Source organism: Agrobacterium tumefaciens (assembly GCF_013318015.2).
Taxonomy (GTDB): domain Bacteria; phylum Pseudomonadota; class Alphaproteobacteria; order Rhizobiales; family Rhizobiaceae; genus Agrobacterium; species Agrobacterium tumefaciens.
Map to the genome: position 1 here is coordinate 115,344 of NZ_CP115842.1, position 57,671 is coordinate 173,014.

Here is a 57,671-nt window from a genome sequence, read left to right on the forward strand (position 1 = left end):
CGATTGACGAGGATCGCGGCGGGCACGTAGCTACCCAGCAGAACCTGGGCAACCGCGTCGGCAAGCGCACTGTGCCTCGACGCTGAAGTCACCTTTCCCAGCGAAGAGGGAATTCTGACATTTCCACCCGGAGCCACGCCGAAATTAAGATCACCGAAAACCGGCGGCCCGATACGCCGATATACCCGTTCGGTTTCCGAAATCAGCTTGAAACGGTCATCCATTCCGCCAACGGTTTCGGATTTTCCGACCAGTAAAATGCCGTTCTCCCGCAAGGCGAACCTGAAAAGCGACAAAACCTTGGCTTGGGCGTCCGCTTCAAGGTAAATCAACAAGTTGCGGCATGAAATCAGATCGATCCGTGAGAACGGTGGGTCGCTCAGGACATTCTGCACGGTGAATACCACCGCCCCACGCAGTTGCGTCGTCACGGTGTATCCGTTGTCATCCCTTACGAAATATTTTTCCAGCAAGTCCGTCGGCAGCGATTTGGTCGCATCATGTGAGTAGTGTCCGTCTCTGGCAATTGCGACCGCCTCGCCATCGGCGTCCGAGGCAAACATCTGAAACTGGAGACGAAGGCCCATGGACTGAATGAGCTCGAGGAAGAGAATAGCCAGAGAATATGCTTCTTCCCCCGTGCTGCATCCAGCGACCCAGACCCGCACTGCTCCGTGAGCCGCTTTTGCGTGGAGAATATCCGGAATAATGGTGTCGCGTAGAAAGTCGAACACCTTCCCGTCGCGGAAGAAGCTGGTGACGTTGATCAGAAGATCCCTGACGAGATTTTGCCGCTCTTCTTCGCTGTTTTCGAGCATCTCAAGATATCGGTCAATCTCCTCGATCTCGATACCGAGAACCGCAATGCGTTTTTCGACACGGCGCTGCATCGTTCCATGTTTATAGGCCGAAAAATCATTCGCTGTGGAAACCCTCAATATCTCGATAATCCGGCCCAGCTGGGGCATTCGGCGCACCATCGAGTGATCGGCTCGAAGCCGCGACAACAGCGCAATATGTTTGGCGATGGCCGCAGGCATCTTTTCGACCGGTAAAACCGTAGCGCCAATGCCCAGCGAAATAACACTTTCGGGCATGCCGCCAAACTGTGCGTCTTGAGGCTCCTGGACTAGAACAAGTCCCTTGAAATCCCTGATCTGCTGGACGCCGGATGAGCCATCTGACCCCGTGCCGGACAGGACAGCTGCTATCGCCCACGGCCCGAATTCTTTGGCCATAGAACCCAAGAGAAAATCAAACGGCAGAGGTGCCTCATGCAGTTCACGCCGGGGCGACAGATATATCCTTCCTTCGTCAACCGACATCAGGAATTTTGGTGGAATGACGTAGACGTGCTCGGGCTCTATCAATGCAAGATTGACAGCCTCGGTCACGACCATATTCGTTTCGCTCGCCAGAAGTTCTGCGAGCATGCTTTCATGCGACCGGTCAAGATGCTGAACGAGAAGAAACGCACAGCCGGTTTTTTCAGGCAACGCCTTGAGCAGGGATCTGAACGCATTCAGTCCACCCGATGAAGCTCCGACGCCGACAATCGGGAACATCCTAACGGGACTTGCTTCCTGTGACCCGGACATCGGACCGGTGTCTACCTCGAAAGTAGAGGGAACCTTGTTACTATCCGCGCCGCGTTCCGTCATATTCACTCTCGTTAAAATTGACGCGCATTCCAAACAGAAATCGACCCTTACGAAGCGTCAGGGGGTGGAGGGTCAACGAAGTCTTGAAAACGGCCAACACGGCCTTGAGATCATTCGTCAGTGATAAATATTCACCACGCCCCGTTATATACGGGGTACAGTGTGTCGAATTGTCTTGAGGCGCAATTTGAAAATGCGATTAACACGCATAGGTTGCCGACATCAAAAACAAGAGCAACAAAGGTTGATGATAAATCAATCCAGCAAATATTATAATTCATCCAATATAATTAGACGCGGCCCGCGAAGAATGACGTTGGTGTGACCGAAATTCCATTTCACCGGTTCTCGTGCGCCTGCTGGCATTTTTACGTCATGCCAGATTGAACACCGTCTCGAAATCTCAATCAAAAGTGAGTAATTTCCGAGCCTTTTCCAGTTGAGATACTCCATTGTAGGATGCCGGAGTAGAAATTCGGGTAGTGCCACGTCTATTGCTTTCTGGCCGACATTAAATTCCGAAAAATCCAGACCGCAATTCAGATCATCTCTTCCGAAGTTCCAGATTGATGACGACGTTCCGGGTTGAATTACCTCCGACGTCCGTTGTGCCGGCTCGTAGAAAGAAACTCTTCGGTTGCGTCTCTGCCAAGCCAGGCAGGTTCGCAAAGCAATCTTTAGCGCGGATAGGACATAACATGCTGACATCAGTTCCTAACAACGGACATAGCCAATTCTCATCAAATTTCCATGTGGTTGCGCATTCGAAACCTATGGAAACTTCGGTTAGAAAGCTGGCGATCATCGACGACCGCGCGCTCGACCGTGAGTGTCTGGCTCAGAGCCTGATCGCATACGGCCTTGATATGGAAGTCGAGTTGTTTTCATCACTCGACGACTGGAGACATGCTCCAAACGGCCAGCATAGCGGCATCCTGGTCAATGTCGGTCGCAGCGATTTTTGCGATGACGTTTCCCTTCACGAGTTGCGGGAATTCATCGCCGATTTCCCTTATCTGCCAGTCGTCATTCTTGCGGAAAACCGCGATCTGCGTCAGGTCATGAGGGCGTTCGACGCGGGAGTTCGCGGGTACATCTCCTCGTCGATAGGGTTGGCGGTGTGCGTGGGCGCCATCTCACTTGCATTGGCGGGCGGCGCTTTCGTATCAGCTGAAAATCTGAGCGATCTCAGGCAGTTGCTCGTGGTTGCGGAAGACAAGGAACGTCAGCGCACGGCCATGTTCACCCAACGTGAGGTCGATGTCATCAACGCCTTGACGCAAGGCAAGCCAAACAAGATCATAGCCTATGAACTCAATCTTCGTGAAAGCACCGTAAAGGTACATATTCGCAATATCATGAAGAAAGTCGACGCCAAAAACAGAACGGAAGTGATCTTTAAAATATCCGATCTCTTCAAAAACTAGTCATGTGTCGTGCAGTGGACCTGTTGTAAATCCATAATTGCCTGCGGGTGTCGGGCCCCGCAAGATGCAAACGCATCGGAACGATTATGACAAGAAGATTGTACATCTCCTCTAAGCCTTTCGGCTAGCATTCCAAGCATAAAGACGGGGTGACGGCCACCGGGCCGGATACGGTAATCTCTGGTCATTGGACATATGGACCCGGGATTTCGCCATGCAAACTATCGTCGAAAATTTCGAAAACTCGGATCGACTGCGCCTGCGCTCCCGCAACATCATACCGGGCGGCGCACATACCTATGCAAAGGGTGACGACCAGTACCCTGTCCTGTCTCCCGGCTTCATTGAAAGGGGATATGGCTGTCATGTCTGGGATGTCGATGGAAATGAATATATCGAGTACGGTATGGGCAATAGGGCTGTCGGCCTTGGCCATGCCTATGCCGACGTCGTAGAGGCTGCGCGTGCGGAACTATACCGCGGCTGCAATTTCACGCGCCCGTCAAAGATCGAGGTGGATTGCGCATCGACCTTTCTCGATACGATCCAGACGGCCGAAATGGTCAAATTCTGCAAGAACGGTTCCGATGCGACATCCGCTGCGATACGACTTGCGCGGGCTGTTACCGGCCGCGACCTGATCGCGCGCTGCAGCGACCACCCCTTTTTCTCCACCGACGACTGGTTCATCGGAACAACGGAGATGAATGCGGGCATTCCTCAGGCGATCCAGAATCTGGTCCTTGGCTTCAGCTATAATGATCTGGCCAGTGCGCGCAGTCTGTTTGACCGTTTTCCAGGCCGCATAGCCGCCTTCATCCTGGAGCCGTCGCGCGGTGATCCGCCTCGGGACCAGTTTCTTCACAAACTCCAGAATCTTTGCCACGAAAACGGCGCGCTTTTCATTCTCGACGAAATGATCACCGGCTTCCGCTGGGATGCGGGTGGCGCGCAGAAGACATACGATATCGTCCCCGATCTATCCTGTTTCGGCAAGGCGCTGGGGAATGGCTTTTCGATTTCCGCACTTGCCGGCAAGCGTGAGTTCATGGAACGAGGCGGTATCGATCAAACCGATGCCCCCCGCGTCTTCCTGCTTTCGACGACGCATGGCGCGGAAACGCATGCGATGGCGGCGGCCATCGCAACCATGAAGGTTTACACGCAGGAACCCGTGGTCCCACATCTGGTCCGACAGGGAAATTCGCTGCGCGCCGCCATCAGCCAGATCGCAATTGCGCACGGGCTCGATTCCTACTTCGGCATCCAGGGCCATTCTGCCTGCCTCAGCTACTTCACGCTGGACCAGACCGGAAAGCCGTCTCAGGCTTTTCGCTCGCTGTTTCTGCAGGAAACCATCCGTCGCGGCCTTCTCGCACCGTCTCTCGTTGTAAGCTACACGCATGAGGACGAGGATATAGCCAAAACGCTTGACGCCATCGATGGAGCGCTCGTCGTCTACCGTAAAGCGCTGGAATACGGCGTCGACAAATTCCTGACAGGACGCCCATCCGATGTCGTCTTCCGGCGTTTCAACGGCAACGCGCAGCATCAGGCCAGCCATGGGTTGGTCATGGCCGACATGCCCGAATTATCGGAAAGCATCCGAAAGCCTTAACCGGCAGGGGCACCTAGACCGTTCGCATTATCGATACAGCCGCTTTGCGCGGTGCATCGATCTAGCCTGAAAAGATACGCTCGTTGCGATCGAAAATAGATTTTGAGGGGAAATTTCATGCACGTTCTAGTCACCGGGCATCGCGGATACATCGGCTCCGTCATGGTACCCATCCTGCGCAAGGCGGGTCACGAAGTACACGGCTATGACACTGAATTCTACCATCGCTGCGCTTATGTTCCAGGCGGACCTTTGCCGCAGGTCCCCGGCGTCTGCAAGGACATCCGCGATATCCAGCCTTCGGATATGGAAGGTTTCGACGCTGTCATTCATCTTGCGGCGCTGTCCAACGATCCGCTGAGCAATCTCAATCCGGAAATTACCTATGAGATCAATTACCGCGGCAGCGTTCGGGCAGCGCGAGCCGCAAAGCAGGCAGGCGTCAAGCGTTTCATCTTCGCCTCGTCGTGCAGCAACTACGGCGCCGCTGGCGAAGGACTGGTCAACGAGACGGCCGAGCTGAAGCCGGTATCGGCCTACGGCACGTCGAAGGTCTTGGCGGAGCGGGAGATTGCAAGCCTTGCGAGCCCCGGCTTCTCACCGGTCTATATGCGTCCGGCAACAGCATATGGCCTTTCGCCCATGCTGCGTTTCGATATCGTCCTCAACAACCTGACCGCTTGGGCGGTGACGGAAGGACTGATCCTCCTGAAATCCGACGGATCGCCATGGCGCCCAATCGTTCACATCGAGGATATTTCGCGCGCCTTTCTGGCTGCGCTCGAAGCGCCGACCGATGCCATACACAATCAGGCTTTCAACGTCGGACAGGATGCGCACAACTATCAGATCCGGGAGATTGCCGAAATCGTCGCTCTCACGGTGCCCGGATGCCGGCTGCAATATGCGAGCGATGCAAGCCCCGATACCCGTTCGTACCGCGTCGATTTTGGCAAGATCGCCCGCGCGCTTCCGGCGTTTAAACCGACATGGACGGCCGCCGCAGGTGCCGAGCAACTCTACCGGGCCTACAAGAGCGCCGGCCTGACAATGGCCGAATTCGAGGGACCGCACTATCAGCGGATCGGCCAACTCCAGAAGCTGATCGGCGACAAGGATATCGACATCAACCTGCGCCGCCCCATGGCCGCGCCGCGCCAGAACGCCGATATTGCAGCATCGGTTTAAACAGGAGGCCCGGATGGGCAAGATGGAGCCTGGTGCAAAGCTGACAGGCGATGCATGGAGAGAGGCAGGTATCGGCCAGACTATTCATGATCTGGCTTCCCGCCTCTTTCCGATCTGTCGCAGCATCACCGGCAAAGGCGTGTGTGACACCATCGATATCCTTAAAGACTATATCGATATCGAGCAGCGCGCCGTCCCTAGCGGGACGCGGGTTTTCGACTGGACGGTGCCCCAGGAATGGACCGTCCGGGACGCCTATGTGAAGAACGCGGCGGGACGCAAGGTAATCGATTTTCAAATGTCGAACCTGCATCTCATGAGCTACAGCATCCCTCAACGTCGCGTGATGCCGCTGGCCGAACTGCAAGCGCATATCTACACCTTGCCGGCACAACCCGATCTCATTCCTTACAAAACAGCCTATTACACGGATGCCTGGGGCTTTTGCATGTCGCATCATGAATTCCTCAAGCTAGAGGAAGGCGACTATGAAGTCGTCATCGACACCGAAAAGGTGTCAGGCAATCTGTATTACGGCGAATATCTGCATATCGGACAAAGCACCAAAGAGGTGCTTCTCTTCGCGCATATCTGTCACCCGTCGCTCGCAAACGACAATTGTTCCGGCCTGGCATTGCTAACGTGTCTTGCTGCAGGCCTGAAAAGCAGGTCCACATATTACAGCTACAGGTTCGTCTTCGCACCCGGAACGATCGGCTCCCTGTCATGGCTTGCGCAGAACGAAGACGGGATATCGAACATTGCGCATGGTCTTGTGGTTTCTTGCATTGGTGACGGGGGCGGGCCGAACTACAAGCGCAGCCGCAGGGGAGATGCACTGATCGACCGGATCGCCGCCTGCACCCGCTGCGGAGAGGATCGCAAACATCTGGCAATCGCCGACTTCATTCCCTACGGCTATGACGAGCGCCAATTCTGTTCGCCGGGCTTCAACCTGCCGGTTGGACTGCTGCAGAGAAGCACTTTCGGAACCTTTCCCGAATATCACACCTCGGCCGACAATCTCGACTTCATCGAGCCCAAACATCTCGACTCATCCTTTTGGATGATCATGGACATGATCGATGCTCTCGAAGACAACTGGACGCCGTTGAACCTTCGGCCCAAGGGTGAGCCACAGCTAGGGAAATACGGGCTTTTCCCTGCGATAGGCGGCCATAAGACGAATGACGACCGTACCATGGCCTATCTATGGATACTCAACCTCGGCGATGGAACCAACTCGCTACTGGATATCGCCGAAAGGTCTAAAATGCCGTTTGTCGATATTGCGAGCGCTGCCGGCAGGCTGCTCGAGGCGGGCCTTGTCTCGAACCTCGGTTTCCTGACGCGCTAGACCTTCATTGCAAAGCGGGCCAACCGAGGTCCTTTTCCGATATGACCGAGGGCGGCGCAGGCCATTCTACACCTATCGCGGGCGCGTCATAACGGATCCCCGCCGCACTTGCCTCGGCATAGGGCGCCGAAATCAAATAGGACACAGCAACGTCGTCGCTGAGCGACTGGAAGCCGTGTGCAAAACCCTCGGGAATGTAGAACTGCGCGCCATTGTCGGCCGACAACACCATGCCAACCCATTGCAGATAGGTCGGCGAGCCGCGGCGCAGATCGACGGCGACATCCCATATCGATCCTTTGACGCAGGAAACCAGCTTTGTCTCCTGATGCGGCGGCCGCTGGAAATGCAGCCCTCGAACGGTGTGTTTAAGCTTCGATAGAGAAAGGCTGTGCTGACTGAAGTCCGATACCAGCGCGTTGCTCTCAAATTCGCGCTTGCAGAACGTCCTGGCAAAAGAGCCGCGACTGTCCCGCACAGGCACCGTACTGACTACCCAAAGCCCTTCGATTTTCGTCTTCTCAAACAGCATTCGGCGCTCCTGATGCAACCCCGTATTCAAGAAGAATTCTCCGCCATTTCAGCGGCTCCGGAATACACCCATAGGCAGCACCATACCTTGAAGGCGGGCTGGCAAATAAGTCACCCTTTCGGTTGCGGAAACCAGCCGCCGGAAGCGCATTTTAGCGGATTATCATATCAACCTACGGCTTATGGATGACGTTTTCGAGCCGAATGCAGTATCGTCACCCACCCCGATCCATAGTATTTTTTCCAGTTAATAAAAGAATTTTCTGGAATTCACTCAAAGACACTGTGATGAAATCAGGGGGCGTCAGATGAATAATGAGGCAGTTTTTTCTGCAAGATTGAGCTCGACGCATCACGTCGGGCTTTGCCGTCTCTGCAGCTCGCCATTGGTGCATACCTTCGTTGATCTTGGAATGTCTCCGCCCTGCGAAAGCTTCGTCGCAGCTGATGCAGCCAACGACGTCGAGCCATTCTATCCGCTCCATGCATTCGTTTGCGACGAATGCTTCCTCGTCCAGCTTCAGGAATATGTGGCGCCCGAGAATATTTTCACGGAGTACGCGTATTTCTCCTCGTTCTCGGACAGTTGGGTCGCTCACGCGAAACGGTATTGCGACATGGTCATCGAGCGCTTCGCGCTTGGCGAATCCAGTTTCGTTGTCGAACTTGCCAGCAACGACGGTTACCTGCTGCAGCACTTCCTGACCAGCAACATTCCGATGCTTGGAATTGAACCAGCGGTCAACGTCGCAAAGGTGGCGATCGGGAAAGGTATTCCGACACTCACGGAATTTTTCAACGAGGCTCTAGCGACCGATATGGCGGCCAGGGGACAAAAGGCCGATCTCATCATCGGCAACAATGTCCTCGCACAGGTGCCTGATATCAACGATTTCGTTGCCGGCATGAAAGCCTTGCTCAAGCCTGATGGCGTCATCACCCTCGAGTTCCCGCATATAGAAAAGCTAATCGAGGAGAACCAGTTCGATACGATCTATCACGAGCACTTTTCCTACTTCTCATTGCTGACCATAGAAAAAATGGCCCGCCGTCATGGGCTCAAGGTTTTCGATGTCGAAGAGATCCCCACACATGGCGGTTCGCTGCGGGTCTTTTTCTCGCACGAAGACGGCAATTTTCCGCGTGAAGCCCGCGTGGATAGCCTTCTGGCACGGGAGTTGAACGCCGGGCTCGACAAGATCGAGACCTATACGGCATTCTCCGAAGCCGTGCGCCAGACCAAGCGAAACCTCCTGTCTTTCCTCATCCGCCTCAAGGAGATGCGCAAATCGATCTGCGCCTATGGCGCACCGGGAAAGGGCAACACTCTGCTGAATTATTGCGGTATCGGCACCGATTTCATCGATTTTGCAGTAGATCGCAATCCTTACAAACATGGTCGCCTCACACCGGGAATGCATATCCCGATCCGGCCCGTCAGCGAAATCCAGCGCATAAAACCGGACTACGTTCTCATTCTCCCCTGGAACCTGAAGACTGAGATCGTTGCACAAATGAACGACATCAGAAACTGGGGCGGGAAATTCATCGTTCCAATTCCTGACATATCCATCATTGATCCGAAGGAGTTGGCACAATGAAGGTCGTCTTGTTCTGCGGCGGCAGGGGTACCCGCATCAGGGAATATTCTGAAAGCGTCCCGAAACCGCTGATCCCGCTCGGGTCTCAACCGATCATGCGGCATGTCATGCAATATTACGCCCGTTTCGGACATGAGGACTTCATCCTCTGCCTTGGCTACAAGGCGCATGTCATAAAAGAATTCTTTCTGAACAGCCGGCCGGAAAGCTATGCCGATTGCGTCATATCGAGCCCCGGACGCGTGGAGTTGCTCGAGGAATTGCCGAGAGAATGGCGCGTATCCCTGATCGATACCGGGATATGGCGCAATATAGGCGAGCGCCTCTGGGCCGTACGTCATCATCTCAAGGGCGAGAAGATGTTCCTTGCCAATTATAGCGACGGCCTGACCGACGTCGATCTCGACGACATGATTGCCCAATTCGAAAAGAGCGACAAGCTCGCCTGCTTTCTGGCTGTCAGACCGCCCCTCACCTACCACCTGGCGGAAATCGACGAGAGCGGAAGGGTCCGGGAATTTCGGTCGTCGGAAACATCCGATATGTGGATCAACGGCGGCTACTTCCTGATGCGGCCGGAAATTTTCGACTACATGCGCGAGGGTGAAGAACTCGTGCTGGAACCGTTCTCGAGGTTGATTTCTGAAGACAAATTGATGGCCTACAAACATGAGGGTTTCTGGCGGTCAATGGATACGCTGCGCGACTGGCAGACGTTGGAGGCGATGGTCGAGCGTGGTGACATGCCATGGATTGGAGACGATGGATCAATGGCACGCAAGTCGTCAAACACGAAACTGCTGCCATGAAAAACATGTCCCTCGCCTCCGCCGGTGATCGCCTGTCGATCCTTTGTCTAGGAGCTCACTCCGACGACATTGAGATCGGCGTCGGAGGCACCGTCCTCAGCCTGCTTTCAAAGGGCGTGTTGCTTGATGTCTATTGGTGCGTCCTCAGTGCCGGCAACGAGCGGGCCCTGGAGGCGCGCAGTTCCGCCGAAGCTTTTCTTGCAAAAGCAGCATCCTACTCGATTGAGCTCGCATCGTTTCAGGACAGCTACTTTCCCTCGCAAAGCCGCGAGATCAAGTCATGGCTGCTGACATTGCGCGACAAAGTCAGCCCTGACGTCATATTCACACATAGTCGCGAGGACGCGCATCAGGATCACCGCGAAATCAACAGGCTCACATCCAACATCTTCAGAAATCACCTGATCATGGAATACGAAATCCCGAAATGGGACGGCGATTTCGGCAGGCGAAATGCCTATGTGCCGTTGAGCGAAGACGCGATGAACATGAAGGTCGAGCTTCTCTTGCAGCACTTTGGAACACAGAGATCCAAGGACTGGTTTGACGCAGATACCTTTCGCGGCTTGGCGCGGCTGCGGGGAATGGAATGCCGTGCGCCTACACGTTTTGCGGAAGCCTTTACCGTCAGAAAGCTGACGTTCGCCTGAAACAGGCGAAAGCCTGTTGACGTTACGAAATCGACGTTTTTCGGAAATTAAAAGAAACCAAAAACAATACAGGGGGCATTTTCGTCATGATCCATAACCACATCTCCGAGAACCCACCGGAAGGCGCACCGCATCCGCAGGCCGCATCAAGTGCGGCTGGCTATATCGGCATCATAGATCGTCGCATGCTCGAGCGGGAATGCCTCGCCCATAGTCTCAACTATCAATATGCGGACCGGCGCATCCTGACCTTCTCCAATCTCGGCGAATGGCAACAGGCACGCGCGGAAATCGGCATGCCTGCGGCAGTTCTGGTCAGTGCCTGGCCTGGTCCGTCGGCAGAGACAAACAGCGAGCTTGCGGAGATTGTCGCTGCGGTTTCGCCGGCCGCCGTCGTCGTGCTCTCCGACGATCAGGATATCAATACTATCCTCGATACGATCGCTCTTGGCGTGCGCGGGTATATATCGAGTTCCGTCAGCGTCGATGTCTGCGTCCAGGCGATCAGTCTTGCAATCGCGGGCGGCCGTTTCATACCGGCCAGCAGCGTCATGAACATGAAAAGTCTGTTCGGCCTGACGGCACACGCCGCCATACCGCCGATGAAATTTACAAGCCGTCAATCGGCTATCGCGGAGGCCCTGCGGTGCGGAAAGGCCAACAAGGATATCGCTCTGGAGCTGAACCTTTGCGAAAGCACCATCAAGGTACATATCCGCAACATCATGAAGAAGCTTGGGGCAACCAACCGCACTGAAGTTGCCTGCAAGATCGGCGACATGGCGTACGAGCGCTAAGCACACGCCACTCACCGACCGCTACCGAATGCTCCGCTCACAGCAGGAACCGTCATGATCCAGTCGTCATCATCTCCGGGTGAGCAGGAAGGTATTTCCCGCTTCATATCCATCCTGCGGGAGCGGCGCAGAGCCGTCTTCATCTGTTTTCTCGCCAGTTTCACAATCGCGGCAATCGGCTATGCGCGAACCCCGATCCGATACAAGGCCGAGGCGACCCTTGCACTTGATGTCCGCAAGCTTCAAGCACTCCCCACCGAATCCGTTGTCTCTCCACTGCCTCAGGAAAGCCCGGTGCTTCGAACCGAACTCGATATCATCGGGTCGAGGTCCATGGCCGAACGGGTTCTTGTCATCCTGCAGAAAGATCGACTGTTCGAAGGGCGGCAAACCAAATCAGACCGGGCGACCACCGACGCGACCGTGCTTGGCAACGACGCAGAGACATCGAAAATGATCGATAACCTCATGACCAACGTTCGTGTGATGAATGATGGCCGGTCGTATACAATTTACATTTCCTATTATGCCGGCGATCCGGCGCTTGCCGCGAAAGTCGCGAATGCGTTCGGGGAAGCGTATATCGACTATCAGATCGATCTCCAGACAACCGCAACCCGGCGTGTCAGCGCATGGCTCGGGGAGCGGCTGGTCAGTCTGCGGACGGAACTCGAGGAGTCCGAACGCCAGGCGTCGCAATTTCGCGAGAAATCCGGATTGATAGACACTGGTGGTCTTCCGCTGCAGTCGCAGCGTCTTTCAAGTCTGAACGTCGAGCTGACGACGCTACAGGCCAAACTGGCGGGGTCAAGGGCGCGCCTGGCCACAGCGCTCGAACTGCAGAAAAGCGGCGATGGGCTCGGGATCACCGAAGTTCTGTCCTCACCAACAATCCAGCTTTTAAGGGCCGAGCAGGCGAGGGTCATCAGAGCCATCGCACAGATCGATGAAAGCGGCGCCGTCATGAGTCCGGACCGGCCGCAGTTATCCTCCCAGCTCAGTTCACTCAACAAGCAGATCGATTCAGAGATCGCGCAGATCATCGCTGCCTTGCGCAACGAGATCGAGGTCAACGAAAAACAGCGGCAGGAAGTCGAGGCCAGCCTCAATGATGTGCAACGCGCCATTTCCACGACGGATATGGCAATGGTTCAATCCGGGCAACTTGACCGGGAAGCAGCAGCGAACCGCTCGATCTACGAGACATACCTCGCACGCTATAAGCAGACCATCGAACAGGACGGTATCGCAACTGCCGAGGCGCGGATCATATCGAGCGCCATGCCGTCCCGTAAGCCCACCAGTCCTGACGAGGGTCTCTGGGGCCTGATTGCGCTTCTTCTGGGCTGCAGCACCGGTTTGGCAACGGCTTTCATCCTGAATTTTACGGACCGGTCCGTTGGCTCCATCACGTCTCTTCAACAGAAAACCGCACTTAATGTCATCGGGCGCATTCCGCGCATTTCCTTCGGAGAGTTCCAGAACAAGCCCGGGAAATTCAGCAGCGGCGCGGCGGACTTCTACAGCGCGTTTGCCGACCTGCAGACCCACATACAGTTAGCCGAGAGCAAGGCCAAAGTGATCGCCTTCACCTCTTCGGCCGATGGAGAAGGCAAGACGTTCGTGATTGCCAACCTTGCCAGATCTCTTGCGATGAGCGGCGTGAAGCTGCTGCTGATCGATGCCAATCTGCGAAACCCGGCTCTCGGAGCGGAATTCGATGTGGGATCGACGTCGCATGTTGCCCAGGCGGTCAGCCGCGAGGTGTCCCTGGACGACGTCATACAACGCGATCAGGTCTCCGGGGTCGACATCATCGTCGCCGAGAAAAGCGACCTGCCGCCAAATCTTGTTCTTGGAAGCAAGCGCTTCGCCGGCCTGATTGCAGAGGCGAGACAGCGATACGAACTAGTATTGATCGAGGCCCCATCCGTTGCCCATGACCTCGACCTTTTGCGGATCGCCAGTCTGTCTGACGCCGTATCCTTTGTAGTCCGACAGGACGTCGCCGATGGCACGGGCATGAAAAACGCCGTCATCAAGCTGCGGGTCGCGGGCCGGCCGATCACGGGCATCATCCTCAACGGAATACGACGCCCGAGAAAGCGTCAACCCCCGGTCTGGCCGAGGATTTTCCGGGACTGGAATACTCATTTCAAGCTGCGGAAACGGGCGACCAGTCTGCGCCCCCCGGCTGTCGTCCATAGCGAGAGGTGAAACATGCGCTTCGTGACAAGGTCCAAGGGCTTTTCCCTGATGATGGCCAGCACCACCTTTCTGTCTCTGGCCGTTTGCCAATTACCGGCCGCTGCAGATGGCACCAACTACAAGGTCGCTACCGGCGACGTCTTGACGATCTCCGTCTATGGCGACCCGGGCCTGACCGGCCTCTTCCCAGTCAGTGCAGATGGAACGATCGGTTATCCGCTTCTTGGCAACGTCAACGTGGTCGACCAGACGGTGAACGAAATCGGTGCGCGGATCAGCCGCGATCTGGCAAGCCATGTGGCAAACCGCTCCGTTGCCGTCGCGGTCAAGGAATATGCTCCGATCTTCGTTGTCGGTGACGTCCAGAAGCCGGGAAAATATGAATACCGTCCCGGCATGATCGTGCTTGAACTCTTCGCACTCGGCGGGGGATTGCGCGAGTCGAATGCGCAGAGGGATACCTCGGGCATACAGTTGATCGCTGCCCAGCAGGAATATGAAGATATGTCGATGCAACTCCTGTCGCAGGATATCCGGCGCGTCCGGCTGGAAGCGGAACTGAACGACACCGAATTCGAATATAGGGGCGATGAAATCGGACTTGTCCGGGATCGCACCGCGTTGGAGAAGATCGTCTCATCTGAAACAAGTCTGTTTCGCCTTCGCCTCTCGGCGCAGCAGGACGAAAAGACCAATCTCGAGGTCCAACGACAGAACTTCATTCAGGAAATAGACACGCTTCAGAAAAGCAACGTCATGCGCAGCCAGCAACTTGAGTTGCTCGACATGGACGTGAACGCCTCGAAGGAACTTGTCACACGCGGCGCAGCCTCAGAGTCAGCCCTGAGAGAGCGCAAGCGCGAACTGCTATCCATGAACCAGCAGGTGCTGGAATCAACATCGTTCCTGGCGCGCGCGCAACAAAACAAGAGCGAGGTGGAGCGGCGTATTCTGGAGCTGAAGAGCAAAAGGCATAATGACGCCGCGACCGAATTGCGGGAGACCTCCCTGGACATTATGCGTCTGAAGAAAAAGCTGGCCTTCAGCCTTCAATCCATGGCCGAGATCGGCTCGACGGCGCGGCGGGTTTCCAGCCTCGAGGACATGATCCAAACCAAATTCTTCATCGTGCGTCAGGTTGCAGGCACATATAGCGAAATCGCTGCGGACGAGCATACGCAGGTCCGCGCGGGGGACGTCGTCCGTGTCCGCCTGTCGGTATCCGGCAGAGATCCGGTTTCGGCAGCCGTCGTCACAGGAAGCGTCAACTAGAGAGACGAGCGTCTCTGATGCCCTCGTTTGAGCGGCCCTGTAAAGCAGCTACCGCTTTTGGAGAACTATAGCGCCAAGTCGCAATTTGCTATCCTGAATAGTGCACTCCAACAGTCTTGTAGGAACCGCACCGATCAAAAGGGTTTGCCGACGTTCCGATCGGTAGGCTCCTTACTTCCTCCAGAGAACAGAAATAATCGGCACAAGTGTCGGGGGAGACGGAGATGGAATCTGCGATCGTTCCGGTTGGTTATCACATGGTCAGGCAGCGTGCCGTCATCATCATGAACGGCGAAAGAGGGCTGCAGCCCGTCCATGTGACGCAAGATGCCCTGAACGACATTCAGTCCCCACCGCAGTGCGATGCGCAACGTCTGGCGCAATTCGTCGATGTGTTTGCGACGATAGCGACATCCAAAATCGAGAAGGGAATGTTTGCGTTCGATGGACAGATCTGGATCACGGCGACCGACGTCCGGGCCTGGCTCAATATGGCGACGGAAACCGGACCGGCCAAGTGACGTCTCTCAAACTCTAACGCTTTTATCCTTTTGCCGTTACCCAAAGCGCGAAAATTTGGCAGACATCAGATGGATGGATGTGGATTCTACCGCTTATAGCCAGATTGAACAGAAGCGATAAAAGCGGTTTGTAAGAGTTACCCGTCGCCCCCTGATACTTTGGCGGGTCCCTGGTTACCGGGGTTATCTGGTAACTGGGAGGGCTCGCTCGTTCAACCGGGCGAGCCTATTTGCGTTCTGCACATGCCGTCACCAGCGCCGCGCAAATCTTCTTGTGTCGACGGGTTCAGATTGAAATTTGCAGGAATGTCACCCCAGTCAAACGGAACCACAGACCGCTCGCCACTCATAGAGTAACGAACGATCCGTCGGTCCCCTCGCCTGAAATGAAAACCGCCGAGCCTGAATTTCAATGGCCCGTGGTATCGCATGGCCTTGATTTATTGAGCCATATTCGCCACTTTCCGGCAGCTCGTCAATTCACCGCAGATACGTCATTAGAGGTAGTTTGCCGGGATTTTCGCAGGAATGGACTCTGGTTCAATCAGGTGTTGGCCTTGCAGCATTGGAGGACGATTTAACGGTGCCGGCCTTAGGGCCCCCGTTTCCCATTGCAAAGCCGCTCCATGTAGAGCCGACATTTACCCAGCTGTTCTGCGGATGCATCGTCACGAAACCCGCACTTTGAACGGGCCCTGGCGTTCCTCGGGTAAAATGATTGTCGTAGAGCACCGTGTTGATCCGCCTTGAGCGTTCGTCCGGTCCGGCCTTGAAGCTGCCGTCGTGCGTCCACATGAGTTTGTAGGCATCTACGAAGCCGTAACGGACGTTGGCGAAGGTATTTCCATCAAAGACCGTCCCATTATAGTCGGAGCCGGGATGGTTCCAGGTTTCATATTCGACGCCGATATAGGCGATATCTGTGAACCTGTTCCTGCGATAAATATTCCCCAGACCGCCCCAGATGCCGGCAACCCCGGAATCCGCGAATGTCGTGCCGACATAGAGGCCGCTGTTGCTGCGTGTCACACTGTTGTTGGAATATTGCAGGAAATACGGGCTAAGTCCCCGCGTCGAGTCCAGCGCAACCGTCATCATGCCGTGTCGCATCTGAGAGATGCGGTTGCTGTCGACCACCACGTCGTAGACGTTGCCGTAGAGAAGAACGCCGGTGGAATCGGAATCATGCTCCGCATAGCTTGACCTGCCATCGAACACATTATCGTATATCACGGCTCTCGATGCGGTCGCTGCCAGAGCAAAACGGCTCGTTCGATCCGGCACGACATTCCAGGGTTGCTCGAGCAGAACGACAGAACCGCCCGTCGACGCGATGTGACGGTGCTGCCCGGCACCTCGCCCGCCAACGATGACGAGATCGAAACCGCCCGGCGCGGCATCCCCCAGATCCGACAGGGACTTGAAGGTAACCGAGTTCGAGGAAGCGCGGACGAAATCGTTCTTAAGCTTGCTCCCGACGATCTCGAAGCAGATCTGTTCGCCCTTGTTGCAATCGACCTTGGCGCAGTCGTGGGGCGCGGCGTTTCGCGAGATGTTTTTCTCAAAATAGAGGTTTCGCATGCTCCCGAAATGCGCCTGGCCAACAAAAAAACGTCCGATGCCATGACCGTCGTCGCGGCTTTCATCCGCATTTGTCAGCTCGTTGCCCGTCATGGCGAAATCGCGCCCACCCCATAGCGCGACGACGGATTCGCCGTAACCCGTCATCCGAAACCGATTGTTGGAGAAAAACACCTGCCGGCTCGCGCCGTAAAAGGATCCGTTCTCGATCAGCTCGGACGCATGCACAAAAAGACCTACGGTGTCCTGGGCATCGAACGCCGGCACGCCCCAGGCGTCGATACGTACGGAATCCAGCCGTATGTTTTTGGTGTTGCGCAAAGCAAGAAGAGGTTTACCTGCAATGTTGCGGTTGGCATTGAGGGTCAGGTTTCCGAACCGGGTGCCGTCGCCATTAACGACAACCATGCTCTGATCAATCCCGTGGTTCAGCCTGATCTCCGTTTTGTTCACCCCTTCCCCGAACCACGCCACATTGGCGGGCGCAATCAAAGGCTTTGTCACGAGATAAATCCCGGCGGGGAAATACAAAACCGATGGCGCCGTTGCGGCCGCGGCGTCGAGCGCGCGCAAAATGGCTGCGGTGTCGTCGGTCATGCCATCGCCCGTTGCACCGAACTGCCTGGCATCGATGCGCTTTTTATCCTGCGCCACCCATGGCGATTGCGACAGGACGACAAGTGTCAGCGGACCGCTCCAGCCGAAGCGGCCGCCATGCGTATTGTGAACCCAAACTTCATAGTTACCCGGTGGCAGAGCCGGCACCTCGAAATCGACCTTGAAGGGGTTGACGGAGATTGCCGGAACATACGACCCGGCAACAGCGACCGGCTTGATATAGAGATAGGATTGGCTGGTCCCGTTGGACCGCGAAAGGTTGCGTCCATAGACCGAGACGATGGCTCCCGGCGCTGCAGCATCGGGCCCGATCCACCAGCTTTCCGTGCGATTGATTGCGAAGCTGCGCCCTTGAACAGTGCCCCGCTGGGGTCTGATCAGGTAGGTGGACCATGAGGGAAGCGTGGCTGGCAGCAGCAGCGTCGCCGCCGTCGCGTCAGCCGTCAGCGGCGCCAACGGGGTCACCACGCCCTCCGCGGCACCGGGGTGTTGCGAAAAGACTTCGAAACCCGTTCGTCCATCGAGATCGACACCGGTCATCGAGACAACCTCGCCAGGGCCCGCCGTTCTCGAAATTTCCGCGATTGCCGGCCCCTTGCCGCCTACCTCTGTCCAAGGTGGATTGAAGGCATCCGCATGTGGCGGGAGAGTTGAAATGTCCGCCGGTTTGCAAAGTAGAAATGTCCGATCAGCCCCGATCTGAGCGGCTGATCCCGATTGCAAGATCAGATCGGGGCTGGTGGTAAACACACCTCTTCGGCTTTAGCGTTGAGACGCCTCACTCAGCAGCCTGCTGCCGCGACAGCGCCTTCTTTCGCCGCGAAATTACAGCCGGATCGTTGGTGAAGTCTTTGCGGCGACCGGGTCCACGAACGCGTTTGACATAACCATTCTTGTCGCTGTTGCTCTTCACCTCAGGTTTTGCCTGCGCGTCCTGGCGTTCTTTGATATAGGCCAAAACATCGCCGAGCCGCTTGTTCTCGGTGATCGCCGCATGCGTCACCCGCTGATCCTTGGCAAACACCGTGTAGGGCAGGTAATGCCCTTTCCAGCGCACATCCATTCGGCCATCGGCATAGGCGTAGGTCTCGACATATTTGCCAACAAGGCCACGCGTGACGTCGCTTTCTTCCAGCATGATCCGCTGTCGCTCATAGGAAAATGTCAGCTGCGATCCGACATAACGCTGTTCTCGCTTGCAGAGGATCTCTTTCAATCGATCCGACGCCAGGTTCATCGGTCGATGCAAATCCTCGGATCGGGCAGGGCAAACCGCAAAACGGGCGTTGTAGTCCTCCATAAAGCCGGGCAAAAAAGCATTGCCAGCCTCCATGCTGTCGATGCCAGCCAACCGCAATTCCTTGACCAGACGGTCCTGAAGCGTCCGGTTCATCCGCTCAACGCGACCTTTGGCCTGGCTCGAATTTGCACAGAGAATTTCTATATTTAGCTCGCAAAGCGCTCGCCCGAACTGCGTCATGCCCTGACCACCTCTGGCATCCTTCTTTGCCACCCGAAACACCGAATGTTTGTCGGAATAAAAGGCAATCGGCGCGCCGTGGCACTGGAGATAGAGCTCCAATGCCTCGAAGTAAGTGAAGGCACTTTCGGACCGCACAAAGCGCAATTGCATCAGCTTGCCGGTCGCGTCATCAACGAACACCAGCAGTGAGCAGGGTGGTCCGCGATCCTCAAACCAACGATGCTCCGACCCATCAATCTGCACCAGTTCGCCATAGGCCTCGCGTCGCAACCGTGGCCGATGAAACGTCCGGCGCTGCTTGCGCGACAGCCAAATGCCAGCATCGACCATCCAGTTGCGCACCGTCTCGCGCGACACAGACAAGCCATCGCGCTCAGCCAGCTTCTCCGTCGCCAATGTCGGCCCAAAATCCGCATAACGTTCCCGAACCAGCGCCACCGCATAATCACGAACCCCGTCACTGATCCGGTTGTTGGACGGCCGGCCGATCGCCTTGTGCCGGATCGACGCAGCGCCGCCACTCCGTATTCGGTCCAGCAGCCGACGCACCTGGCGCTCACTCAGATCAAGAACATGCGCCGCAGACACCGTCGTCATCCGCCCGGAAACAACCTTCGACAAAACCTCGATCCGCTGCAGATCGCGCTCGCTCATCGCTATCAATCCCATCTGCAATCTCCCAGATGCCAATCAGACCCGGGGAGTGTGACATTCCAACTTTGCAGAAACAGGACACTTTAACTTTGCGGCTACATCCGCATCATCCGGCAATCGTGGTTCTGGAACAGGTATCGGGAAACCGAACTGCCGTGGATCAGGTTGGCTGGCTTGCTCTTGCCCTCCCCGCACCGCAGGCTGCCCGGCAGACGAGAGACCCGAAAATGCGAGCACAAGGGCGGCAAGCAAAATCGATAATATCAGGGCATTTGGCGATCTCATCTTGCCGCTTGTCGTAACATATCCGATTGCAACGACTTCGGTTGTCGCCACCACTCATACAAATCCTGAATTCCGTATCTGAGTTCGACCGTCGAGTTCCAGCCAAGCGCGTTGAGCCGCGAGCAGTCTAGCAGCTTTCTGGGGGCTCCATCCGGTTTGCTGGTGTCAAAAACGATCTGCCCATCGTAGCCGACGATGCCTGCAATCAGATGAGCGAGATTGCGGATGGATATCTCCCGCCCCGAGCCGATGTTGATCAACGGAAAATGCGCCGATGATTTCATGAGGAAGCAACAGGCATCCGCCAGATCGTCCACATGGAGAAACTCACGCAGAGGACTGCCCGTACCCCATAGTACAATCTTGTTCTGGCCGCTGATTTTCGCTTCATGCATTCTCCTGATCATCGCAGGAATGACGTGTGAGCTTTGCGGATCGAAATTGTCGTTCAGCCCGTAAATATTTGTCGGCATGACGGAGACGCAATTCAGGCCGTACTGACTGGAGTAGAATTGGGAAAGCTTGAGCGCCGCGATCTTCGCAATCGCGTAGGCCTCGTTGGTTGGCTCCAAAGGGCCTGTCAAAAGGGAATTTTCCGTGATCGGCTGCGCTGCGAATTTCGGGTAGATGCAGCTAGATCCCATCCAGAGAAGCTTTTCAACACCGATATCGGCAGCCGATTTCATGATATTCATCGAAATTAGCGTATTGGTGTAAAGAAAGTCCGCCGGATAGGCCGCATTTGCTGCGATGCCTCCAACCTTGGCGGCAGCGACAAAAATGACCTCAGGTCTTGCCGCCGCCATCCATTGCTCCGTCTCGTACTGTCGGGTCAGATCGAGCTCGCTGCGAGAGACTTTGAGAATTTCGCAATTTTCGCGCTGGAGACGTCGCACGAGTGCCGAGCCGACCATTCCGGTATGGCCGGCAACCCAGACGCGCTTGCCATTCAAGCTGAACGGGATTTCTTGCGATTTATGCGACGAATTCATTTCTTCCCTCTTCCAACATCACGAGGCGAAGATCCGCTTCGACCATTTCCTGAACGAGGTCGCAAAAGGAAGTCGAGTGGCTCCAGTTGAGTTTCCTGCGCGCCTTGCTGGGGTCGCCGAGAAGAAAATCCACTTCCGCGGGACGAAAATATCTTGGATCGATTTCGATGATCGTATTGCCGGTTTTGGCGTCGTATCCCACTTCGTCACTGCCATCGCCGTTCCACTCGATGGTCTTGCCGACCACGCCGAAAGCAAGCTCAACGAATTCCCGCACCGTATGTGCCTCGCCGGTTGCGAGCACATAGTCCTCGGGTATTTCCTGCTGCACGATGCGCCACATGCCTTCAACATAATCGCGCGCATGCCCCCAATCCCTCTTTGCGTCGAGATTACCAAGACGCAGCTTGCTCATGAGACCGCGTTCGATGGCGGCAACGCCGCGCGTGATTTTCCGCGTGACGAATGTCTCCCCGCGAATGGGGCTCTCATGGTTGAAGAGAATGCCGTTGGATGCGTGAAAGCCGTAACTTTCCCGGTAATTGACCGTCATCCAGTATGCGTAGAGTTTTGCCGCAGCATAGGGGCTTCTCGGATAGAACGGCGTACCCTCGTGCTGAGCAACAGTGCCCATCCCCCCGAACAGCTCCGATGTGGACGCCTGATAAAACCGGCAACGGTCTCCGAGGTTCAGAATGCGCATGGCCTCCAGCAGCCTCAGCGTGCCAAGCGCATCCGCATTTGCAGTATATTCCGGCGTCTCGAAGCTGACCTGGACATGGCTTTGGGCGCCGAGATTGTAGATCTCGTCGGGCTGGACCTCCTGAATGACCCGGCACAGGTTCGTGGCGTCCGTCAGGTCACCGAAGTGAAGACGAAAGCGAAGGTTTTCCTCGAAGGGATCTTGATAAAGATGATCGATCCGGCCGGTATTGAATGAAGAGGACCGCCTTTTCAGGCCGTGCACGATATATCCCTTGGCAAGCAGCAATTCACTGAGATAAGCGCCGTCCTGCCCGGTTACGCCGATAATCAAGGCTCTCTTGTCTACCATCCACCACATCTCCCAGCGGTTCCGGCCCCGGATGGCGCCTCCTTGAAAGGTATAACGAGGCCCTGCGCATCGGCAGCATACCAAAAGGGAGAGGACGGCCGGTCAGAACTGGCTGATTCACCGTCCACCACGTCGACATCTGCCTTTAAGAGGAGGCAGGGTGGGTATCCCCGCTTCCGACTTAAGCCTTTTGGTCGAGTTGCAGGTCACGCAGGCCGTGCCAGACTTCAAAAATACAACGCCGGGTCGCGCACGATCTTTACGATAACAGGGAGCGCGAGACGACATCATCTACGGTTCATGGAGGCGGATTGGATGGGTACGTTCGCGACGACTTACGAAAAAATGCAGAACTTCAACTGGCTGACGCGCTTTCTGCATGCAGGCCGCTATCGAAAGCTGCTCGAGGTCCTCGAAACAGTGCAGAAGGACGTCGGCAATCGGAAGGTCAGAATACTGGATATCGGCTGCGGCCCCGGAACCGCGGTCGGACATATTCTGGAAAAATTCGACGTTGATTACGTCGGTATCGACTACGATCCAATCTTCATCGAGGCCGCGCGCAATCGCTACAGCAACTACGAAAACTGCCGTTTCATCGTCGGCGACGCCACCGACGAAAGCCTTTACGAAACGATCGAGGCCGACATCGTCATCGCGCTTGAAACGCTTGAACATATCCACCTCAACCGCACCGTCCGTGTCATCGAGCACGTCTGCGCGATCGTTCGTCCCCGCATTTTCCTGGTTACGGTACCCGTCGAAGTCGGTCCAGCCGTATGGATCAAGAACTGGGGTTCGGCCCTCATGGGCTACAACCGGCAATCCGGCAATCTGAAAGAGACTTTTTGGGCAGGCTTATACCGGCTGGACCGGGTGCCCGCGCACCATACGTCACATCAGGGCTTCGACTGGCGGTGTCTGGCGCAGCTCATCCGCGTCAACGCGCCCCTGCGCGAAATCCGCAGCCTGCCGTTTTCTTTTGTTCCACGCTTGCTCAGTCCGAACGTCGCGCTGATCGCCGAGCCGGTAAAATCGAGGATCGATCTGGCAAACGATGACCCCGAGGCATGGAAGATCAACCATGGCCAGACAGCCTGGAACCAACAGCGTAGTGTCGACGGTGCCGTTGCAACCGATGCTGCTCGCCACGCCAAGTCCTCGTCAACATGGTCGATGCGCCTCAAAGGATTGCTGGGAATGGCCCTCGCCACCATGCCATTTGCCTGGCATCGCTGGTCTTACATTTCTATTTCGCCAGGCGAACGGCATTCATCGCCCTTCCTGGTGACGATCGACAAACACTTGCTGCGGCCTCATCAACCGATGGAGGGCGACATTATCGTCCTTGCGGGACAAGCAATTGTTCAACGCATTTCAGAAGCCAGCTATCTGCTGATCTAGGATCAAGACTCGTCAGCCGGAGCGAGCGCGGAGAAGACGAAAGTCGGACATGGATCGTTCTGGGTTGGGGACATCCAAACGGGGACCGCCAATGCCCGTCAAACCCGATATCGCAGGGCCTCTAAAACCCTGACGAACGCCGGTGATGCCTGGCGACGGCTGGGGTAATAGAGGTAATAGCCGTCCCAGGGCGGGGAATATTTCTGCAGCACGCGAACCAGCCGGCCGTCTGCGACATAAGGAAGGATCATTTCCTCCGGGATGTAGGCAAGCCCGAAGCCGTCAAGCGCGGCTTCCAGCGAATTGAAACTGTTGTTGAAGGCGAGCTGGCCATCGACCTTGATCTTGATCTCGCGGCCCTTGTCCTCGAACTCCCATACATAAAGGCCGCCGGCACTCGGCAGCCGGAAGTTGATGCAATCATGGCCGACCAGGTCCTTGGGATGCCTCGGGTGTGGTCGGTTCTTGAAGTAGGCGGGCGATCCGACGACAGCGAGACAAAAGTCGGGACCGATCCTTGCGGAGATCATGTCTTTCGCGAGATGTTCGCCCATACGCACCCCCGCATCATAACGCTCCGTCACGATGTCGGTCAGTCCGTTGTCGAGGATCAGCTCGACCTTGATGTCGGGATATTGAGGCAAAAATTTCCTGAGTTTGGGCCAGAGGACATAGGTGATCGCGTACTCGGCGGCGACGATACGGATCGTTCCCGCCGGCTTTTCCCTCAGTTCGTTCAACGCGTCGACATGCGCTTCGATCTCGTCGAAATGTGGACCGATCCCGTTTAGCAGCCGTTCGCCCGCCTCCGTCGGCGAAACCGCTCTGGTCGTCCGCATCAGGAGACGCACGCCCAACCTGGCTTCAAGCTGGCGAAGTGTGTGGCTCAATGCTGACTGCGATACGCCCAGCTTCGCCGCAGCCCGGGTAAAGCTCTGTTCTCGGGCAACAGCAATGAAAGCTGCAAGATCGTTGACGGTATCGCGTGCCATTCATGAGCCTCCTGCATCCAGACCTGTTGATTATGGCATAATGCTCATGTCGCACTAACAGAAAAAGAGCCCGCTTCGGGCGGGCTCCTGAGCTGTTACGTCACTGCAGGACGTATCAAGCCGACAGGTGCTGCTCAAAGAAGCTGGCGAGCTTGGTGAAGGGGATCACATCCATCTTGTCATAGAGGTCCGTGTGGCTGGCGCCGGGAATGACATGGAGTTCCTTCGGTTCGGCCGCCGCTGCATACGCGGTCTCCGCGAAATAGAGAGAATGGGCCTTCTCGCCATGAATGAATAGAACCGGGCGCGGCGAAATTTCCGCGATGTAGCTCAGGATCGGCATGTTCATGAACGAAATTGGCGTTGTCTGCGACCAGGCGTTACGGGAGTTGACCGCCCGCTTATGATAGCCGCGTGGTGTCGAGTAGTAGTCGTGATAATCGACCATGAACTGCGGCGCGTCGGGTCCGACTTCCGCGTTGTAGGCCGCCTGATAGGCAGGTGTACCCTTTTCCGCATCGACCCACCGCTGGCGGCTCAACTGTTCCAGGGTCGCCGCGCGCTGCTCCAGCGTGACGCTGTCGTTGTAGCCCTTGGACATGACGCGGGTCATATCGTACATGGTGCTGGCAACCACGGCCTTCACACGCTTGTCCGACGCCACGGCATTGAGCGCCATGCCACCCCAGCCGCAGACACCGATGACGCCGATCCGTTCGCGATCGACTTCGGGACGCAGGCCGATGTAGTCCACAGCCGCGCTGAAATCCTCGGTGTTGATGTCGGGAGACGCGATATTGCGCGGTTCGCCGCCGCTCTCACCTGTATAGGAAGGATCGAATGCCAGAGTGACGAAACCGCGTTCGGCCATCGTCTGTGCGTAAAGGCCGGACGATTGTTCCTTGACCGCGCCAAACGGTCCACTCACCACGATTGCGGGGTTTCCGACGCTGTTGCGGGTTTTGGGCATGTAGAGGTCGGCCGCCAGGGTGATGCCATAACGGTTTTTGAACGAGACCTTCTGGTGATCGACCTTCTCGCTCTTCGGAAAAACCTTGTCCCAGTCCTGCGTCATCTTCAATGTTTGCGCCTCTGCCTTCGAAACCGCCATCACTGACGCCGCGCCAATCGCGGCGATGCCGACGCCCGTAATCTTGAGAAGGCCGCGGCGGCCCATGTCTAGGCCCTCTCCCGTAGAAGCGTTTTCGTTCTGATTGCTCACTTCACTCTCCATTGTCGTTGCCGTGACGAGCGGCCGGTGGGCTGCTTTGAGGGGTGATGCAGCAGCGTCGCTCAAAAGATAGATCGGAGATTGTCGCGAGATTAGACCGCGGCGAAGGCATGCCGTCATGAGCGATATTCATGAATGAACCGAGCCCTTGCATCGACGTGGATAACGCGCAAGCAGGCCGGGCGCGGCTAAACAAGACCCTTTGATGAGCATCGTTCATGACTGCATCCCGTGACAGGCGGCTAATTGCAAGATGCTTCATGACTTATGTTCACCTCGCTGCCTCCCATCAGCAGCGGAAGACCGCTGAAGAAATAGTCAAGAAAAGCTGCCGTACCATGTCCATAGAAACTACAATTTCCACAGGGGAAGCCAGATCCCGATCCGCAAATTGGGGCGGTGTGTTGGCGATGACGCTCTGCGTTTTCGCCCTGATCGCGTCTGAATTCATGCCTCTCAGCCTGCTGACGCCGATCGCGGAGGAACTGCGCATCAGCGAAGGATCGGCCGGACATTCGATCGCGATCTCCGGCGCTTTCGCCGTCGTCACGAGCCTCTTTGTCTCGTATCTCGCGGGAGAGTGGGACCGTAAGCTGCTGCTGCTTGCCCTGACGGCATTGATGGCCCTTTCTGGCGTGACCGTGGCGATCGCACCGAACTATGAAATATTCATGGTCGGGCGCGCGCTCATCGGGATAGTGATCGGTGGGTTCTGGTCCATATCGGTGGCGACCGCCATGCGTCTTGTACCGGAGCATCTCGTTCCCCGAGCGCTTGCAATCTTTAACAGCGGTAACGCGCTGGCAACTGTCGTTGCTCCTCCGCTCGGCGCGTTTCTCGGATCGATCATCGGTTGGCGAGGTGCCTTCTTCACTGTCGTCCCCGTCGCGGCGATCGCATTCCTGTGGCAGCTGGCAAGCCTCCCTTCCATGAAGCCCCTCCCCGGGAAAACGTCAAAGAATGCATTCAGGCTACTGAACCGTCCTTTGATCGCTATCGGCATGGCATCGGTCTCGGTCTTCTTCATGGGCCAGTTCACGCTGTTCACCTATGTCCGCCCGTTTCTCGAAACTGTGACACGAGTAGATATCTCGGTACTCACCTTCATTCTTCTGGGCATCGGCGTTGCCGGTATCGTTGGCACCAGCCTTATCGGTTACTTTCTCGCCAACCGCCTGTATCGCGTTCTGATCGTCATCCCGGCTCTGATGGCGGTGACGGCCGTGATACTTGTTGCCTTCGGCAACAGTCTCCCTGTCGCGGCGATAGCGCTTGCGGTCTGGGGAATGATCGCCACCGCAGCGCCAGTGGGTTGGTGGGCGTGGCTCGCCCGCTCACTGCCGCAGGATGCGGAAGCCGGAGGTGGTCTCATGGTTGCGGTCATCCAGCTTGCGATATCAGCCGGTGCGATAGTGGGCGGATTTCTCTACGACGCATCCGGCTACCGCATGACTTTCCTGGCAAGCGCAGGTCTGCTCCTGGCCGCGTCAGCGCTGGCATTCAAATCATCGAGAATATCCTCGTAAAGCAGTTCGGCATGAGAGCATTCCAATGATCGACCGGCGTCTATTTCTTGGGCTGGCTACCGCGGCCACAGCTTTCCCGTCCGCATTGTTCGGTCAGGCAACAAAAACGGAGGTATCCTTGATGAGTTTCCGAATGGCCTTTGGTGGTCACAGCATGACCGCCACCTTGTTTGACAACCCGTCGGCGCGCGAGCTCATGAAAATGCTGCCGCTCGATCTCACGATCGAAGACTATTCGACCAACGAGAAAATCGCATATCTGCCTCGAAAGTTGACGCAGGTGACGGACACGCCGTTCGATAACGCACGTCCCGGCGACATCGCTTATTACGCGCCATGGGGTAATCTAGTCTTCTATTACGACAGCTACCGATACTCGAAAGGTCTGATCCGCCTCGGACGCTTCGATGACGGCTTCGAGCCACTTTTGACCCGAGGCGAATTCTCTCTGCGCATAGAGCGGGACTGACACGCGCCTGCCAAAGGTAAATGCCACTAACGTCGGGAAAGCAAGCGGGCCATGGCATGATGGGGTGCGGGCTTATCGCTATCCGGTCCGCTTTCCCTTTCGAGACGTGCACGAATCTTTTCGATTTCCTCTTCCGTGAGGTGCTCGATCCCAATGAAGTCACCGCGCGCCTGCTCCACCGCCCGCAGCAGCTCGTCCAGTTTTGCTTCCATCGCTGCGGAATCCCTGTTCTGTGAATTCTGCACGAGGAAAATCATCAGGAAGGTGACAATGGTCGTACCCGTATTGATGACCAGTTGCCAGACCTCCGAAAACCCAAAAAGCGGTCCGCTGATCCCCCAGACGAGCACGGTTCCGAGAGCCACCATGAAAGCCGTTGGAGAGCCGGAAAATGAAGCTATAGCGCTTGCGAAGCGAGTGAAGAATTTATTCATAACACGCTGCCCCTTGTTGCCATTTTAGGGATGCCAACCAACCAACAAAATGCACGATTGTTCCGGGGTGCCGTGACAGCAGAAGTTCCGATTTACACTTCGATCCGCCGCAAGCCCTCGTTTGTGGTCGTTTGCGCCAAACTGGTCGGTGAATTCTCCCCAACGACAATGAGGCGGCCACCAACTCTCCTCCCCAGGCATTCAAGCAGGTCAGCACAAGTGTCGGTGCCATCACCTCCGCTTGACTATTCTCCGAAGCATGGAGCCTCTCGCCTTGCGAGGAATGAGATCGATATCGCTGACAAGCTTTGCGCCCCCCTCCCGCCGTTCCAATGTGATCTTCCGGCTATGAAACGCTTCCAGTTCGGCACGATGCGCTACACTTACGATCGTCGCATCGGGTAGCTCATCAATTACCGTCTGCATCATCTTGTCCTGACTTTTCTCGTCCAGAGCCGCCGTCGCCTCGTCCATAACGATGATGTCGGGGGCGTTCAGCAACAGGCGTGCGAAGGTCAGCCGTTGTTTTTCGCCACCTGATAAGGTCTGGTCCCACGGCGCCTCGTCTTCAATCTTGTCCTTGAGTTGACCCAGACCGACCTTGTCGAGAGCGGCCCCGATCTCTTCCGGCGTCCAGCTCTCGGCCGGTTGCGGATAGCAGACCGCCCGACGTAGCGTGCCCGCCGGAATATATGGCCGCTGCGGCAGCATGAACAATCGGCTGCCTGCGCGAAAATTGACGCTGCCTCCACCCCATGGCCAGAGACCGGAAATGGCCCGAACCAGTGTGCTTTTGCCCGAGCCCGATTCCCCCGCGACAAGCACTCTCTCACCCGCGCCGATCTCGACATCCGTCTCCTTGACGACGGCCGTTCCGTCACCGAGGGAAACGGACACATCCTTGAGGCTGAGTATTGTCTCGCCTTCCGTTTCGCCTCGCACGATCCGACCGAGAGTGTCGCTCTTTTCGGCCCGCTCCAGGCCATCGAGCGACATCATCAGGGAGGCCACACGTCGCGCGCAGGCATTCCAGTCGGCCAGACGGGGATAGTTGTCGACCAGCCATCCAAATGCGGATTGAACAATGGTGAAAGCGGAAGCAGCCTGCATTACCTCGCCGAGAGACATGCTCCCATCGAGAAACTTCGGCGCGCACAACAGAACCGGGACGACGGGGGCAATCAACATCGATCCATTCGATACGACCGTGGTGCGCATGTATTGCTGCGCCATGAGACGCCACTGCCGCCGGACATTGCCGAAGCGCTTGTCCAGATCGCTGCGCTCCTCGTCTTCGCCGCCAAGCAGGGCGATGCTCTCACCATTCTCCCTGACGCGCGTAAGCGTGTAGCGAAACTCCGCTTCAACCTGGTTCTTGACTTCGGAAACCTTGACGAAGTTCCTGGCAATGAAGGCGATGGAACTGGATGTGATGATTGCATAGATAACAGCCGCAATCACGAGAAAGCCGGGGATCGTGATCCAGACACCCGCGATGGAGACCGTGAGAGCGCCACCAATCGTCCACAAGACAACGATAAAAGTAGAGGCAGACACGAATGCAGCGATGACACCTGAAACAAAATCCACGGGCGCCTCGGTGGCAATACGCATATCCTCCGAGAGCCTTGCCTCGGGGTTTTGATGGTCACCATCGATCAAATTGAGCTGATAATAGCGGCCATTCGCAATCCATCTCCCAACGAGCGCCTTTGTCAGCCAGGAACGCCAGCGCCGCTGAATGCGCATCCTGACATAGACCTGCGAGGTTACGATAAAGACACTTCCCAGGACGAGCAGCGGAAAGACGGATCCGAGAAAATAGACCGTCGACGCGTCGCGTTTCTCAATCGCGTCAAAAATCCCGCGATTCCAGACGTTGATGCCATACTGGAAGCCGACATTTATGCCGATCATAGCCAGAAGCCCCAGCGAAAACAGCCAGGCCAGCCGATCGCCGCGACGGCTCCAGAAACCTCGCGCGCTGATCCAAAAACGCTTCAGCAGATATTTTCTGCGAGCCTCCTCGGCCTCCTCCGGCGTCAAGCCCAAAGCAGGTTCCATCTCCTCTGGCGGGAGCGGATCATCGTTTTCATGGGCATCGTTTTCGGATGCGGTTTGGGTGCCAGTCTCGTCGGCACCAACGACCGGCTTCGGTCCTGCGTCATTATCGATCATGGGCGCTAAACGAACGATGCGTCGAAAGGTTTCACGGCTTTGTGATGCGTCGTGAAATATAATTCCGTTGCTGCGCGGGGCTTTTCAAAAGCCTCTAAATACACGGCTTTCTGGCCCGCTGCCGACATACCGGAATCGCGCTGGCGGATATTGTGACCGTTGGTGGAGACGGTCCAGGTGCATCGCCATGGGGTGCCTGACTTGGCCCGCGGTGCGACAGATCATATTGACGGTTAACCGCGTGTTGACTTCCCGTTTGACGAGATGGCCTAACATAAGCAGACTCTGAAATTGGACCCCGCCGCACCCGGCTTTCATGCCGTGCGGCAAGCATACGGCGCCATCATGCGACTTAGTACCATCACGAACCTGGCTTATGCTGTCACCCTCGTGCTCACGACAGTATCGGCGACCACATTCATTCTATCGGCCAGAAGCGCTTCTCAAGAGCGGGTGGCAATCCAGAATCATCTCGAACTGACCGATCTCGCCGAAGAACTGGCGATCATTGCGGACGAGCGCACCGAGGAGGCGCGTCTTTACGTCATGCGGGGCGACGAGCAACATCTCGCAAAATTCTACGTCGACGAAGATCAGGAAAAGCACCTTGAAAACACCTTGGACAAACTCGCAGCTCTTGGTGTTTCGCCGCAAGAGGCAGGCTCATTTCAGGAAATCCGAAAGAGCGCCGACGCACTGGACAAGATGGAGCGCGATGCAATCGGTTTCTATCGAGCCGGCCGCCAGAACGATGCACAGCAGGTCCTGTTCGGCGATGAGCACTATCGACTGCATACGAACCTGCTGACAACCGTCGCGACGCTGAGAGAAGCCATTGCGGCCCGCTCGCAGGCGATGGTTGACCAGGCTAAAGACCGAAGCGATTTCTACGGATCGATCGCGAAAGTGATGCTTGCGCTCACCGCCCTGATGTTTGTGGCCGTACTCTATTTTGTCCTCAGCAGACGCGTTGCCTTGCCGCTTATCAAAATGAGCAACATCGTCACGCGCCTTGCCCGGCAGGATTACAGTATCGACCTACCCGACGAAGGCCGGCGTGACGAAATCGGTGAAATGAACAAGGCTATCAGGATCTTCCGCAGCAACGGGTTGGAACGGGAACGGCTTGACGCGGAGCACCGCAGGAATCAACGCATCAAGGACCTGATCCTGCAGATGATGCATCGGATTCAGGCCTGCCAGAATCAGGAAGAATTGTCCGACGTCGTTTCGAAATTCATGCCGCAAATTTTCCCGGCCATTGCCGGCCGCCTGCTTGTTCTCAAGGAAAACAGTTCGGTTCTCCAATCGACCGGACAATGGTCCGATCCTTCGTTTTCGGCCCCGGAATTTTCGATAGACGATTGCTGGGCTCTCCGTCGCGGACGTCCCCACGCCAGCAACCCGGGCGGAGACGATGTTGTCTGCCATCACCTACATGGCAGTTCCGGAACAGGCCTGTGCATACCACTCACCGCATTGGGAGAAACCGTCGGCTTATTGTATCTTGAAATTCCGCAGAGTAGCGAGACGCTGGAGTTAGAGCGGCTATATCTCGAACTCCTCGCCGAAAATATAGGCCTTGCCGTTGCAAACCTCCAGCTTCGGCAGCGGCTGGTTGGCATGGCACGGCAAGACGCACTGACTGGTCTTTTGAACCGTCGATCGCTTGATGAGACGCTGAACAGGCATATTGAAAAGCCAACCAATTCGCTTGCATGTCTGATGCTCGACATCGACCATTTCAAGCGCTTCAATGACCGGTTTGGCCATGATGCCGGAGATGCGGTGATGCAATATGTCGCCCAGGTGCTTTCGGAAGCTGTCGGCGATCTGGGTGAACTATTCCGTTTCGGCGGCGAGGAATTCACCGTGCTCATGCCGGCTGGAGGCATTGAAGATGCCATCAAGGTTGCGGAGAAACTCCGGCACGCGGTCGAGCGCGCACCTTTCACCTACCGGGGCCGTCTGCTTGACTCGATCACCATATCCATCGGTATCGCAACGTCACCGGGTGCCGGAACCGTGAGCAGCGTCCTGGAACGGGCGGACGCTGCGCTTTTGAGCGCCAAGCAGACAGGCCGGAACAAGTGGGTGTCGGCCGAGAAGCCTCCAACCGATTAGGTAGAGGCTACGCCGCACCGATTGCGTGGTTATCGAAGCAGCAGCCGACCTGGCATATTTGACCGGCTAGACGATGAGGTTCGGGTTCTTCCACAGCTGGAATCCGCCCTCGAAAGCAAGCGCATTGTCTCCGCGGCGGCATCCGGGCGGCAGGGTATCGAGTTTTTCGACATTACCACCGCCGATGACCACCTCATCCGGTTCAAGGGCGGCAGTCAGACGCTCTACGACATCAGTGACGCGCTTTTGCCATTTGGCATTGCCCTTCTCTTCGCGATACGCCTCCCGGAGATAGTGCTCGTACGTTTTGCCCTTCCGATAGGGAAGATGAGCGATCTCCATGGGCTGGGCCACGTTTTCGACGATCATCGCAGCCCCAAGGCCTGTTCCGAGACCGAGAAACAACATGCGCCCGCCCTGATAGGAGCCGATTGCCTGCATCAGCGCATCGTTAACGATACGAACGGGGCAGCGGAAAGCGCCGGCGTAATCATAACCGACCCAGCCTGTACCCAGATTGACCGGTTCGCGAAGCGGTTTGTTGTGGACGACCGGACCGGGATATCCCATGGCGATGACGTCATAGGTCATGTCTTTCGCCATGGCGGTTACGGCGATGACCATTTCTGGTCCAGTCATCGCCTTGCCGCTTTCGACCTTGCGCTCGTCGCCACCTGCACTTGAGCGGATCTTGACGTGGCTGCCGCCGATATCGATCGCTAGAACGATCCGATCCTGTGTCATTGAACTACCGTCCGTGGTATTTGCTGGCATGGGCGTCACTCCGGATCGACCCAACCGCCTGGCGGCGCGAAACTCTCCATCTCGACCGGACCCCAGCTTCCTACGGCATAGCGTGGCGGCACGGCCGGGTCGTCGAGAATGGGCTCAACGATTTTCCATGCGAGTTCTGCCGCATCCTGACGGGTGAAAAGCTGGCGTTCGCCTGCCATCGCATCGCCGATCAGCCGTTCATAAGGCGCCATGTCGCCGATGCCGTCATCGACAGCGCCCAGTTCCACCGCCTCGCCGAGCATACCGTCCCCGGCAGCCTTGCGGCGCGCGCCAATGCCGATGGCGATATCTGGCCCGAGCCGGAAGCGCACATAATTTGCGGCCGCCGCCTCAACATCGCCGAAGAGCGCTATCGGCGGCCGCTTGAAACGCACCACAACTTCGGTTGCATGGGCAGGCAGGTTCTTTCCGGCGCGGATGAAGAAAGGCACGCCGTTCCAGCGCCATGTGGCCACGCGAAACCGCACGGCGGCAAAGGTCTCGCGGCTTGAGCCGGGCGCAACGCCGGGTTCATCGAGATAACCGTCGAACTGGCCACGCACAACATCCTCGCGGCTGAGCGGTGGCATGGCTTTGAGGATCTGCACTTTCTCATCGACAAGATCATCCGAAGCGCTTGTTGCCGGTGGCTCCATGGCCAGTAGCAACAGCACGTTGATGAGATGGTTCTGGATCACATCCCGGATGCATCCAACCTCGTCATAAAACTTTCCGCGTCCCTTGATGCCAAAATCCTCGGCCATGGTGATCTGCACGCTTTCAACATGATCGCGGTTCCAGACCGGTTCAAGAAAGGCATTGGCGAACCGGAAATAAAGAAGGTTCTGAATCGCCTCCTTGCCGAGAAAATGGTCGATGCGAAAAATGGCGTCCTCTTCGAAAACCGCGTGCAGCGACTGGTTCAGCGCCTCCGCCGTGGCGAGATCGCGGCCAAACGGTTTTTCCACCATCAATCGTGCCGAAGCGGCTATCGCGGCCTTATCAAGCCCGGTCACGACGGTTTCAAACAGTGACGGCGGAATGGCGAGGTAATAAAGCGGATGACCGTGGTCACCGAGTGCAGCGCGCAGCTTTTCGAATGTCGCCTCGTTTCGGTAGTCGCCGGACACGTAATGCAGTTGAGAAGCGAATTTTTCGAAGACGGCTTCATCGATCTTGTCGACGTGGCTGGTAACCGCGTCGCGCGCCCTTGCGATCAACTGATCGCGCGACCAGTCATCGAAGGCGACACCGATGACTGGTGTTTGAAGCGCGCCGCGTTTCACCATGGCGTAAAGGGAAGGAAAGATCATTTTGTAGGCAAGGTCGCCGGTGGCACCGAACACTACGAGCACGTCCGATCGCTGCTTATCCATGGCCGGCGCCCTCATTTTGCTTTTTCCAGATGGCCACCAAAGGCATTGCGCATGGCCGAGAGTACCTTGCCGGCAAACTCCGCCTCACCGCGTGAGGAGAAGCGCTCGAACAGGGCGGAAGCCAAAACAGGCGCAGGAACACCCGTTTCGACGGCCGCCTGAAGGGTCCAGCGCCCTTCGCCTGAATCTGACACCCGCCCGCCATACTGGTCGAGATGAGGGTCCTGCTTCAGCGCCTCCGCCGTCAGATCGAGCAACCACGAGCCAATGACAGACCCATGTCGCCAGACCTCCGTCACGGCAGGAAGATCGATGTCGAACTGGTAATATTGCGGGTGGGCGAGCGGCGCCGTTTCCGCATCGGCCTCCCGGTGCTGCGTGCCGGCATTCGCGGCCTTCAAGATATTCAGGCCTTCCGCATAGGCGGCCATAACACCGTATTCGATGCCATTGTGAACCATCTTGACGAAATGCCCTGCGCCTGACGGTCCGCAATGCAAATATCCCATTGGCGCCGTGCCGGTGACAGGATCGGCCGCGATGCCCTGGCCCGCACCGGGAGCGAGCGAAGCAAAAATCGGATCGAGCCGCTGCACGGCACCCAACGGGCCACCGATCATCAGAGAATAGCCGCGCTCCAGACCCCAGACGCCACCGGATGTACCGGTGTCGATGAAGTCGATGCTACGGGGCGCAAATTCCGCCGCCAAATCGATGGCATCCCGGTAGAAGGAGTTGCCGCCATCGATAATGGCATCGCCCGCCTGCAGTCTGGCGGCAAAGTCACGAGCAATTTTCGGCGTTATTGCCGCCGGCAGCATTAGCCAGACGGCGCGTGGCGGTGACAGCTTCGCGACCAGGTCGTCTGGCGAGCTCGCGCCAACTGCGCCTTCCTTCACCAATGCTGCGACATTGTCGAGATTGACGTCGAAGACCACGCAATCATGACCCTGTTTCAGAAGACGGCGCACCATGTTTGCGCCCATTCGTCCAAGCCCAACCATTCCGATCTGCATGCTGACACTCCATTTGTCCAATGCGCGATATGTACTTCATTCGCCGAGGCGAACGGTGAAATCCTGGTTTTCCCAATTCCCTGTGTTTGGCCAAAAGAAAGTAAAAACGATTGCGTCGCCCGCCGCCATATCCTGAACGGGCAAGTCGACGAAATACGTGCCAATGCCGGAAGCAATCGTTCTGGTGTCGCTGGTCGTCACCCAGCCATCCGCACTCCAGTGCACGACAGCATCATCCGTCAGTTCGAGCCGCAACATCTTGCCGGCCGGCATCCCGGCAATCTTGTTATTGAAACACCAGATCCGAAGGTGCGACGGCATCTTGCTGAGGATGTAGCGCTCCACACCCTGCGGCGGCATGTCGAAAACGGAACCATCGGCAAGCGACCGCAGAAGCTTGATATGTTCAGCATGCGCCCAGACCAGCGGCATCGCACTTCCTGAGGGCTGGCCGTAGAAAAGCTCGTATTCGGGGATGTCGGGCTGGTCCCAGAGCTGCTCGGGGAAAAGGCCGTTCCCACCGGCCGATTTTTCCAGCGTTACCAGCAGCGCTTCGGCCACCTCCCGCCTTCCCGCAGCAAGCTCGTAATGGGCGCGTTCGCCGGTCAAAAGCGGCCATGGCCGCCCCTGCCCGGTGCCGTCGAATGCTGCTCCATCGGCGTGCTCACCATATCCATCGCCCGTATATCTATACCATACAGGCCCCTGCGGCAGATCGGCACGCAGGCAATGGTCGATTGCTTTGATCGTCGCGAGAATATGCGGATCGTCAGGCGCGCGCAGGCCGAAGCGAACTAGGGCAAGCGCATCGGGGCTGATGACGTCGCTGGTCGGCAGCGTGGAACGGTCCGGCGTCTGGTTGCGGATAGGCGTATCGCCGAATGGTCGAGCTATGTCGGTCGCGTCAGGCGAAGCGATGCGAACATAGTGGCCGGAAATGCCAAGCGCGGCGCAGAATGTCTCGTCACCGGCAAAGGTCCATCGTTCGATCTGCTCGTTCCAGCAATCAGCCGTTTCCCGTAGATGCACGGCTACGGCAGCATCACCGTCCATATCGATAAGGTCGGCAGCGGCAAGCAGCGCAGCGATCTCGACGGCAAGGGTGAAGGGACTGTAGCCGGCATCCTCTTCCCACCTGTCCTCACCGGTCGTCGGGCCGTTTGCCAGAATATAGGCCGCGGCGCGGTGGATCATCGGCATAAAATCCGCCCGCGTGGCATGATCCAGGTGACCATGTCGATGCAGCATATCCGCCAGCAGGATCGGAAAGGCGCATTCATCCATCTGGACGCCTGGCCAATAGGGTTTGCCATCCAGCCAGAGATTTTGCGGCCAGCGGCCCGATGGCTGCTGTACCTGACGAAGATAATTGAGGATCGCCAGCGCCTCGTGGTGATCGCCGGCCGCCAGAAATCCGCCGGCCGCTTCCACCAGATCGCGCGGCCAGACCAGATGATAACCACCGAGATCGTCATCGCTCTTCGATGCTCCCCAAGGGATCGACAGGCTTGCAACAACAGCGCCCGGTCGGTCGGCGGCACGATGTGCGGCGAGCACTGCTGTCGACACCCGATAGGAATTGATGCCGTGATGCGTATCGCGGTCGAGCGTTTCCAGCCGGTCTTGCCAGTTGCGCCAGTTGGCAACGTAGGCCTCGTGCGCCCGTTCAAAGCCATGCTTCAGACTATAAACGGCCGCCGCAGCCGCTTCATATTCCGTCTCGCCAAAGCCGAGCGCCAATGTTGCCGCGCCATTGACATCACTGAAGTCGATCTCACCTGCCAGCGAGACATTTCCGTCATCGGCTCGCTGGTACTCTTCAACGATGCGTCCGTGCCGATGCAACTGCTGCCAACCATCGGAAACACCCACGAAACCGGCGCTGACTGCCCGCCAGGGCAGATCGCAGACAAGCGCAAGATATCGTGAACGGCCGGTCGCGAAGAGGACCTGATGTCCCTCATAGTCGCCAATCCAAGCCGAGTTAAGATTGCCTGCATTGACGAGATGAGGTGCCAGCAGCGCAGTCACGCGATAATCCGAAATTTGTCCCTTCAGGGGAATGAACGAAAGCTGCTGAAGAACACTGGCTCGCGCGGGATCGCTGATCACCTGTTTCTCAATTCTGAACGAGCCATCCGTCGCCGTATTGGTAATGTGAAATGCCGGAATTCCACTTTTAAAAGGGCGGGTGACGGATACGCAGTCGCGTTTTTCTTCCGAAAAGTAACCCTCAGGCCCAGTGACAACAAAACCGAGATCGCGGGTGCAGGCACTGTCTATCCTCGGATAATAGACCTCGTTCAGAATGCCGTGGCTGAGCGTGAACCAGATAGGCGATGCTTCCGACAGCGCAGTGCCGACCCCGTTTTTGGCGCTCGACGTCCAGCGCGCTTCTATGCCAGGCGCGCCCGGTGCAAAATCCAGTCCGGTGCGCATCATGAAATGTCTCGGTTACGCTGATGAGGCAGACGAAAGTGGCGCGAATTGCAGTCCTGAAAAGTCATGACGGGGTATCTCGACCTTGAACCAAGGCTCTGTTCCTGGATAACAACAGGAAACGGGCTTACCGGTTCCTTGCTCATATCCACAACGGATGCAGCCTCGCCATAAAGCTAGGTATTGGCGAACTGGTACACAACTAAAGATTTGGTAATTTAAGCCGCGCCGCGCGTGGAGGTTTTGGGTTGCAGGACCAACACGCTCAGCCACCAAGCCGCCGCTGGAGCGGGCGGCCGTTGTGGATCACACCGATATTGCCGATGAACCGGCTATTCCAAGTGGACATCAACCGCCCGACCAGCCCCTCGCATTGCCTATGGCGCGTGCAAAGCGAGCGTGATCCGCTTCTTCGACCGATCCGTCGGGTTTGAATATCTCGGCATCTTTTCGCATGGCGGTTACATCGATATCGCACAGTTCCGCGAGACCAAGCGCCGTCAACTCGCGCATGGCCGGAACGCAGATGGTCCGACCACTGGCAGCGGCCAGGAAACGGGCGAAATAGCGACTGTTCGACAGGCCGCCATCTATCGAAATCGTATCGCCGATGGGAACGAAAGTCTGCGCGGCTTCGATCAACCGAACCGTCAGCAACGCAATGCCCTCAAGCAGGGCGCGCACCATGTCACTCCGCGCCGTTGCGTGGTCCATGCCGATGAAAAGCGGTACGGCCTGTCTATCCCAATATGGCGCAGCAAGGCCCGAAAATGCAGGCACGAACACCAGTCCACGACGAACGGCCGATGAACCCTCAAAACCGTCAAGTTCGGTATTGTCAACATAAAGGCCGATCTTTCGCGCCCATTCCAGCGCGGCACCGGCGTCATAAACCCCGCCTTCTATGGCGAAAATGGCCGCGCCGCCTTGCTTCTGCCAGCCAATGGTGGGCAGAAGCTCCACCGCCAACGGGCGTTCGTGACCAGCGATGGCCAACAGGAAGGCGCCCGTGCCGAAGGTTATCTTACAATCGCCCGGTTTGCGGCAACCGTGCCCATAAAGCGCCGCCTGCTGATCGACGATGGAAACGCGAATGGGCGTTCCCTCGATGGAACCGAAGCCGCCATTAACAGGACCGATTGTGGGCAGGCAATCCAGCGGCACCCCATGAAGAGCGCAGAGTTCCGGGCTCCAGGCACCGGTTGCCAGATCAAGCAGTCCCGTCCGCGAGGCCGTTGCAAGGTCGGTGCGGAAACAGCTTGTAAGCCGATCCAGAAAGAATGCGTCGGTGGTGCCCAGGCGCAACCGCCCTTCGGCTCTCGCCCGTGCCACCGCCGGATTGTGCCTTAGCAACCACGACAGTTTGCTCGCCGAAAAATAGGGATCGAGCGGCAATCCGCAAATCTCTTTCGATCGTTCCGCAGCCGATTGGGGCAACGCGGCCAGGGCTTCGGCGGTGCGGGCATCCTGCCAGACGATGACCGGCGAAAGCGCTTCCCCACTCTTGGCATCCCACGCCAGGCAACTCTCGCCCTGGTTGGCGATCGCGATCGCATCTACCGGCCCGGCATCGGCCAGTACCGCGCGGATGTTGCGCAACAGCTCTTCCGGATCATGCTCCACATGGCCGGGGTTTGGATAGAACTGTGCATGACGCAGGCTTGAGACGAGTTGCGCCGTGCCATCGTCGCTTATCACAAGGCATCGGGTCGACGTCGTTCCCTGATCGATCGCCGCTATGCGCATCAATTCGTCTCCTGAAAGTGAAAGGCAATCTGGGTCGCCTCAACGACGGCGCGGGGAATGGGCACAAGCACACGGCGTTCCGGCAGCCACCTGCCGGACTTGCTCCACACTTCCGTTCCATCAAGATGAAGCGAAAGCCTGCCTCGAACACGTCTGATGAAGCGCAGCTGAAAATCGAGAAAAGCCGGCCGGTCAAGTCCCCCCGATCGCACCATGGTGGGTACCGCGAGTTTGAGCGGGTCGGCGAAAGCGATACGCACTGCCTTTGCGTTGCAGAGTTCGCGGGTGAGATCGTCGGCAACGGCAGCACCCACGCGGCGGCCTTCGCGAAACGACCAGCCACCCGTTTCCACGGCCCGCAATACGTTCCCCGTGGCGAAGAACATCGGGTTGGCCATCCGGCCGTCCTGATCGATCGTAGGGCCATCGCTGCCTGCCGCCACATCAACAGGGGATGCGTTCAGAAGCGTTGCCTCCGGCGTGAACCGCCCGGTGAGGAGAACACCATCGCACTTGACGGTGAGGATACGGCCATCTGCCAGCCGGATGTCGGCCTCCTCGACACGACCGCTCCCACGAATGTCCACAAGTGTTGCGCGGCAATAAAAGGGCACTCCGACCAATCGCGGAAACCACCGGAAAAGCGACCGCGCCAGCGGTTCCGGCTCAGGCTCGATCATCGCCACCGGCCGCGCGCCATGCGTTAGGCATGTGAGAAGCGCGGAAAAGGAAATCAGTTCCGAACCAAGGATAAGCGGCCGGCGAAAGGGCATGATGCCGTGAAAGGCGACATAGGATTGCAGCGTGCCGGTGGTGATCACTCCCACCGGCCGGTCGCCCGGCAGGAGCCGCGCTGAGCGTGGTTTTTCCCGCGCGCCGGTCGCCAGCACAATGCGCCGGGCCTTCAACGTTTCCACGCCGCGCGCAGACGTAACCAGCAGCGTACCGTCCTGTCCGAGTTCCACCACGGCATGACCGGTGCGGACATCGACGCCCGCATCCTGCGCCTGCCGCTGCAGACGTCGCGCATAGGCCGGGCCGAAATAAACGCGTCCGAATTCGCGCATGCCGAAAGGCGAATGTGTGCAATGACGGGGTGCGCCGCCAAGGGCTGGCTCACGCTCGAGGATCCTCACACGCGCAACACCGCGTGCTTTCAGCTCCAGCGCTGCCGCCACGCCCGCCGGGCCGCCGCCGACCACGATTACATCTGCATCCCGAATGTTTTCTTGCGTCTGCTGAAAAGGCTTCCGGGAGCTCATCGATCGTCTCCCGGACGGACCGCAAGCGGTACAGCCAGACGGTCGCCCGTCATCGCGGCCAGCCGGGCGTTGCAGTAAAATCCCTGACAGCGCCCCATGCCGGCGCGGGTGCGCCGCCGCAGACCTCCGAAATCACCCGGCGGCACCAGGCTGGAAAATGTCGCCTCGATCTCACGGCGGGTGACAAGCTCGCAATGGCAGACGATTTCGCCATGATCAGCGCGCTGCCAGTCCCGCTCGCAGGTTTCGCTCAGGTTCGGCATCGTCACATGAGGCACTGCGGGCGGGGGCATGAAGCGCGTGCCGAAACTTTCGTGAAGCGCCAGAGCGTGCTGCGCCAGACCAAGTGCCGCGGTGAGACCGGTGGATCGCACGCCGCCAAGCGTGATCGCGCGCAGCTCCGGCCGTGCGGAAATCCGGTAATGTTTCTTCTCGGAGGCCGGGCGCAAGCCGGCATAGATAGCGGTCACGGGAATGGAGGCCAGTGCCGGAACGATCTCCCTGCCGCGCGTCAGCAGCGCTTCCAGCGCTGCCGTTTCTACCGTCGCACGCTCGCGGTCATCCTGTTCTTCCGCCGTCGGGCCGATGAGAACGTTGCCGAAGGCGGTTGGACACACAACGATGCCCTTGGTGATTTCGGTGGGAACGGGCAGGACGATGCGCGGCACGTGCCGGCGGGCGGCCTTGTCGAGAACGACGAATTGTCCCTTGCGAGGCTTGATGGTGAAGTCTGGGACAAGCCCCAGCCGCGCATCGACGATATCGCCGAACAATCCGGCCGCATTGACAACGCTCACCGCAAGAATCGGACCCGCCGTCGTCTCTATCCGCCACGCGCCATCAAACGCACCGGACAGAAATTCGGCGTTGCACACCAGCTGCGCGCCAAGCGCCACCGCTTGCGTAAGATAGCCCAGCGGCGCGGACCAGGGATCGATGACATGTTCACCCGGAACTTCGAGTGCTGCGACAAGACGGTCGGACAAGCCGGGCATGGATTCCCGGGCCTGCCGGGCCGTAAGCAGACCGAGCTCGGCAATGCCGTTGCGTCGCCCCTGCTCGGCGATCGCCTCCAGGCTTTGCGCCTCGTCGGGATTCCACGCACAGACCAACGCGCCGGTTTCAACGAGGCTAAGGCCCATCTGCCTGTGGATGGACAGATATTCTGCCCGACCTGCCTTCACCAATTCCAACTCCAGACTGCCTTCGGGCGCATCGAAGCCGGTGTGGAGGATAGCGCTGTTGGCCTTCGATGCACCGGAAAGAATATCGGACCCCTTCTCGATGATCACGACCTTCGCACCAGCCAGTGCGAAACGACGGGCAACCGCGCAACCGACCACCCCGGCACCGATGACGGCGACGTCGAATGCTGTGGAGAGGCTCTGGACCATGGACTTGCCTTTATTTTTGCGGTTCGAAAGCGAAATCAACAGGCGCAACGGATCGAGCCGATGCACCTTGCCGGTTCGTGGCTATGAATGAGATCTGCTTTGTTTCTAGTCGGACAAAGCCATCAGCGGCTTTTCGAATTCAACCAGCGTCACGCCACTTGTCTCCTGCTGGCACATGGCGCTGATCAGGGTCATGATCTTCCCCGCCGCTTCGACGGGCGGCACGCCACCATCACGAATATTGGAAATGCAGTTGCGTCGGGAATCCGGCAGCCCGGTCTCCGGCCTGAAGGTGACATAGGCGCCAAGACTGTCGGCTGCCGAAAGGCCCGGGCGCTCGCCAATCAGGATCACCGCCACCTTTGCGCCGAGCACGGCTCCCACATCATCCGCCAGCGCAACCCGTGCCTGCGTGGCAAGTGTGATCGGCGCAACCGTCAATCCGTTGCTTGCAAGTAAATTAAGCAACGCCGTTGCCACCGGCACTGCATTCATCTCCACAGCCGTTGCGGAAAGCCCGTCGGCGATTACCAGTGCGACATCGGCTCCCTTGGCCTGCCCGTCGAGCGCCAGACGGCCTTCGTCTGAAAGAGCACGGCCGAGATCGGGTCGGCGCAGGTAATCCGCACGGTCCTGCGCGCGGCTTGCGACATGCACGACATCCGCACCCGAAGCGCGCAAGTCACGCTCCATTTTTTCAATGTCCAGCGGACGCCACACGGCCTGGCGCGCCTGCGCATGATCCAACAGAAATGTCTGTACCGCGCGCGTGGGCGGGCTTGCACCCGTGCGGCCGAGCGCCACGCGTGCATCGGTTGCCACACGCAGGGCCTTGAGACGTTCCGGCGGGCTGGAGATGAGGGAGGGCCGGCGGTCACGCATCAGGCGGCGTCCCTTCCAAGAAAATCAAGTTCGCGAAGCCCGCGGTTCATCAGCGCAGGGTTCTCGATCATATGGCCGGCGGCATCCGTGACGCCCATATTCACCAGCCACTCCTCAAACTCCGGCGCAGGCCGACGCTTCAGCGTTTCGCGGGCATAGATTGAATCGTGATGGGAAAGCGTCTGGTAGTTCAGCATGACGTCGTCCGAGCCTGGCACGGTAATGACGAAGTTCACATCAGCGGCGCACAGCATGGTCAGCAGCACGTCCATGTCTTCCTGGTCGGCATCGGCGTGGTTGGTGTAGCAGACGTCGACACCCATCGGCAGGCCAAGCAGCTTTCCGCAGAAATGATCTTCAAGCCCGGCGCGAATGATCTGCTTGCCATTATAGAGATATTCCGGACCGATGAAGCCAACGACGGTATTCACCAGAAGCGGCGAGAATTCGCGCGCCACGGCATAGGCACGCGCCTCCATCGTTTGCTGATCGACACCAAAATGCGCATCGGCCGACAGGGCAGCCCCCTGCCCCGTCTCGAAATACATGAGGTCGCTGCCGATAGTTCCGCGCTTCAGCGACTGACCAGCCTCATGAGCCTCTCGCAGAACGGCAAGATCAATGCCGAAGCCCGCATTGGCCTTCTGGGAACCGGCAATCGACTGGAAAACCAGATCGACGGGTGCAGCGCGCTCCATCGCCTTGATAGCCGTCGTCACATGGCCAAGGCAGCAGGTCTGGGTTGGAATGTCCAGCCATTGCCGCAGATCGTCAAGCAACTGCACGACGCGGATATAGTCCGTCACAGCGCTGGTGGCCGGGTTAACACCGATCACCGCATCGCCGCTCCCCAGCAGCAACCCGTCAATGGCCGAGATGGCGATGCCACGGGAACTGTCAGTCGGATGATTGGGTTGGTTGCGGGTGGAAAGGCGGCCGGAAAGACCAATCGTGTTGCGAAAACGGGTCACGACTTCCCGTTTGGCCGATACCGTCACGAGATCCTGCAGACGCATGATCTTGGAGACTGCCGCCACCATTTCCGGTGTCAGACCCCAACTTACCGCTTCAAGTTCCGCGTGCCCGACCTTGGAATTGAGCAGCCACTCGCGAAATTCGCCAACCGTCAGAGAAGACACCGGCGCGAAGGCCAGTGCGTCGTGCTGGCGCGCGATCAGGGCCGAAATCTCGTCCTCGTCCGAGGCGATCAATTCCTGTGCAACAAAGGTGGAAAGCGGCAGATCGGCCAGCGCCATCTGCGCCGCCAGTCTCTCCACCGGCCCTTCCGCCGCGATCCCGGCCAATTGGTCACCGGACCTTTCCGGCGTCGCCTTTGCCATCAGGGTTTTCAGATCGTCGAAACGATAGGTCGTGCCGGCTGCGATCTGTCGATAAGCCATTTTTCCGGCCCCTTACTTCACGAAAGTCTTCGTGAGGCCCACCGTGCGGTCCACGATCAGGACGACGGCAAGCGTGAGCACGATCAGAAGAACGGAGATGGCGGCAACAAGCGGATCAGCCTGGGTTTCGACATGCTGATACATGGCAACGGGAAGCGTCGTGATGCGCGGACCGGTGAGGAACAGCGAAATCACGGCTTCATCGAACGAGACGAGAAAGGAAAGCGCTGCCGTTGCAACGATGCCAGGCGCGATCATCGGCATGGTGACGCGGCGAAAGACGGTAAGAGGTGACGCCCCGAGCGTGGAGGCGGCCTCTTCGTAGATCAGCGGCAGGCCCGCAAGCGACGTGGTGAGTACACGCAGCGCATAGGGCAACACGATGATCAGATGCGCGATCACCAGACCCGTGAATGTACCGAGCAGGCCCGCACCGGCAAAGACGATCAGGATCGCAAGGCCAAGAACGATGGTCGGCAGAAGAAGCGGCGCGGTGAAGAAGGCGAGCAATGTATCCGCGCCAATCACCCGCATCCGCACGATTGCGTAGGAAGCGGGCAGCGCAATCAGCATGGACAGCACGGTAACGATGACCGCAAGGAGCGTGCTGGTGCCGAGGGCGCCGATCATCTTGGAATTGTGCATGAGATCCACATACCAGCGCAGGCTCCAGCCGGAGGGTGGGAAGGTCATGTAGCTGTCGGCCGAAAACGAGATCGGCACGACGAGCACCACGGGCGCAAGGAGGAAAAGAAACATGATGAAGGCGACAATTTTCAGCGCCAGCGGAGCGGGACGTTCTTCCATCTTCGATCTCCTTTACAGAATGGCCCGCAGAAGCCGGGAATAGAGCACCAGAGCCGCACCGAAGATCACGAGGATTATCATCGACAGCGTAGCGGCGAGCGGCCAGTTGAGCGTCACGATCGCCTGGTCGTAGATTTCCGTTGCCAGAAGAAAGACGCGTCCGCCGCCGAGCAGCTTGGGAGTGATGAACGAACTGACGGCCAGCACGAAGGAGAGCAGGCAACCCAGGGCCACGCCGGGCATGGTGAGCGGCACGATGATCCGCCAGAACACTTTCCACGGCGATGCGCCGAGCGTTTCCGCAGCTTCCTCGACGCGAGGATCAAGCCTGCCGAAGCCAGCGAGGAGCGCCAGGATCATATAGGGCATCAGGATTTCGGTAAGCCCGATAACGACGCCGATCTTGTTGAACAGCAGACGCACCCCGCCTTGCGCGCCCATTGCGAAGAGGATGTTGTTGATGAGGCCGTCATCGGCCAGGATTGCGATCCAGCCATAAGTGCGCACCACCGCCGAGGTGAGCAGCGGCGAAATGACCAGCACCAGCAAAAGCGTTTTCCAGCGACCCTGCGCCCGGTGAAGGTAGAGGGCGATGGGATAGGAGGCGAGCAGCGTGAGAACAGTGATCATAAGGCTGGTCAGGATGCTCTGACCAATCAGCTCGATGTAAAAACCGTCGGTCAGTGTCGACGACCAGTTGTCGAGCGTATGGGCTTCCCCGAGACCGCCGCCGCCGAGGCTTTCGCGGAAGGAAAGCAGCAGCAGGTTGAAGACGGGCAACACGAAGGCCAGACCGTTGACCGCAATGATGGGTCCAAGAAGAAGGGTTGCGAGAAACACGATGGAAGAGGTACGGCCACCGGGAGCCGTGATCATGACCGCCGCCGTCATCGGTTTGCTCCGAAGACCAGAGTATCCTCCACGCGCCAGACGAGACTGACCGCGCTGCCTGCCGCGACCGGCGTTTCCCCGCCGGACGTCGCGCGTTCCACGGACAGGGTCTGCCCGCCAGCGGCGATCTCGTAGTGGAGGATGTCGCCTGCATAATAGACATCGCGGACTTCGCCGGCGATGCGATTGACGGGCGCTCCGTCGAAATCGGGGACGGCGTCGCCAGCGACGGTCATGGCCATGCGATGCGGCCGTACCATCAGGTCGATCTTGCCGCTGTGCGCACCGGGCGCTCGCAGCACCGCATCGCCAACCGTGATGCGGTCGCCGGCGGCGTTGCCGACCAGCCTGTTGGTGCGACCGACGAAGGAGGCGACGAATGCAGTGGCCGGGCGCTCATAGAGATCGTGCGGCGTGCCAAGCTGTTCCAGGTGCCCGCCATTGAGCACAGCGACCTTGTCGCACATGCTGAGCGCCTCAACCTGATCATGCGTGACGAAGATGGAAGTGATGCCAAGCTGTTTCTGGATACGGCGAATCTCGGCGCGCATCTCGTCGCGCAGCTTTGCGTCGAGATTGGAAAGAGGTTCGTCAAACAAGAGAATGGACGGCTGGATGACGAGGGCGCGCGCCAGTGCGACGCGCTGCTGCTGGCCTCCGGAAAGCTGGGCGGGGCGACGGTCCTCGCGCCCTTCCAGACGCACCATGGCAATGGCCTCACGGGCACGGCGTTCCGCCTCGGCAGCAGGCACTTTGCGCATTTCAAGACCGAACATGACATTCTTGAGGACCGTCATGTGGGGGAAGAGCGCGTAGCTCTGGAAAACGAGGCCAATGTCACGCTTATAAGGCGCAAGTTTCGTCACGTCCTTGCCGTCGATCAGGATAGACCCCGAGGAGACAGGAGAGAGGCCTGCAATCATGCGCAACGACGTCGACTTGCCGCAGCCGGAAGGACCGAGGAAGGCAACCAGTTCGCCCTTGGGAATCTCGAGATTGAGATTATCCACGGCGACGATTGTCTCGTAGCGCTTGGTCAGTGAACGAATCGAGAGGAATCCTGGCTGCATGGTATCTGAAGTTCCCATTCTGGCTTCTTGCCTTTCTCCAGAACATCTCCGACCCGCAGGGAATCGGAAATGCCTTGGCCCTTGATCTACGCAAGCGCCGCGAAAATTCGCTGCGCCGTTTCGCGGTGCCCCCCGCGTCGGCTCCCACCTCTTCCGCCCCAGTGCCGTCAGAGGAGATGATCCGAGGGTTTTGGTATGCTGCTTCCGCGACTGCCATGGGAGCCGCGGAAGTCCTTTCATTTTTTTGCGCTCTGCGCAGAAGTCTCAACGGCTGAGGGGAATGACCTTGCGGCGCCAGTCCTGCGTAATCTGGTCGCGGACCTTCGAGAGGCCAATCCAATCCACCGGGATGACCTTGTCCATCGCCTTGACGACCGTGCGCTCACTCACATCGGCAGAGACAGAGGACTTGGAATTGGTCGGCGCATAATACATGGCGGCGGTAAAGGCAGCCTGGGCTTCCGGGCTCAGCGCATAATCAACGAACTTGCGCGCAGCCTCGGATGACGGACCACCCTTGACGAGGTTGAGCGTGTTGATCTGGAGGATCGTGCCTTCCTTCGGAAGAACCACCTTCATCTTGCCTTTGGAACCGTCAGCATTCACCTGGCTACGGGCGTTCCAGCCCACGCCCAGCGAAACCTGGCCGTTGACAACGTTCGGATAGACTTCCGGCTTCGGCTCCCAGGTCTGCACATTCGGAGCAACTTCAGCCATCGCATTGATGCCGGCATCGATGTTCTTGATGAAATCAGTCCCGCCATTCATATGGTCCATGATGATGGTGGTACCGATACCGACGATATCGGGCGCGCTCAGCATGGCGACTTTGCCCTTGAGGGCGCTATCCTTCAGAGCGTTCCAGCTGTCGGGAGCCGTCTTGATGGCATCGGTATTGTAGATGAGCACGAGATTGTCGAACGTTACGCCAACCCCGGCCACGCCTTCGAAGCGGGCATTAGGATAGAGGTCGGCGACATTCTTGGTTACGCTTTCGTCGATCTTGTCAAACAGACCTTCGTCCGTACCTGTTTTGGCGACAGAGACATCCATCAGAGCGATATCGGACTGCGGCGCAGCCTTCTGGGCGCGCAGCGAGCCGAGCATTGCAGCAGAGCCCTGCTGCGGGAAATATTCGATCTTGATATCAGGGTTAGCCGCCATGAAAGGTTCGATGACGGCCTTGGTGTAACGCTCCTGGAAAAGGCCGCTATAGCCGAGGAACGTCACGGTCTGCTGGGCGTGCGCCGGAAGAGCGGCCGCGCCGAGCATGAGAATCCCACTCAGAAGTATTGTTTTCTTCATTGTCCTGTTCTCCTCTATTGTTATTTGGAGTGGCGGACTGATCCGCCACCCATAAGACGATGTCAGGCGCTCAGCTTGGCCTGAACGAGCTTGTTGGCGCCAGAAATGTCCGGCAATTTCTCACCGTTGCGCAGGCGCTGCAGAAGCACGAGTTCGGCTTCCTGCATGCCGATGGCGCGTTCAGCCATGGCTCGAGCCTGGCTTGGATGAAGAGCGACAACACCGCTTTCATCGCACAGGATCGCATCGCCCGGATTGATCACCTGGCCGCCGACGCTGATCGGAACGTTGATCGCGCCTTCGAGGCCGAGGATCTTGGTGGTGATGGGCGAAGGACCACGGCACCACATCGGCATGTCGACCTTGGCGAACTCCGAGAAGTCGGTCGCCGGGCCATCAACGACACCGGCCTTAACACCCGCCATCTTCATGGTGTTGGTGATAACACCGCCCCAGCAGGCGTGACGGGTATCGCCGCAGCGGTCGATGAGGACGATATCCCCGGGACGCACGAACTGCGACAGATAGTGGAGCATGGTCGAATCCGCATTGGGGATGCGCAGCGTGACGGCAGTGCCTGCCACACGTTTGCCCGGAAGGACGGCGCGGATTTCAGGATCGACGAAGCCGGAGTGAAGCACGTGACCGATCGTTGCGACTTCGACCTTCTCAAGAAGCTCGATGATGTCGGCACCGATCTGTTCGGGCATGGGGTTGGCGATAAACATTGAGTCTTTCTCCGATCAGAGAACGTGGTGGTTCGCCACCGGTACGTTGGCGCGCACCTTGGCCGAATAGTCGAAGTCAAGGACGGCACCGGCCGTTCCAACGCTGTCGGAGCATTGGGCGACGATGTGGCCCCACGGATCGATGACCATGGAATGCCCCCAGCATGCCTTCTTGCCACCCGCATGGGTGCCGATCTGGCCGACGGCCAGAAAGTAGGTCTGGGTTTCGACGGCACGGGCGCGCGCCAGAACTTCCCAATGGTCCTTGCCTGTCATCAGGGTGAAGGCCGCTGGCAGAACGATGACGTCTGCACCCTTGTCCCGCAGGGCGCGAAACAGTTCAGGGAAGCGAATATCGTAGCAGATGCCACAACCGACCGTCTTGTCGCCAACCTTGTAGGTCACCACTTCTTCGCCACGGGCAACGGAGTCGGATTCGCGGTAGCTGATGCCGTTCGGCGTATCGACGTCAAACAGGTGCATCTTGCGGTAACGCGCGATCTGTTTGCCATCCGTCCCGAAAACGAGCGTCGAATTGTAAAAGCGATTGCCTTCCTTCTCGACTATGGAGCCGGCATGCAGCGTGATCGCGTGCTTCTTGGCCAGCCCCGAGAGCAGCGTGTAAATCTCGCCGTCAGGGAATTCCTCCCCGCTCTCATGCATCTCCTGGGGATTATCTCCAAGAAATGCAAAGTATTCCGGAAGAACAACAAGGTCAGGATTATCCGCCTTGACTGCCTTCTCAATAAGATCGGCAGCAACCTTAAGGTTTTCTGCCTTGTCATTCTGGGTATTCATTTGAACAAGTGAGACTTTCACGTTGCTCTCCTCTCATGTTGCGAGGAGAATTAAGAACGGGAACTGTTTTCATTACAAACGGAAAAACTCTATCGAAACCCATAAGGTAAGCTTATAGATTAATCATTTTGCGCTGCAGCGCAAAATTTAGGCGGCAGCCGTCATCCATTGCGTGGTGGTTTCACTGACGATTTCCGTCGCCATATCGGCAATGGCCCGGGCAATCGCGTTGTCGCCACGCTCCTGATAAACGGTGTGAAATGTGAGGGGCGGTACTGACGGACTAATGTCGAGAATACGCGCCTCACCGGATTTGATGATGCCGTCCACCAGCACACGCGGCAAAGCGCCCACCCCAACGGCCGCGGCCACAAGGCGGGTCATGATCGACAGCGAATTGGAATTATAGATGCGGCTGTCGGACAACCCGTGAGAATCGAGCAACGCGCGCAACGCCTGATGTGGCTGGGAGCCTGTCGAGAAGGTAAGTAACGGAAAATGCGCGATATCTTCGAGTGTGACGCCCGTTTCCGGCAGCGGCAATTCGACCGCGCCAACCCAACAGGACTCGAACGTACAGAGCGGTGAATTGTAGATATTTGCAGCCATGATCGGCCCCATGATGAAACCGACATCCACCTCACCGTTTTGAATACGCTGGGATAGTTTCAGGCTGGTGTCGATGGTCAGATCCAGGCTGACGCCGGGGTAACGTTCGTTCATGCGGCGAATGAGCAGCGGTAACCAGGCATAGACGATCGTGTCGGCAGCACCGATGCGCACGGTGCCTCTCAGCGCCTCCCGGCTACTCACGATCTGTCGGAACTCACCGGTCAGATTGACGATCTTTTCGGCATGCTGCAGCGCCAGACGACCAGCAGGTGTCAAGTTGACGCAGCGCACATCGCGCGTGAAAAGCACGACGCCAAGCTCCCTTTCGAGGGCGGCAATTCGGTTGGACACCGACGCCTGGGTGGTATTCAACCGTTCCGCGGCCGCCGAAAAGCTGTTCAGTCGTGCAGCCCAGAGGAAAGTTTCGAGAAATCGCGTATTCATGAGGTAAAATCTTCCCGCATGGCTCCGCGAGCCGGCACTAACGTCGCTGGCTCGTCTTGCCCTTGGTCCTTTGTGGTTCGAGTGCAAGTATGTCCGATGCACGCCCCCATAAGCAAGGGATCAACGCCCTGGCCCTGGCACCGCTTTTTCGCACCGGCTGGGGCTGGGAAAAGGGATGACGGTCACAAGGATGTTTCAAATGAGTGGCCTGTTTTGCACCAGCTGCTTCCCAAACCATTGAACGCAAACAGGGCTCTGCGTCTCCTCGGAGCCCTGTTTCTTTAAATCTTTGATTGTCGGGCCATCAGCGTTGCACCGGATCGCTGTGACGAACGACAGATCGGCGAGACCTAAATCCTCGTGCCGCGAATACAGGACACAGCCCGCCTTAAGTCTGCAGGCACCCCTCCCCCAAACCTCACGGCTTCGGGATGACAGTTGCGAGCTTGCGGAACGGCGACAGGATTTCGAGGCGGCTTGGCACGCCCTTGGCGATGCTGATAATCGATCCGGGACCGATCTTCACCGGGTCGGCTTCGGCCTGCGAATACATTGCCTCACCCTCAACGACGACAAAAGTTTCCTCGAGGTCACGACCCGGATAGTTGTAGATGCCGGGCTCGGCCTTCCAGACTGCGACGATCGTGCCATTTTCGATCTGGTCCTGCCATATCTGGCGACGATACGAACCACCTTCACGGCCTTCGGCGGGCATGGCCGGAACAAGATCCACGTCATCGGAAATGTTGAAAATCGGCATTGTCACGGGAATTCTCCTTGCTTTGTCAATGTTAGCGCGGACCTTGTGGCCGCGCCGGTTCAGGCATGGGGTGGCAGTTCCGCCCCAGCTAGTTTCGTGGATATGTTGTCGCGCAGCCGGTAGTAACGCAGCGCCATTGCGGGTGCGAAACCCATAAAGAAGGGAGCTGCCTTCAGTGGTTCCAGCTTCAGGGCAAGCTCGTTCTCCGGCTTGCCAAGCGCCCATTCAGAAAGAATGGAACCGAGCATCGAGCCGGTCGGCACACCACGGCCCGAAAGACCGGTCAAAGCCACAACGCCCGGCGCCAGACCATAAAACCGCGGTACGGTGCGATATTGCATATCGAGTTCGCCGAACCAGAAATACTCCCAGCGGATCTCTTCCCGGAGCTTTGGATGCAGCCATTTGAGCCGTTCGCTCATGACCTGTCTCGTATAGGCCATGTCGCGGCCGCGGCGTCCCATGGGAAACATCGATGCGACGATCCGGCCTTCGGCATTGTATTTGTAGACGTAGATATCGCCGCGACCATCATGAATGGTCGTGTTCTGCGGCAGGACGGTCCGGCGGGTCTCTTCGGACAAAATTTGCGTGGCGGCCACGAACACGCGTTGAATCTTGAACGTCCGATCCAGCTTGGGCCAACTACCCACCGTATAGGCGCCAGTGGTAAAGATCACTTTCGACGCGACCACTTCTCCGCGATCGGTCTTGACCTTCCAGCCTCCGGTTATGTCGCGTTCGCAACCCGTCACCGCCGAGCCGGTAAATATCTTTCCGCGCTCCTGGATGACAGCACGGCCGAGACCGCGGGCGTAACCGAGCGGATTGAGGTGACCTGCCTCTTCGTGCAGCCAGCCGCCGTCGAAACGCGGACTGCCGGTGACCGCTTCCACCTCGTCACGGTCGAGCAGCCGGGTTTTCGCGCCCACAGCATTATAGGTCTCGACCTTGCGCCTGATCTCATCCATGGCGCCCTTATGCGGTGCGCCCATCACATAGCCGTTCTGTACCCATTCGCAGTCGATCTGATAGTCGCGGATCATGCTCGAGACGCGGTCATTCGCCCGCGTTTGCCGTTCGATCAGCCGTTCCGCCCAGGGCTCGCCCAGCATCCTGCGCAGCTCTGGCAGGCTATAATGGGTAAAGGTCGGGGTGCAATGTCCGGCATTGCGGCCCGAACCGCCGAAGCCGATTTCCTGCCGCTCCAGAAGCACGACATTGATGCCGGTTTTCGCCAACTCCAATGCGGTCGTCAGACCGGTATAACCCGCGCCGACGATGCAGACATCGGCCTGCACGCGACCCGAAAGAGGCTCCGTATGCGGTGCTGAAGCTGCGGTCGCATACCACAATGTCACGTCAAAGGGTGAGAACGAAACCATCTACCGAAACCTTCAGTTCAGGTCGCTGCGCGCATCAAGCGCATCACGAAGCCCATCACCGATGAAATTGAAGCTGGTGACGGCAAGCGTGATGGCGACGCCCGGCACGATGGCGAGCCAGGGCGCCTTGTCGAGATATTGCTGGGCTCCGTTCAGCATATTGCCCCAGCTCGGCAGCGGCGGCTGAATGCCATAACCGAGAAAGCTGATATAGGCCTCCAGAAGGATGGCACGCGCGACCGTCAGGGTCGCGGCAACGATGATGGGGCCGACTGCATTCGGCAGCAGTTCCCGGAACATGATCCAGCCATTGGGCAGGCCCAGCATACGGGCTGCCATGACGAAGTCGCGTTCGCGCAGAGACCGCACTTCCGCTTCAACCAGACGGGCAATTTCCATCCAGCTCGTGACGGCAATGATAACCGTGATCATGAACGGGCTCGGCTTGACGAAAGCAGCCAGAGCGAGAAGCAGGAAAATACTCGGGAAAGACAGAAAGGCATCGACGAAACGCATCAGTATCGCGCCGATGCGCCCGCCATAATAACCGGCAACGACACCGATGATGGTGCCGATCAGTGTCGACAGCACCATGGCGAAAAACCCGACCAGCAGTGAAATGCGGCCGGCATTGAAAAGGCGCGCGGCTATGTCGCGTCCGAGCGGATCGGTGCCGAAAATATGGTAACCGGTCATCGGCGGGGCAAAACGGGCGCGCAGATCGATGAACAATTCATCGTAAGGCAAGAGATAGGGCCCGACCACGCAGGCGAAAATCATGACGGTGATCATGATGAGGCCGAGCACAGCAAGCTTGTGGCGGGCGAAACGGCGCAGCGTGCGGTTCTGCCACCAGTGAAACCGCGGTGCGGCCTGCGAGGGATGGAGGGTTGCAGCGGACATGGTCTTTCCTTCGATTGAGTGCGGCGTTTCGTCGATCCGGCTCTATCCGAGCCGGATGCGGGGATCGACGAGAGCAACCATGAGGTCAGCGAGCAGGCTTCCGATGAGTACGAGGATTGCGGAAAACATCAGAAGCCCCATCACGACGGGGTAGTCGTGATAACCAAGGCTATCGAGGAACAGGCGGCCCATGCCGGGCCAGGTAAAGACCGTCTCCGTGACAAGCGCGCCGCCGAGAATCGTCGGGAGCTGGAGACCGGCAAGGGTAATCATTGGCAGAAGTGCATTGCCGACGACGTGTTTCATCAGAACCCGGCGCGGGGTCAGCCCCTTGGCGCGGGCGGTACGGACGAAATCCTGATTGATGACGTCAAGCGTCGCAGTCCGCATGTAGCGGCTCCAGACGGCGATGTTGACGAGAGCAAGTACCAGGCTCGGCATGATCAGGTGAATTGCATAGTCATAAAAAGACTGATCGCCGATCGTATACATGTTGCCCGCCGGTAGCCATTTCAGCCTGAGCGCGAAAACATAGATGGCCACCAGCCCGAACCAGAAGGTGGGAATTGACAGCGCGACCATGGCCCCGACCGTGGCGGTGTAATCGAACAGCGTGTAACGTTTGGTCGCGCCCTTGATACCGATCCAGGTGCCGACAAGGATGGATACGACGGTTGATGAGACCATCAACAGCAGGGTCGCAAACAAATGCCCGGAGATGATATCGAGAACCGGACGTTGGTCGCGATAGGATTTCCCCCAATCGCCTTGCAGCAGGCGCCAGGCCCATTCGAGATATTGCACCGGCAAGGGTCGATCGAGACCCATCTGGTGGGCGATGCGATCAAGCGCCTCCCGCGTCATGCCGGGCGTCAGGGCAAATTGTGACAATGGCCCGCCAGGCGCGAGGTTGAGGATGGCAAAACCGATGATCGAGACAAGCAGCAGAAGTACGAGGCTCTGCCATATTCGATGGAGAAGAAAGGTCAGCATGATGAGACTCCAGGTCGCATCGTGGAACTGGCTAGCAACCATCCACGAATAGCCGTAAGAGTGCCGGCTGCTTCAAAGCCGGCACTTCACATGGATCGGGCATAAAGCCCTGTCTGCGGTAGGCTTTACGCCAGACGCCAGGTCGCAACGTTCCAGGTATCGATACGGTTATTGACGTTTGGCTTCACGTTTTCGACGCCCTGCTTGTGACCACGCACTGTTGCGTACTGGAACAGTGGCAACAGCGGCAGTTCCTTGCGCATGATCTCCTGAATCTTCAGGTAGACGGCCTTGCGTTCCTCCGGCACGAAGAGACTGCCGCCCTTGGCCAGAAGATCATCGACGTCCTTGTTGACGAACTGCCAGGTATTCTGGCCCGAGCCGCCTTTTGCAGCACTCGACGTCGAGCGGAAGAAGTCGGAGGTATCGGGATCCGGGCCGGTCAGGAAGTCGAGCCCGACGATAACCGAATCGAACTTCGACAGCATCCAGTAGTCACCCCACATGACAGCTGGCGGCAGGTTCGAAATGGTCATCTCCACGCCGATATCCTTGAAGGATTGCTGCATGTATTGCTGAACCTGTTCGCGGATGTGATTGCCCGCTGTCGTGGAGCAGGTGAAGGCGAGCTTCACGCCATCCTTGGCGCGTATGCCGTCCGCCCCGGGCACCCAGCCCGCATCGTCGAGCAGCTTTTTAGCTTTCTCGATGGAATATTCATGCTTGGGAAGATCTGGATTGTAATAGAAAGACTGCTGCGGAACGTAGCTTTCGGTGGGTGTGGGCAAACCGTAATAAAGTGCCTCGATGATCGATTGTTTGTCGATCGCCGCATAAAGCGCCTCTCTTACCGCCGGCTCCTTGAACTGTGGACGTTCCATGTTGAACGAGAGGGATTCAATCGTCGAGCCGGGCACGACGTTGACCACCTTGCCGGCGAGATCCTTGGCCTCGTCATAATGGTCGGGTGTGATCCATTGCAGGCCCACCACGTCTATGTCGCCGGTCTTGAACTGGGTGTACATCACATTCAGGTCGGGTACGTATTTGTAGACCAGACGCTCTATATGCGGGCCATCACCAAAATACTCGGTATTGGCGTCGAGCAGAATGTAGTCACCCGCAACCCGCTCCTTCCATTTGAATGCGCCCGTTCCGACCGGCGCGTTGTTATAGGCGGCGGTATTGCGGTCAGCTTCCGCACCTAGGAGGTGCTTCGGCGTAATAAATGTGGAAGCAAGGATCGAGGGATAGGGCGCGAATGGCTTTTCCATCTTCCAGGTAATTTCCGTCGGCGAAACCACGGTCAAATCCCTTACGAATTCGTGCCCGGTCTTGCGCCATGAACGGAAGTTGGGATCGACCAGAAGTTCAAGCGTGAACTTCACGTCTTCAGCGGTGAACGGCTTGCCGTCGTGCCATTTGACGTCGTCACGCAGCTCGACCTTCCAGTTGAGACCATCGGCGGAAATGCCGCCGTTTTCGACCGTCGGCACTTCGGCGGCGAGAGCTGCCACGAAGGCACCTTTCTCGTCGACATAAAACAACGGGTCGAAGATGCTGAAATGGATGCCTTCATCTACTTCAATATGCGGCATATGTGGATTGAACACGGTAGGCTCCTGCGAGAAGCCGACCGTGAGCTGGCCTTTGGCGGCCTTGTCCTGCGCCATGGCGCGGGAAAAACCCGGAAGACCGGAAAGGACGACGCCGGATGCGCCGAGCGCCAAAAGGCCGAGTGCCTGGCGGCGGGTGGTATTGATAAGCGGCTTGTTCTGGTCGGACATTTTTTAGTTCCCCTTGATCCGATGGTTGAACACGACGATTATTTTTGCTTCCGCCTCTTTGGGCGGTACTACTCCCATCAGCAGTTGCCTGCCTCATGCGTCAAAAGGATCGGCGGCACCTGACCGCCGGGCTTCTCATTTCAAAAGCCGCTGACCAGCTCGATCTTCGAGCCGTCGCTGAAGCGGCTGAAACGGAAATCGCGACGATCGACAATCGGATTGCGGCCTGTGACG

At 57.7% G+C, this 57,671-nt stretch carries 47 protein-coding genes (2 of these 47 cut by a window edge); 15 read left to right on the forward strand and 32 right to left on the reverse strand.

The window, feature by feature from the left end; translation table 11 throughout:
* Nucleotides 1-1,565, reverse strand: partial view of a CheR family methyltransferase gene (locus G6L97_RS14160; protein ID WP_174003104.1) — the 5' portion only. 2,719 nt of this gene lie to the left of the window's left edge; only the first 1,565 of its 4,284 coding nucleotides appear in the window; the start codon lies at nucleotides 1,563-1,565; its stop codon lies beyond the left edge, outside the window.
* A gap of 665 nt (nucleotides 1,566-2,230) precedes the next feature.
* Here G6L97_RS14160 and G6L97_RS14165 point away from each other — a divergent pair.
* The 4 genes from G6L97_RS14165 to G6L97_RS14180 all read left to right on the forward strand — a co-directional run bounded on the left by G6L97_RS14165 (nucleotide 2,231) and on the right by G6L97_RS14180 (nucleotide 7,251).
* The gene (locus tag G6L97_RS14165) at nucleotides 2,231-3,088 is read left to right on the forward strand and encodes a LuxR C-terminal-related transcriptional regulator (protein ID WP_236742499.1); all 858 of its coding nucleotides are present in this window, start codon (nucleotides 2,231-2,233) and stop codon (nucleotides 3,086-3,088) included.
* Between the two features lie 214 nt (nucleotides 3,089-3,302).
* Nucleotides 3,303-4,706: a glutamate-1-semialdehyde 2,1-aminomutase gene (locus G6L97_RS14170; RefSeq protein WP_174003090.1), complete on the forward strand. Its 1,404-nt coding sequence runs from the start codon at nucleotides 3,303-3,305 to the stop codon at nucleotides 4,704-4,706.
* 117 nt (nucleotides 4,707-4,823) lie between these two features.
* Nucleotides 4,824-5,894, forward strand: coding sequence for an NAD-dependent epimerase/dehydratase family protein (locus G6L97_RS14175; RefSeq protein ID WP_003517624.1), 1,071 nt, complete (start codon nucleotides 4,824-4,826; stop codon nucleotides 5,892-5,894).
* 13 nt (nucleotides 5,895-5,907) lie between these two features.
* Nucleotides 5,908-7,251: a DUF4910 domain-containing protein gene (locus G6L97_RS14180; RefSeq protein WP_174003093.1), complete on the forward strand. Its 1,344-nt coding sequence runs from the start codon at nucleotides 5,908-5,910 to the stop codon at nucleotides 7,249-7,251.
* Between the two features lie 4 nt (nucleotides 7,252-7,255).
* Here G6L97_RS14180 and rfbC read toward each other — a convergent pair whose 3' ends face one another.
* Complete coding sequence (rfbC, locus tag G6L97_RS14185) at nucleotides 7,256-7,783, reverse strand: dTDP-4-dehydrorhamnose 3,5-epimerase (RefSeq protein WP_062599809.1); 528 nt, start codon at nucleotides 7,781-7,783, stop codon at nucleotides 7,256-7,258.
* 307 nt (nucleotides 7,784-8,090) lie between these two features.
* Here rfbC and G6L97_RS14190 point away from each other — a divergent pair, with 307 nt between their 5' ends.
* The 7 genes from G6L97_RS14190 (at nucleotide 8,091) to G6L97_RS14220 (ending at nucleotide 15,640) form a co-directional block, all read left to right on the forward strand.
* Complete coding sequence (locus G6L97_RS14190) at nucleotides 8,091-9,383, forward strand: class I SAM-dependent methyltransferase (protein ID WP_062599810.1); 1,293 nt, start codon at nucleotides 8,091-8,093, stop codon at nucleotides 9,381-9,383.
* Entirely contained in the window at nucleotides 9,380-10,192 is an 813-nt protein-coding gene (locus G6L97_RS14195; protein ID WP_062599811.1) for a glucose-1-phosphate cytidylyltransferase, read from the forward strand. The genes G6L97_RS14190 and G6L97_RS14195 overlap by 4 nt, the downstream gene beginning before the upstream one ends.
* Entirely contained in the window at nucleotides 10,189-10,842 is a 654-nt protein-coding gene (locus G6L97_RS14200) for a PIG-L deacetylase family protein (RefSeq protein WP_026330955.1), read from the forward strand. Before G6L97_RS14195 ends, G6L97_RS14200 begins: the two co-directional genes overlap by 4 nt.
* Before the next feature lie 86 nt (nucleotides 10,843-10,928).
* On the forward strand, nucleotides 10,929-11,639 hold the full coding sequence (locus tag G6L97_RS14205; protein ID WP_060642730.1) for a helix-turn-helix transcriptional regulator: 711 nt from the start codon (nucleotides 10,929-10,931) through the stop codon (nucleotides 11,637-11,639).
* Between the two features lie 54 nt (nucleotides 11,640-11,693).
* Nucleotides 11,694-13,856 carry a GumC family protein gene (locus G6L97_RS14210; protein WP_111789124.1) on the forward strand — a complete coding sequence of 721 codons (2,163 nt, stop codon included), beginning with the start codon at nucleotides 11,694-11,696 and terminating at the stop codon, nucleotides 13,854-13,856.
* Nucleotides 13,857-13,859: 3 nt separating this feature from the next.
* Nucleotides 13,860-15,119 (forward strand): polysaccharide biosynthesis/export family protein, encoded by a 1,260-nt coding sequence (locus G6L97_RS14215; protein ID WP_060642728.1) that lies wholly within the window; start codon nucleotides 13,860-13,862, stop codon nucleotides 15,117-15,119.
* A 224-nt stretch (nucleotides 15,120-15,343) separates the two neighbouring features.
* The gene (locus tag G6L97_RS14220) at nucleotides 15,344-15,640 is read left to right on the forward strand and encodes a hypothetical protein (RefSeq protein WP_060642727.1); all 297 of its coding nucleotides are present in this window, start codon (nucleotides 15,344-15,346) and stop codon (nucleotides 15,638-15,640) included.
* A 540-nt stretch (nucleotides 15,641-16,180) separates the two neighbouring features.
* Here the strand turns inward: G6L97_RS14220 and G6L97_RS14225 are convergent.
* From G6L97_RS14225 to gmd, 4 genes are all read right to left on the reverse strand, one after another.
* On the reverse strand, nucleotides 16,181-18,379 hold the full coding sequence (locus G6L97_RS14225) for a glycoside hydrolase family 28 protein (protein ID WP_236773620.1): 2,199 nt from the start codon (nucleotides 18,377-18,379) through the stop codon (nucleotides 16,181-16,183).
* Nucleotides 18,380-18,617: 238 nt separating this feature from the next.
* Nucleotides 18,618-19,991 carry an ISNCY family transposase gene (locus tag G6L97_RS14230; protein ID WP_174004810.1) on the reverse strand — a complete coding sequence of 458 codons (1,374 nt, stop codon included), beginning with the start codon at nucleotides 19,989-19,991 and terminating at the stop codon, nucleotides 18,618-18,620.
* Between the two features lie 266 nt (nucleotides 19,992-20,257).
* A complete protein-coding gene (locus G6L97_RS14235; RefSeq protein ID WP_019566378.1) occupies nucleotides 20,258-21,253 on the reverse strand; it encodes a GDP-L-fucose synthase family protein in 996 nt (331 codons plus the stop codon).
* Entirely contained in the window at nucleotides 21,237-22,307 is a 1,071-nt protein-coding gene (gene gmd, locus G6L97_RS14240; protein WP_019566379.1) for a GDP-mannose 4,6-dehydratase, read from the reverse strand. The genes G6L97_RS14235 and gmd overlap by 17 nt, the downstream gene beginning before the upstream one ends.
* A 42-nt stretch (nucleotides 22,308-22,349) precedes the next feature.
* Here gmd and G6L97_RS14245 point away from each other — a divergent pair, with 42 nt between their 5' ends.
* Nucleotides 22,350-23,711, forward strand: coding sequence for a class I SAM-dependent methyltransferase (locus G6L97_RS14245; protein ID WP_236773625.1), 1,362 nt, complete (start codon nucleotides 22,350-22,352; stop codon nucleotides 23,709-23,711).
* A 98-nt stretch (nucleotides 23,712-23,809) separates the two neighbouring features.
* Here G6L97_RS14245 and G6L97_RS14250 read toward each other — a convergent pair whose 3' ends face one another.
* Nucleotides 23,810-24,703 carry a LysR family transcriptional regulator gene (locus G6L97_RS14250; protein ID WP_013761305.1) on the reverse strand — a complete coding sequence of 298 codons (894 nt, stop codon included), beginning with the start codon at nucleotides 24,701-24,703 and terminating at the stop codon, nucleotides 23,810-23,812.
* A 115-nt stretch (nucleotides 24,704-24,818) separates the two neighbouring features.
* On the reverse strand, nucleotides 24,819-25,880 hold the full coding sequence (locus tag G6L97_RS14255; RefSeq protein WP_112959720.1) for an alpha/beta hydrolase: 1,062 nt from the start codon (nucleotides 25,878-25,880) through the stop codon (nucleotides 24,819-24,821).
* Nucleotides 25,881-26,344: 464 nt separating this feature from the next.
* Here G6L97_RS14255 and G6L97_RS14260 point away from each other — a divergent pair, with 464 nt between their 5' ends.
* A complete protein-coding gene (locus tag G6L97_RS14260) occupies nucleotides 26,345-27,460 on the forward strand; it encodes an MFS transporter (RefSeq protein ID WP_211391348.1) in 1,116 nt (371 codons plus the stop codon).
* Between the two features lie 25 nt (nucleotides 27,461-27,485).
* Complete coding sequence (locus tag G6L97_RS14265) at nucleotides 27,486-27,929, forward strand: cyclophilin-like fold protein (protein ID WP_112154437.1); 444 nt, start codon at nucleotides 27,486-27,488, stop codon at nucleotides 27,927-27,929.
* A 26-nt stretch (nucleotides 27,930-27,955) separates the two neighbouring features.
* Here the strand turns inward: G6L97_RS14265 and G6L97_RS14270 are convergent, their stop codons facing one another.
* Nucleotides 27,956-28,363, reverse strand: a complete 408-nt coding sequence (locus G6L97_RS14270; RefSeq protein ID WP_013761309.1) for a low affinity iron permease family protein — start codon at nucleotides 28,361-28,363, stop codon at nucleotides 27,956-27,958.
* A gap of 231 nt (nucleotides 28,364-28,594) precedes the next feature.
* On the reverse strand, nucleotides 28,595-30,541 hold the full coding sequence (locus G6L97_RS14275) for an ABC transporter ATP-binding protein/permease (RefSeq protein WP_019566385.1): 1,947 nt from the start codon (nucleotides 30,539-30,541) through the stop codon (nucleotides 28,595-28,597).
* 345 nt (nucleotides 30,542-30,886) lie between these two features.
* Between G6L97_RS14275 and G6L97_RS14280 the strand changes: the two genes are divergently transcribed.
* Complete coding sequence (locus G6L97_RS14280) at nucleotides 30,887-32,665, forward strand: diguanylate cyclase (protein ID WP_065705526.1); 1,779 nt, start codon at nucleotides 30,887-30,889, stop codon at nucleotides 32,663-32,665.
* A 66-nt stretch (nucleotides 32,666-32,731) separates the two neighbouring features.
* Here G6L97_RS14280 and G6L97_RS14285 read toward each other — a convergent pair whose 3' ends face one another.
* The 22 genes from G6L97_RS14285 to G6L97_RS14390 form a co-directional block, all read right to left on the reverse strand.
* Complete coding sequence (locus G6L97_RS14285; RefSeq protein ID WP_003517660.1) at nucleotides 32,732-33,409, reverse strand: ROK family protein; 678 nt, start codon at nucleotides 33,407-33,409, stop codon at nucleotides 32,732-32,734.
* A 35-nt stretch (nucleotides 33,410-33,444) separates the two neighbouring features.
* Nucleotides 33,445-34,815: a glucose-6-phosphate dehydrogenase gene (zwf, locus tag G6L97_RS14290; RefSeq protein WP_035252586.1), complete on the reverse strand. Its 1,371-nt coding sequence runs from the start codon at nucleotides 34,813-34,815 to the stop codon at nucleotides 33,445-33,447.
* Between the two features lie 11 nt (nucleotides 34,816-34,826).
* On the reverse strand, nucleotides 34,827-35,831 hold the full coding sequence (gene gnd / locus G6L97_RS14295; RefSeq protein WP_003517664.1) for a phosphogluconate dehydrogenase (NAD(+)-dependent, decarboxylating): 1,005 nt from the start codon (nucleotides 35,829-35,831) through the stop codon (nucleotides 34,827-34,829).
* Nucleotides 35,832-35,867: 36 nt separating this feature from the next.
* Nucleotides 35,868-38,273: a glucan 1,4-alpha-glucosidase gene (locus G6L97_RS14300; RefSeq protein ID WP_174003113.1), complete on the reverse strand. Its 2,406-nt coding sequence runs from the start codon at nucleotides 38,271-38,273 to the stop codon at nucleotides 35,868-35,870.
* A 345-nt stretch (nucleotides 38,274-38,618) separates the two neighbouring features.
* Nucleotides 38,619-40,016 carry an FGGY family carbohydrate kinase gene (locus G6L97_RS14305; protein WP_174003116.1) on the reverse strand — a complete coding sequence of 466 codons (1,398 nt, stop codon included), beginning with the start codon at nucleotides 40,014-40,016 and terminating at the stop codon, nucleotides 38,619-38,621.
* The gene (locus G6L97_RS14310; RefSeq protein ID WP_174003119.1) at nucleotides 40,016-41,278 is read right to left on the reverse strand and encodes an NAD(P)/FAD-dependent oxidoreductase; all 1,263 of its coding nucleotides are present in this window, start codon (nucleotides 41,276-41,278) and stop codon (nucleotides 40,016-40,018) included. The genes G6L97_RS14305 and G6L97_RS14310 overlap by 1 nt, the downstream gene beginning before the upstream one ends.
* Nucleotides 41,275-42,672, reverse strand: coding sequence for an NAD(P)/FAD-dependent oxidoreductase (locus G6L97_RS14315; protein WP_035200542.1), 1,398 nt, complete (start codon nucleotides 42,670-42,672; stop codon nucleotides 41,275-41,277). The genes G6L97_RS14310 and G6L97_RS14315 overlap by 4 nt, the downstream gene beginning before the upstream one ends.
* A gap of 105 nt (nucleotides 42,673-42,777) precedes the next feature.
* Nucleotides 42,778-43,554 carry an ethanolamine ammonia-lyase subunit EutC gene (eutC, locus tag G6L97_RS14320; RefSeq protein WP_035199271.1) on the reverse strand — a complete coding sequence of 259 codons (777 nt, stop codon included), beginning with the start codon at nucleotides 43,552-43,554 and terminating at the stop codon, nucleotides 42,778-42,780.
* On the reverse strand, nucleotides 43,554-44,954 hold the full coding sequence (locus G6L97_RS14325) for an ethanolamine ammonia-lyase subunit EutB (RefSeq protein ID WP_019566395.1): 1,401 nt from the start codon (nucleotides 44,952-44,954) through the stop codon (nucleotides 43,554-43,556). The genes eutC and G6L97_RS14325 overlap by 1 nt, the downstream gene beginning before the upstream one ends.
* A 12-nt stretch (nucleotides 44,955-44,966) precedes the next feature.
* Nucleotides 44,967-45,761 (reverse strand): ABC transporter permease, encoded by a 795-nt coding sequence (locus G6L97_RS14330; RefSeq protein ID WP_013761321.1) that lies wholly within the window; start codon nucleotides 45,759-45,761, stop codon nucleotides 44,967-44,969.
* Nucleotides 45,762-45,773: 12 nt separating this feature from the next.
* Nucleotides 45,774-46,652, reverse strand: a complete 879-nt coding sequence (locus tag G6L97_RS14335) for an ABC transporter permease (protein WP_035199272.1) — start codon at nucleotides 46,650-46,652, stop codon at nucleotides 45,774-45,776.
* Nucleotides 46,649-47,722: an ABC transporter ATP-binding protein gene (locus tag G6L97_RS14340; RefSeq protein WP_019566397.1), complete on the reverse strand. Its 1,074-nt coding sequence runs from the start codon at nucleotides 47,720-47,722 to the stop codon at nucleotides 46,649-46,651. The genes G6L97_RS14335 and G6L97_RS14340 overlap by 4 nt, the downstream gene beginning before the upstream one ends.
* 264 nt (nucleotides 47,723-47,986) lie before the next feature.
* Nucleotides 47,987-49,027, reverse strand: coding sequence for an ABC transporter substrate-binding protein (locus G6L97_RS14345; RefSeq protein ID WP_003517684.1), 1,041 nt, complete (start codon nucleotides 49,025-49,027; stop codon nucleotides 47,987-47,989).
* 62 nt (nucleotides 49,028-49,089) lie between these two features.
* Entirely contained in the window at nucleotides 49,090-49,755 is a 666-nt protein-coding gene (locus G6L97_RS14350) for an RraA family protein (RefSeq protein WP_003517685.1), read from the reverse strand.
* A gap of 15 nt (nucleotides 49,756-49,770) precedes the next feature.
* Nucleotides 49,771-50,553: a carbon-nitrogen hydrolase family protein gene (locus G6L97_RS14355; protein WP_236773629.1), complete on the reverse strand. Its 783-nt coding sequence runs from the start codon at nucleotides 50,551-50,553 to the stop codon at nucleotides 49,771-49,773.
* A gap of 147 nt (nucleotides 50,554-50,700) precedes the next feature.
* The gene (locus G6L97_RS14360) at nucleotides 50,701-51,609 is read right to left on the reverse strand and encodes a LysR family transcriptional regulator (RefSeq protein ID WP_003517687.1); all 909 of its coding nucleotides are present in this window, start codon (nucleotides 51,607-51,609) and stop codon (nucleotides 50,701-50,703) included.
* Nucleotides 51,610-52,027: 418 nt separating this feature from the next.
* The gene (locus G6L97_RS14365) at nucleotides 52,028-52,369 is read right to left on the reverse strand and encodes a cupin domain-containing protein (RefSeq protein WP_212509374.1); all 342 of its coding nucleotides are present in this window, start codon (nucleotides 52,367-52,369) and stop codon (nucleotides 52,028-52,030) included.
* Between the two features lie 59 nt (nucleotides 52,370-52,428).
* Nucleotides 52,429-53,754 (reverse strand): NAD(P)/FAD-dependent oxidoreductase, encoded by a 1,326-nt coding sequence (locus tag G6L97_RS14370; protein ID WP_174003122.1) that lies wholly within the window; start codon nucleotides 53,752-53,754, stop codon nucleotides 52,429-52,431.
* A gap of 12 nt (nucleotides 53,755-53,766) precedes the next feature.
* Nucleotides 53,767-54,657, reverse strand: a complete 891-nt coding sequence (locus G6L97_RS14375; protein ID WP_003517690.1) for an ABC transporter permease — start codon at nucleotides 54,655-54,657, stop codon at nucleotides 53,767-53,769.
* A gap of 42 nt (nucleotides 54,658-54,699) precedes the next feature.
* A complete protein-coding gene (locus G6L97_RS14380; protein ID WP_013761327.1) occupies nucleotides 54,700-55,650 on the reverse strand; it encodes an ABC transporter permease in 951 nt (316 codons plus the stop codon).
* A 125-nt stretch (nucleotides 55,651-55,775) separates the two neighbouring features.
* Nucleotides 55,776-57,437: a peptide ABC transporter substrate-binding protein gene (locus G6L97_RS14385; protein ID WP_111828435.1), complete on the reverse strand. Its 1,662-nt coding sequence runs from the start codon at nucleotides 57,435-57,437 to the stop codon at nucleotides 55,776-55,778.
* A 140-nt stretch (nucleotides 57,438-57,577) separates the two neighbouring features.
* Nucleotides 57,578-57,671, reverse strand: partial view of an NAD(P)/FAD-dependent oxidoreductase gene (locus G6L97_RS14390; protein WP_035199278.1) — the final stretch only. The gene runs 1,238 nt beyond the window's last position; only the last 94 of its 1,332 coding nucleotides appear in the window; its start codon lies beyond the right edge, outside the window — the gene reads right to left on this strand; it ends in the stop codon at nucleotides 57,578-57,580.

Coding starts and splice junctions, on each gene's coding strand:
- G6L97_RS14165 (WP_236742499.1), top strand. CDS start 2,231: ATGACGACGTTCCGGGTTGAATTACCTCCGACGTCCGTTGTGCCGGCT.
- G6L97_RS14170 (WP_174003090.1), top strand. CDS start 3,303: ATGCAAACTATCGTCGAAAATTTCGAAAACTCGGATCGACTGCGCCTG.
- G6L97_RS14175 (WP_003517624.1), top strand. CDS start 4,824: ATGCACGTTCTAGTCACCGGGCATCGCGGATACATCGGCTCCGTCATG.
- G6L97_RS14180 (WP_174003093.1), top strand. CDS start 5,908: ATGGGCAAGATGGAGCCTGGTGCAAAGCTGACAGGCGATGCATGGAGA.
- rfbC (WP_062599809.1), bottom strand. CDS start 7,783: ATGCTGTTTGAGAAGACGAAAATCGAAGGGCTTTGGGTAGTCAGTACG.
- G6L97_RS14190 (WP_062599810.1), top strand. CDS start 8,091: ATGAATAATGAGGCAGTTTTTTCTGCAAGATTGAGCTCGACGCATCAC.
- G6L97_RS14195 (WP_062599811.1), top strand. CDS start 9,380: ATGAAGGTCGTCTTGTTCTGCGGCGGCAGGGGTACCCGCATCAGGGAA.
- G6L97_RS14200 (WP_026330955.1), top strand. CDS start 10,189: ATGAAAAACATGTCCCTCGCCTCCGCCGGTGATCGCCTGTCGATCCTT.
- G6L97_RS14205 (WP_060642730.1), top strand. CDS start 10,929: ATGATCCATAACCACATCTCCGAGAACCCACCGGAAGGCGCACCGCAT.
- G6L97_RS14210 (WP_111789124.1), top strand. CDS start 11,694: ATGATCCAGTCGTCATCATCTCCGGGTGAGCAGGAAGGTATTTCCCGC.
- G6L97_RS14215 (WP_060642728.1), top strand. CDS start 13,860: ATGCGCTTCGTGACAAGGTCCAAGGGCTTTTCCCTGATGATGGCCAGC.
- G6L97_RS14220 (WP_060642727.1), top strand. CDS start 15,344: ATGGAATCTGCGATCGTTCCGGTTGGTTATCACATGGTCAGGCAGCGT.
- G6L97_RS14225 (WP_236773620.1), bottom strand. CDS start 18,379: ATGACCGGTGTCGATCTCGATGGACGAACGGGTTTCGAAGTCTTTTCG.
- G6L97_RS14230 (WP_174004810.1), bottom strand. CDS start 19,991: ATGGGATTGATAGCGATGAGCGAGCGCGATCTGCAGCGGATCGAGGTT.
- G6L97_RS14235 (WP_019566378.1), bottom strand. CDS start 21,253: ATGAATTCGTCGCATAAATCGCAAGAAATCCCGTTCAGCTTGAATGGC.
- gmd (WP_019566379.1), bottom strand. CDS start 22,307: ATGGTAGACAAGAGAGCCTTGATTATCGGCGTAACCGGGCAGGACGGC.
- G6L97_RS14250 (WP_013761305.1), bottom strand. CDS start 24,703: ATGGCACGCGATACCGTCAACGATCTTGCAGCTTTCATTGCTGTTGCC.
- G6L97_RS14255 (WP_112959720.1), bottom strand. CDS start 25,880: ATGGGCCGCCGCGGCCTTCTCAAGATTACGGGCGTCGGCATCGCCGCG.
- G6L97_RS14260 (WP_211391348.1), top strand. CDS start 26,345: ATGACGCTCTGCGTTTTCGCCCTGATCGCGTCTGAATTCATGCCTCTC.
- G6L97_RS14265 (WP_112154437.1), top strand. CDS start 27,486: ATGATCGACCGGCGTCTATTTCTTGGGCTGGCTACCGCGGCCACAGCT.
- G6L97_RS14270 (WP_013761309.1), bottom strand. CDS start 28,363: ATGAATAAATTCTTCACTCGCTTCGCAAGCGCTATAGCTTCATTTTCC.
- G6L97_RS14275 (WP_019566385.1), bottom strand. CDS start 30,541: ATGATCGATAATGACGCAGGACCGAAGCCGGTCGTTGGTGCCGACGAG.
- G6L97_RS14280 (WP_065705526.1), top strand. CDS start 30,887: ATGCGACTTAGTACCATCACGAACCTGGCTTATGCTGTCACCCTCGTG.
- G6L97_RS14285 (WP_003517660.1), bottom strand. CDS start 33,409: ATGACACAGGATCGGATCGTTCTAGCGATCGATATCGGCGGCAGCCAC.
- zwf (WP_035252586.1), bottom strand. CDS start 34,815: ATGGATAAGCAGCGATCGGACGTGCTCGTAGTGTTCGGTGCCACCGGC.
- gnd (WP_003517664.1), bottom strand. CDS start 35,831: ATGCAGATCGGAATGGTTGGGCTTGGACGAATGGGCGCAAACATGGTG.
- G6L97_RS14300 (WP_174003113.1), bottom strand. CDS start 38,273: ATGATGCGCACCGGACTGGATTTTGCACCGGGCGCGCCTGGCATAGAA.
- G6L97_RS14305 (WP_174003116.1), bottom strand. CDS start 40,016: ATGCGCATAGCGGCGATCGATCAGGGAACGACGTCGACCCGATGCCTT.
- G6L97_RS14310 (WP_174003119.1), bottom strand. CDS start 41,278: ATGAGCTCCCGGAAGCCTTTTCAGCAGACGCAAGAAAACATTCGGGAT.
- G6L97_RS14315 (WP_035200542.1), bottom strand. CDS start 42,672: ATGGTCCAGAGCCTCTCCACAGCATTCGACGTCGCCGTCATCGGTGCC.
- eutC (WP_035199271.1), bottom strand. CDS start 43,554: ATGCGTGACCGCCGGCCCTCCCTCATCTCCAGCCCGCCGGAACGTCTC.
- G6L97_RS14325 (WP_019566395.1), bottom strand. CDS start 44,954: ATGGCTTATCGACAGATCGCAGCCGGCACGACCTATCGTTTCGACGAT.
- G6L97_RS14330 (WP_013761321.1), bottom strand. CDS start 45,761: ATGGAAGAACGTCCCGCTCCGCTGGCGCTGAAAATTGTCGCCTTCATC.
- G6L97_RS14335 (WP_035199272.1), bottom strand. CDS start 46,652: ATGACGGCGGCGGTCATGATCACGGCTCCCGGTGGCCGTACCTCTTCC.
- G6L97_RS14340 (WP_019566397.1), bottom strand. CDS start 47,722: ATGCAGCCAGGATTCCTCTCGATTCGTTCACTGACCAAGCGCTACGAG.
- G6L97_RS14345 (WP_003517684.1), bottom strand. CDS start 49,027: ATGAAGAAAACAATACTTCTGAGTGGGATTCTCATGCTCGGCGCGGCC.
- G6L97_RS14350 (WP_003517685.1), bottom strand. CDS start 49,755: ATGTTTATCGCCAACCCCATGCCCGAACAGATCGGTGCCGACATCATC.
- G6L97_RS14355 (WP_236773629.1), bottom strand. CDS start 50,553: ATGAATACCCAGAATGACAAGGCAGAAAACCTTAAGGTTGCTGCCGAT.
- G6L97_RS14360 (WP_003517687.1), bottom strand. CDS start 51,609: ATGAATACGCGATTTCTCGAAACTTTCCTCTGGGCTGCACGACTGAAC.
- G6L97_RS14365 (WP_212509374.1), bottom strand. CDS start 52,369: ATGCCGATTTTCAACATTTCCGATGACGTGGATCTTGTTCCGGCCATG.
- G6L97_RS14370 (WP_174003122.1), bottom strand. CDS start 53,754: ATGGTTTCGTTCTCACCCTTTGACGTGACATTGTGGTATGCGACCGCA.
- G6L97_RS14375 (WP_003517690.1), bottom strand. CDS start 54,657: ATGTCCGCTGCAACCCTCCATCCCTCGCAGGCCGCACCGCGGTTTCAC.
- G6L97_RS14380 (WP_013761327.1), bottom strand. CDS start 55,650: ATGCTGACCTTTCTTCTCCATCGAATATGGCAGAGCCTCGTACTTCTG.
- G6L97_RS14385 (WP_111828435.1), bottom strand. CDS start 57,437: ATGTCCGACCAGAACAAGCCGCTTATCAATACCACCCGCCGCCAGGCA.